This is a genomic window from Treponema bryantii NK4A124 (assembly GCF_000421345.1).
GTDB classification, from domain to species: Bacteria; Spirochaetota; Spirochaetia; order Treponematales; family Treponemataceae; genus Treponema_D; species Treponema_D bryantii_B.
On the sequence record NZ_ATWV01000006.1, the window covers coordinates 168,784 to 220,528 of the forward strand.

Sequence of the window (51,745 nt, forward strand, 5' to 3'; positions counted from 1 at the left end):
TTTGCAGCTTTTAATTCAATATACGAAAAGTACTTTGTTTCAAAACCTGCCCGCAGCTGTTTTGAAGTTGCAGCATTACCAAAAGGCGCACTCGTTGAAATTGAAGCAGAGGCTGTTGTAGAGTAAAAAAATCAAGATATTCTTTTGTATATTCCTTTGTCTGTCTCCTTTCATTCAAGCTGAGATTTTTACACAAAGCACTGTATAAAATCTCATTTCGTGATAAAATATATATAAATTTTTATTCAGGAGGCTTGATAAAAAAGCAGCCAGAATATTGTCTGCTTTTTTATCTGCCAAGTTTGCGTTGCAAACTTGCATATATACTGCTACTTTTCATTTCATTACAAAGTAGCTTAAAAAGTCATTCGAATGTTGAAACATTCTTCATGACTTTTTATAGGAGTTGGATGTTCAAATCTGGCAAAACTTGGTTCATTGTTTGATGCCTTGAAAGATGGAAATCTTTTGGGCGGTCTTTCAAGGTAATGTTTTTTAGGGAAATCTTCCCGGCTCATAAAACAATTTCCTGGAGATAAACATGAACTCAAATTTTACAATCCGCGTGGAAGAGCCGCGCGATTTTAAGACTGTTGAAAATCTTACCAGAGATTCGTTCTGGAACGTTTACCACCCTGGCTGCACAGAACATTATGTTCTTCGCTGCTTCAGAAGCAATCCCGATTTTATTCCTGAGCTTTCACTTGTTATGGAGAAAGACGGACAGATTATCGGACATGTGATGTTTTCAAAAGCAGAGCTGAGCATTGAAGCTGATGGAAAAGCAACTGGCGAAAAGCTCCCAATCGGAACTTTCGGACCAATCAGCATTCATCCAGATTTCAAGAGACAGGGCTACGGCCTTAAGCTCTTGAAGTATGCTCTTGAAAAAGCAAAGGCAATGGGAATCGGATTTATCTGCATAGAAGGCAATATCAATTTTTACCGTCATGCAGGTTTTGATCTGGCAAGTAAGTTACATATTCATTACCACTGCGAGCCAAAGGATTCAGAAGTGCCATACTTTTTAGCACAGGAACTGATTCCCGGCTACCTCAATGGAATTGAAGCAACTTACACTCCCCCAAAAGGATACTTCGTTGCCGAAGAAAATCCCGAGGCCTTTGTAAAATATGAAGCAGAATTTCCTTACAAGGAAAAACTGGTTCTGCCCGGTCAGTTAGGATAGTTTAAAGACCCGCAGTAAGCAAATGCCTTCTGCGGGCATTTTTTTTGTTAATTAGGAATTACAAAGGCAAGCAATTTATTGCATAAATATTGCCCGTTCTAAATATGACATTGCGATGTCATATTTTCGATGTTATAATTAGCTCATGCAAATCGATCAGCTTTTTGAGTTTGTTTATATTCTCATTGATAAAAAGCAATCTACCGCCAGTGAAATGGCAAAACGTTTTGGAGTTTCTACAAGAACAATTTACCGCTGGATAGATGCACTTTCCGTTTCTGGAATACCTGTGTATTCTCTTAAAGGACGTGGAGGTGGAATTGCAATTTCAAAAACTTATGCACTTGATAAACGAATCCTTTCTGAAGAAGAACGCCTTGCTATTGTATCAAGTGTAAAAGCCTTAAATAGTTTAGCAGGTAATCCAGCTGGTACTGTAAATGCAAATATTAAAGCAGCAGAAAAAATCTCTGCACTTGTTGCCTCTGACACAGACTGGCTCGAAGTAGATTTTTCTCCGTGGAGCCCTGAAGGCAGTGAAATTCAAATGCTCTTTGGAACTCTCCGTGACTGTATTCTAAAAAAGCGGCAAGTTTCTTTTGATTATTATAGCGCCGATGGAAACATCGAACATCGTTTTGTTCATCCCTGGAAATTGATTTACAAAGGACAGGCCTGGTATCTTCAAGGCTGGTGTACAATACGTCAAGCTGAACGTTTCTTTAAGCTTTCAAGAATGAGAAATGTTTCTATGACTGGCCGGAGTGCAACTATAACCAAACAGGCTGTATTAGGAACGAACTCTTCCTCTAACAAGAATAATGATTATCAACCTTCTCTGCTTTCCATTAAAGCTAAAGTTTATAATACTAAAATATCTTATTTGCTGGATACCTTTATTTGCTCCGAAGTTAAACAAAACAAAGATGGAAGTATTACAGCATGCTTTAAAGCCCCTGATGAAGACTGGCTACTCGATTTACTTCTTGGGTTTGGACCAGACCTGCAAATTATTTCTCCAAAACATCTTCGCAATAAACTTATTTCCCTTGCAGAAAATATTATTAAAGAATATAAATGATATATTCTAAATATGACAGATAAATGTCATATTTTACTTCTTGCAAAGAAATACTGTTATATCTTTTTTAATGGAATTATTATTTCCGTATTTTCATTTACAGAAAATTTATGTTTCTTAAATTTCCCGGGAATTCCTTTGCCATCATAATTACTTAAACCTACTGGTTCTTTTGGCATACCGATAAGACTTGTATCGAGCTTTCCATTATTATTAATATCATGAACCAGCATTACCAGATACTCACCCTCTGGTACACTTGTTTCAAATCTAACTATATCTGTTTCAGGTTTTATTTTTACTTCCTGAAATGCTATTCTCTTATCATAATTATCTGATGAATTGTAAATTGCCAGAATAATCTGACCATCCTCTGATGTAACATTAGTAATCTCTACTGTGAGCTTTTTTTCTTCTACTGCATCTTCTGCAAACAAAAATATGCCGCAAACAATCTGTATTAAAACCAGCAAAATACTTTTCTTAAAACTCTTTTTCATTTTCTATGCCTCAATTTTTCCAAACTTCAAAAATGCAATGACTGCAATTACAGCTGTAAAACATACAGCACTATAAGTAGAGAATCTTTCTGGAATCCCAAAATATTCTCTTGGAACTAAACCGCTGCCTGCAGCGCCCACAAACATCAAAAGGAATGCAGCAACCGCACACCAGGCCAGCACCTTGTTTCCACTTTTAAAACCACCCACTGCAATCAAAACTAGAGATACAATTGAAAGGAGCACTACAAGAACTGTAATCACATATACATGTACAAAAGACTGAAAGCTTCCGTCATATCCACTTCCTGTCAAAGGAAAAAGACTGTAGCCGATTGCTGAAATCCAGTGCATTGTTACAAAAAGATATATTCCCGAACGAAGTATTTTTTCAGAAGTTTCTTTCCACAATTCTTTTGCAGAAATGCAGATTAATGTACATGCTACACAAGAAAAAATTCCGTGGATTTTTGTTAGCTCAGATGCTATCAAGCGTGAAGGCGCATCTGTAGCAGTAAGGTCACTTACCGCCTGAGCCATCCAGTTATAGCCCGGATAAAATCTTGCTCCAATAACATCATGAAGCAGATAAAAAACGACATTCAAAATACCACAAATCAGTAACCAATATCTGATATTTTGATTCTTACTTCTTTCCATTTGTCTCTACTCCTTTGACTCTGTAAATTCTGCAAAACTCTTTTATAAAGTTTTTCATCATATTTTTATCAATACCTTTTCCAGTATCGTTATTCGCATTTTTAAGTTGATTAAGATCACATTCCAGATCAATTATTGAATGAACTGACATCGCAAATGAAAGAGCAGCCGCATCTGCATCTGGAAAATCTGCAATATGTTTTACCTGCAGCGCATAAAACAACTTCTTTGTTGCATCTACCATCGCTTTTGTTTCCATTACCATGATTTCAGTTGCAGCAGTATCTATTGCTCTTTGAGACATTATGATTTTATAGAAGCGAAACATATCAGGATTTGTACAAATACTTCTATAAGAATCTACCATCTGCGTAAGAATTTTTTCCAACGGGATTTTATCAGAAAACATATCCCAGTTCATTTCCCCGCCTGCAATCTTTTGTTTTGCCTGTTGGCGCAAAAATGAATACATTGTTTTTATGATTTCTTCACGCGATTCAAAATGCTTATACAAAGCAGGTTTTGAAATCCCCAGTTTTTCTGCAATCTGATTCATTGAAACTGCAGCCAATCCATATTCAGATGCGAGCTCTAAAGTTGCATTAATTATTTCTGATTTTCTATCCATATCGTAAGGTTACCTATCGGTAACTATATTACTACCATACGGTAACCATTGTCAACAGCAAAGTTATTTCTTCCAAAATAATAAAATATGACACCTACTTGTCATATTTTCATGCTATAATTACAGCATGCACTTTATAAATGCGAAAACAATCCTCACTCCCCACAGTATGAATATTTACCGAGGCTGCAGTCACGGCTGTATTTATTGTGATTCGCGAAGTAAGTGCTATCAGTTTACACATGATTTTGAGGACATTGAAGTTAAGCAAAATGCGCCGGAACTTCTGGAAGCCACCCTTCGAAAAAAACGTAAGCGCTGCATGGTTGGAACCGGTTCAATGAGTGATCCATACATTCCGTTGGAAAAAGAACTTTGTCTTACACGACGCTGTCTTGAAATTATAGATAAATATAATTTTGGTGCAGCTCTTATAACAAAATCTGATCTTGTACTGCGTGACCTCGATATTCTGACCCGTATTAATCAAAAAACAAAAGCAGTGGTACAAATGACTCTCACCACAGCAGACGACGAGCTCTGCAAAATAATTGAACCCGGTGTCTGCCCTACAAGCCGCCGTTTTGAAGTTCTTCAGTCTTGTCACAAAGCAGGCATTCCAACTGTTGTCTGGTTTAGTCCATTACTGCCTTTTATAAATGATACCCGGGAAAATATTGACGGTATTGTTGATTACTGTATCCGGGCCGGTGTACACGCGATTATATGTTTTGGAATTGGCCTCACCCTTCGCGAAGGCAACCGCGAGTATTTTTACAATGCTCTCGACAAGGCCGCAACTCATGACCAGCGCTTTACTGGAATGAAGGAACGATATCAGAAAACATTCGGTTACTCCTACATGATTAACAGTCCGGAAAATTATGCCCTTATGGCTTACCTCTCTCAGATTTGTAAGAAAAACAATATTATGCTTGGAACAGATTCTGTTTTCAAATGGATGGAAGAATTTCCCGAAGGGGATCCAGCTCAGCCAGAACTCTTTTAATAATGAATAAATAACCGATAAATGCTACAATAGTTTCCGAAGGAATTATCTATGGCAAGCATTTTGATAAAAGATACAACCCGTGAACAACGGGAACAGATTGTACGCGAATCTCTTGGCGACGAATACGATGTTGGCTGCGGTTATGAATCTACAGGAATCAACTATCAGCTTTATATCGACGGCATTAAGGAACTACGCGAGCTGAACATGGAAGCAAACTGCGGTTTTGAAGTTGCTCATCCGGAAGAAAGAAAATCCGGTTGCAATATGATTTAGGAAAAGGAAACAAAAATGGTAAAACACATAATCTTATGGACATTAAAAGAAATGAGCGATTCTGAAAAAGAATCTGTAAAAGCCGGAATCAAAGAAGGACTCGAAAGCCTTAAAGGAAAAATCCCGGGACTTGTAGACATCAAAGTAAATACAAGCGGCCGACTCCCCTCCTCTACTGCTGACCTGATGCTGGATTCCACTTTTGAATCTGAAGAAGCCCTTAAAGGCTATTCAAAGCACCCCGAACATGTAGCCGTAGCAGACAGCAAGGTTCGCCCATTCACAGCAAGCCGTGCCTGCCTGGATTTTGAAATATAATCTACTTTTGAACAAGTGCGTAACTCTTTTTTGTGAGTTCGCACAGCTTTTCAAAGTCTGTCACGGCCGTAAGCAGAACTGTAATCCAGTATTTTTTGTTCATGTGATATGCCGGGAAAATTGATTTTTTATCTGTAATTGCTTCCACGTTCTCTGCTTTCAGATTTACAGCCCAAACCGGCTCATCACTTTCAAATCCAAGATTCTTAAACTTGATTTGCATTATAAGAGCGAACCACTTGTTGTTCGGACAGCGGAAAACAGAACTAGTTGAATCACCTTGCTCTTCCCATGGGGTGTCCCCCGGTGCATTAAAATATGAGTGCAGAAAATCAACATACTTTTCTTTGATATCCTGGCTGAGAAAACATTTATCCCGGATTTCTTCAATTACATCCTGGACCTCACTGCGAATCTGGCCGACAAAAGCACCCTGCGCAGAAGCAACATTAAAGAGCACATACTTTTCATTGGTCGCACTCTCAAAAACATCAGCCGTGAGAGTCTTATCTGAAAGCTTGATTTCTGCATAAAACTGACCGCCAGCGATTTCTTTCTTAAGCGCAAAATCGTCGCCTGTTTCTGAAAATCCAAAAGCAAGCAGTTTTTCTTTCTGAGGAACTGATGTATTTAAGATATAGCTGTAATCCATTTTCTTCTGCTTTTATTCTTCGTGCACCCAGTATTCGTGACAGTCCGGAGTGCGATCAATAAGGAAGTTGTCATACAATTCTCGACGCAAAAGAGAATGATCTCCAAAGGAATGCCAGCGTTTTAGAATCATATTTACTTCAAGTTCAGAATATCTCTTTCCCTTTTCAAACTTGGTTATAAGATATTCCAGCACAGCCCGCTTCTCTTCCTTTTTCTTAGGCCAGCGGATTATAATCCCGTCTGCATTTTTGATTGATTTTAAAATCTCTTCACTTTCTGAAATAGTCATAAGAAGATTGTAATGGTCTTTAAGCTAGTTTTCAACAGATGTAACAGTTTGGTTATCTTAATAATCTTTAATTTTTCTTTATTTCTTCATACTTTCTTTATATCTATAGATTTTCTATAAATCTATAGATCTTCTTTATTTTTTCTTTACTTATTCTTTATAATTTCTATTCATTTTCTACATTTCAAGAAAAAAACTACATATCTTTAATTAAAGAAATAAAGAATTTAAGATATGTAACAGTTTTGTTATCCAATCCCAATACATATTTCTTAATATGTAACAGTTTTGTTATCCGGAATAATACGACCATGAATTTTGATTCTGTCAATGACAAAATCAAACGTTTTAGTCGCCATTTTTCTTGTCTTTTCATGAAATTTGGGAATTTTGCTCCAAAAATAGCCTTTTTTTATGGAATTTCACTGTTATTCAGAAATATGTAACAGTTTTGTTATCCACAGGCAATACACTTTACGTAATATGTAACAGTTCTGTTATCTCAATTTTTCAGTTGTAACACTTCTGTTATCTTAGAAAATCTTTGATCTTCCTTTCTTTATTTCCGATCTTATCTTCTTTTGTTTCAATTTTCGTTCTTTACTGGCTCTTGTTGGCTTTGTTGCTTTTCTTTTTTTAGGAATTATCAGTGCCTGGAGAATTCTATTCTCCAGCCTTTCGAGGGCAATCTTTCTGTTCATTTCCTGAAAGCGTTCGTCATCTACATTCAAATAAAGACAATCTTCTGCATTTATAATTGCTGCAAGTTTAATTCTGAGCCGGATTCTTTCCGCTTCAGAAAGGCCTCCAATAGACGAAACCGGAAGCTGCAGGCATACTTTCGTATTAACTTTATTTACATTCTGGCCGCCGTTTCCACCACTTCTTGCAAAGGTCATTTGAGAATTATTTATGATGGATTCATGCAATTTCTGTCTATTCATTTCAGTGAAATTATAGCATAAAAAAGCCTCATATAAACCACGCAAATAACGGGCCGTAGAGCGATTTTACCCCCTAATCGATAAATTACACGTTTTTCTCAAAAAAGCCTCTCAGAATCAATCCTAGAGCGCTTTTTAAAAGATTAGATAAAATCTAATCTTTCTAATCTAATATATTAGATTGTTTAGATTACATCTAATCTTTTATATTAATATTGTGATTAGATTTTATATTAGTTTTCTAATCTTTCTTTATAGAAATCTAATTTTCTTTAGAAAAAAGTGTTGCATTTTTCTAAAAAATATGATTAGATTTAAAATATAAGAAAAAACATAGATTTTTGAGGTGGGAAATGAAAAAAATCGCAGTTGCCATTCAAAAAGGTGGCGTAGGAAAAACAACAATCAGTTTGTCACTTGGAGCTGAACTTGCAAATGCTGGAAAGAAAGTTCTTTTGATTGATGCTGATCCTCAGGGTAACTCAACAGGTACTCTTCTTGAATCATTTGAACATGAACTGGCAGAAGCTCTCTATGGAGATGTAACTGTTGATCAGGCCATTACCCAGACAGAAATAAAAAATCTTTTTATCATGCCAACCAATTCTCTCGAAAGAAAAGGAAGCCGTTCGCTTAAAACTTATCGTTCAAGCGAAGCAGCAAAAGAGCCTTTTATTTTCGTAGACCTCTGCGAAGAAGTTGAAAAACTTGGTTTTGATTATTGTATTTTCGATACCTCCCCTGCTTTTGATGCTTTTGAGGAAGATATCATGACGGCTTCTGATGAAGTAATTGTTGTAATCAAAGCGGACGCTTATTCTCAGGACGGATTACAGATTTTCAAAAATAACCTGGATAGCTTTAAGAAAAGAAAACGTGTATCTAATCCAAAGTTCGAAACAATCGTTCTTAATGAGATTAACCGTTCAATTAAACTCACAGATATCATCACAGAAGGCCTTAATGCCGGTGATTTCAAGGTAGTTTATGTTCCTGTAGACCAGGATTTCAAATATGCAACCATTGCACGTCAGACAATTCAGCAGAGAGGCGGAAAAAAAGAAACTCTCGATGCCCTTAAAAAACTAAAAGATTTAGTAAAATAATCGGAGCTTAAAAATGCCAATTGCAAAGAAAAAAGATATAAAAAAGGATATTCCTCAGGAATTCCTTAATCAAATGAAATCAAACCTTTCTAGGACTGTTACACCAGTTGAAGAAGATATTCCGGAACCAGAAGTTGTAAAACCGTTAGTTGAGCAAAAAATGGCTCCAATAGCCACTGTAACGAAGCCTGCACCAATAAAAGACAAATATGCTGACGTAATGAATGTAAGGCTGTCTAAAGGCCGTAGAAACGAAATTAAAGCCTTCTGTACCAATTGCGGAGTAACTGTAACACAATATATTGAATCTTCTTTTGAGTTCCTTGCCAAAGAAGTAGCTGCTGGAAATATTGTAATTTCAAAAGGTGGAATTACAAAGATTTCGAATTAATAAAGTTCTCACGGGGTGGAGACATGGGAAAACGTATAAAGCAGAATAATGAGTTATTTCCAATAGATAATTCATCAAATGAATTATTTGGATCTCTCGAAAAAGATGATGGAAAAAAACAGTTAAAATTAAGTTTTATTCCAAGTTTTTTCACAACAGCGTCATTGCCTTTTAAAAATATTAATAAAAAAGAATTTGTTCGCAGAGCCAGTAATGGTATCTCCCTTTATTTAAACTCACCAACAAATGTACCTTTCGGTAAATATGGGCGACTCTTATTGAGTGTATTTACAACTCATGCAGTCCTTTCAAAAGAAAAGGATTCTGCTGTTTTAATTGAGTTCAATTCCATGGCAGAACTTTTAAGAGAAATGCAGCTTCCTCGTCAGAGAGGAAAAGACATTCAGGAACAACTTGAATGTTTTAAGAGAGCTACATTTTCTTTTGAACAGAAAAAAGAAGAGCAGGTACAGGGACACTTATTCAAAGATCTTTATGAACCTGGGGAAAAACTTCCAAAGGGAGATGTAACAGTAAAGACAACTCGAACTGCAACAATTTTGTTTACAGAAGGAGTTGAGTATCAGGAAGTTTTTGATGGAACTACAAAGAATCCCAGAATCGGAACTTTTAAAATTGTTCTATCAGCAAACTTTGCGTCCTTTTGTCAGCAGCATGCTGTGCCTATTAATTACACAGTTTATAAAGACATATCGAGTCCTGTTGGAAAAGATATCTATGCTTGGCTTGTTTACAGAAATAATGGATTATCAGAAGATAAACCTGTATTTGTTCCTCGGGATAGGCTTGTTGAACAATTTATGCCAGTAGCAGAAGATTCAGACCGCAAAATTGCAAATGTAAATTACAGCCGAATTATTGATCAGATAAAAGAGATTAAAGAAAAATATTATACTGAATTAAAAGTAACTATTGATTCAGGAGGAACAGGAATTACCTTATACAAAAGTCCAACTCCTGTTTTACAGGATGATGTAAGATATGCTCTTATATCTTCATCATTATCATAATTATAGATGTAACAGTTTGGTTATCTATATGATGTTGATATGTAACAGTTTTGTTATCTATTTTTTGAGTTATCCACAGTATCAACATCTCTATTACTAGTTAATAAATTTATTATTAGTTAATTATTAGATATAATGGTAGAAATAACAAAACTGTGACAAGTAGATAACAATATTGTTACAAGGCCAAAAAACTTGTGCATTTTCTTCTATATATGAATTTAAAAGCACTTTTTTTCAGATAACAAAACTGTTACAATAAGCGGGAGTTATCCACATCAAATTGTGGATGAATATAACTAAACTGTTACATATTTAGATAACAAGACTGTTACATATAAAGCCACTATCCAGCATCATAATAATACAGATTTTTCACCTTGTATATTCCCCAAAAAAGCACCGAAAATGTTTGATTTTGTCAATGACATAATCAAACATTCAAGTTTTGAGTTATTCCGGATAACAAAACTGTTACATATAGTGCAAAGGCTACTTCTTTGGATAACAGAACTGTTACATATTACACAAGGTAAAATGCATGTGGATAACAAAACTGTTACATGTGTTTATGAACGACGGATTTACAAGAAAAGAAATCTATGAACGACAGATTTACAAAAAAAAATTTATATGACTACTTAAGTACGCTGATTTTTTAGGCTATCAAATTTACGGTATATAACTACTAAAGTACGAAAATTTCAATGATTTTTTGTTTGATATAACTACCAGAGTACGCTTTTTTTCATGAATTTTTATCAAATGACTACTAAGGTACGCAATGGATATGACTACCAAAGTACGCAATATAACTACATGAAATGCTTATGAACGACAGATATACAAGATCTGGAGATAGTATCAAATAGAGAGTATGAACGACATAAGTACAAGCAAAAAAGTGCATATGAACGTCGTATGTACAATAAAATAAAGGCGATGAACGACACAGGTACAAAAATAATTGATTATATGGACGACGGATATACAAGAATAAGAAAGTCTATGAACGACAGATTTACAAAATCAAAAATATATAACTACCAAGGTACGCATATTGATATTATAATATAAACATGTCATTTAAGATTGAGCGTAACGACATTACAAAAGTTCACACGGATGCAATTGTTAATACTGCGAATCCTTTGCCGAGAGTAGGGCGGGGGACTGATACTGCTGTTTATGATGCGGCAGGCAAGGAAGAGCTTTTAAAGGCCCGTAAGGAAATAGGGGTGATTGAACCTGGGCATTCTGTTTCAACAAAATCTTTTAATCTTAAGAAAAACGGTATCAAATATATCATTCATACGGTTGGCTGCAGGTATGATGTTGATAAGCCGGAGACGGTTCAGAACCTCAGAAACTGTTATTCTTCATCCCTCAAAATTGCAAAAGATCTTGGCTGTAAGAGCGTGGCGATTCCGCTTCTGGCTACAGGATTTTATGGATTTCCAAAAGAGCTTGGGCTTAAAATTGCAGTTGATGAAATCAGTTCATTCCTGCTTGAAAATGAAATTGATGTGACGCTTGTTGTTTATGATGCAAAGTCTTACATGATTTCTGAAAAGCTTTTTGATGATATTCAGAACTTCCTTGATGAAAATCTGGAAGGGGAAGAAGACGGCGTTTTTGGATCGTATGATGATGAAAATTTCTTCAGGCAAACTCTGCAACGTCATTTTGATGAAGAATATTCTGCAGAGCTGAATAGAGAAATTACCAGCTCTTGTGAGCCAATTCTTGGAGCTCCCACTCATCATAAAAGAGCACCGAAACTCAAACAAGCAAAAGCTCGTGACATCTCTCCAATTGATGTTGATGCATTCATAAAGCAGAGTGGGGCAAGTCTTAATTTTCAGAACACCCTGCAGCAGCTGATCGCGGACCGCAAACTTGAAAACGCAACTGTTTACAAAAAAGCCTGCATCGACAAAAAGTTCTTTTCTAAGATTATCAGCAACAAGGACTACGTTCCAAAAAAACAAACTGTAATGGCCCTGGGATTGGCGCTGGAGCTTCCGCTGCAAGAGTTTGAGAAATTTCTCGCCAGTGCCGGTTACGCCTTTATGCCGTCGAGCAAGTTTGATTTGATTGTGAAATATTGTGTCATGAATCAGATTTTTAATCTGGTGGAAGTGGATATTATTCTTGATTCACATGGATTAAATTGCTTTGCTCCTGAATAAACATTCGCCAATTTGGCGACCTTCTGTGGACGTAAATTCCTTATCATGAAGTCACAGTGTCGGACAGTGGCACAAGGAGATGACTATGAAAAAGGGACTTACAGAAATTGTTTTTATTCTGGACAAGAGCGGTTCGATGAGCGGACTTGAGGCAGACACAATCGGTGGATACAACTCTTTCCTGGAGCGTCAGAAAAAAGGAGAGGGCGAGGCTTATGTTTCGACTGTTCTTTTCAGTGACAGAAGTGCTGTAATTCATGACCGTGTGCCGATTGAAAAAATTGAGCCGATGACGGACAAGCAGTATTATGTTGACGGCTGCACAGCTCTGCTGGATGCGATGGGTGGTGCTATTCATCATATCGGAAATGTTCATAAATATGCGCGCGAGGAAGACCGTCCTGAAAAAACAATTTTTGTGATTACGACTGACGGCCAGGAAAATGCCAGCTCGGAATACTCTTATGAAAAAATTCAGAAGCTGGTAAAACGTCAGTCTGAAAAATATGGATGGGAGTTTATTTTCCTTGGTGCGAATATTGATGCATTTTCTGAAGCTGAGAGACTTGGAATTTGCCGCGATAGGGCAGTGCGCTACGAGTGTGATGCAGTTGGAACGGCAATAAATTTTTCTGTGCTCAGCTCAACTATATGTGATGTGCGAAGGGGAAAGAAAATGAAAGCAAACTGGAGTGCAGATATTACTGAGCACTATAACAAAACTAACGAACGATAGTAAGCTTATAAAAAAGGAGGCTAGCAAAATGTTTGGAGCAATTTTAGGTGATATTATTGGTCAGCCATACGAGTTTGACCGTGGACATAAAACAAAGGAGTTTCCGCTTTTTTCAAAGCATCCACATTTTACAGATGACAGTGTAATGACAATTGCAATCTGTGATGGAATCTTAAAGGCCGGACTTGATGCTGATGAAAATACAATGAAAACTTCGATGATTACCAGCATGCAGCTCTGGGGCCATAAGTATCCTCATGCAGGATATGGCGGAAGATTTTATCAGTGGCTTGCGATGGAAAACACAAAGCCTTACAACAGCTGGGGAAACGGTTCGGCAATGCGCGTGGCTTCTGTGGGCTGGCTTTTCGAAACTCTGGAGCGAACACGTGAGGTTGCCTGCTGGAGTGCGGAGGTAACTCATAATCATCCGGAAGGAGTGAAGGGTGCTGAATCGGTTGCATGCGTAATCTGGATGGCCCGCAACGGATATTATAAAACTCAGATTAAAGAATATATCGAAAAAGAATTCGGCTATGATCTTTCGAGAACCTGCGATGAAATCCGCCCGAATTATTATCATGTGGAAAGCTGTCAGAAGACTGTGCCGGAAGCAATTACTGCATTTTTTGAAGGAAATGATTTTGAAGATGTAATCAGAACAGCAGTGAGCCTTGGTGGCGATTGCGACACCCTCACCGATATAGCAACAGCAATGGCCGAAGCTTTTTACGGTCTGCCGGAAAAGTTCAAGACCAGGGCTTATGAACTGACAACAGAAGATATGCATGAGGTGATGAAGGCTTTTGAGGAAAAAGCAATTGAAAGAAAAGTAAGAGAGGCGTAAGATATTCAGGGGAGCACGAGGAGATTGAAAAATGAAAGAGTATAAGTTTTACGGATGGCAGACAGCTGATTGCAAACCGGTAGATTCTGCTTTTGAGAAGATTGAAAATCCTCGGCACCTTTATGATATCCTCAGCGAAATCTGGTGTGTCGAAACTTGTGCTCCACGTCTCCGCGAAAAATGGAGCCGCGAAAATCAAACTGTGGGCCAGTGTTCAATTACTGCATTTTTGGTTCAGGATATTTTCGGCGGCAAAGTTTACGGCATTCTCCGAGACGGTGGAAACTATCACTGCTACACTGTTGTTCCGCTGCCGGACGGTGGTGAATGTTTGTTTGACCTTACAAGCGAACAGTTTGGAGATGAAAAACTCTGCTACGAAAATAATCTAGAACAATTCCGCGAAGTGCATTTCGCAAAAGAAGAAAAACATCTGCGATACAATTATTTGAAGTCTGAACTTTTGAAGAAGCTGGAAGAGATGTGATAACCAGACTGTTACATCAGTTACATATCAAATAGATTTTTAATCTCACACTTCAGCGGTACCTGCTTATACTTCTCCAGTTTTGCGAGGTACTGCTTTCTTGTGATTTCGCGGGCGCCGTAGCGGGCCATGTTTTCGGTGTAGGTCTGACAGTCAATCAGTTTTCCGCCGGCTTTCTGGAAGGCCCTGGCGAAGAGGACGAAGGCGCTCTTGGAGCTGTTTGGTTCAATCGTGAACATGGACTCGCCGCAGAAGACGCTGCCAAGTAAGATGCCATAAAAGCCGCCGACCAGCTTTCCGTCCTTCCAGACTTCAATGCTGTGGGCGTAGCCTGCCTTGTGAAATTTCTTGTAAGCCTTAATCATCTTAGGTCCAATCCAGGTGCCGATCTGGTCTGCTCGTTTCTGCTTTGCACAGTTTTTGATTACATCACCAAAAGCTTTATCAATTGTGTAAGTGTAGGGATTGTGCTTAAGAAATTTTTCAATTGATTTTGAAACGTGCAGCTGACGGATTGGAATCACAAAACGCTTTTTTGGGGACTGCCACAAAACCGGCTCGCCCTGATCTTCGTTGAACCAGGGAAAAACTCCCTGATTATAAGCCGAATAAAGAAGCCGTAGAGGAATGTTATCGGTCACGAGGGAAAGCTCATCATAGCTGTAAATCAGGCCGGGGGCGGGGAACTCAAAGAAGTCGTCGGGGTCAATTTTTGTCGAGCGTGATTTTTCATTTTCAATGCGAAGATAATTTTCCAGAACCTGCGGGCACTGCTCGAGGCCCATGCTGTTAGTCCAGACTCCATTAAGCAGAAGCTGGTAAGGCTTATAGTTTGTCTTGTAATTCATCTTGCGGCAGTGGGGTAAGTAAAGGCCCAGATAGTAATAGGGAAAATGATTCTGCAGACAAAAGTTGATTTCCACAAGAACACTGTAAACGCCAATGCTGCGCTTAAGCACTTCCTCGCTGATATCATAATAAAAATAATTTGAGGAAAGTCCGGTGATAAATCCATGCTGGTCAAAAACATAATCGAGGATGCTCACGCCGATCAGCTGGCCTTTAAGTTTGTAATCAAGATTGATAACACCGCTGTAGCCGCCGTTCATATTTTTCAGGTCTTCGGCCGCTTCCTGCAAAGTGAGACGGGTGAAGCCGGGCGTGCCTTCATTATGATGATTGTAATAATTGCGGTATATGAGGGCTTTTTCATCAGTGCAAAAATCAGCCGGATCCGAAGTAATTATAACTTCTACATCCTGATTTTTATGAAGGACTCGTCGCTGACTTTTTGAAGGCGCAAAAGTTTTTACGGGGATGCGGATTGGAATACATTCATGACAATTCTGGCAGCGGGTATTATAAGCCATGGAAGAGTAGCGGCGGAAGCCCTGATGGAGAAGTCTTTCATAAACAATGCAGTCCAGTTTTTCAATGGATAGGGGCGAGGTCTTACTCGAATCCAACCAGTCGAAGTAGGTCAGGATATTTTCAGCCTGACGGTCCGGGAAGTAACCACACTCGGTCACGTTCTTCCCGAACATCATATTCTTGAAAACTTTCTCAATGTTGATTTCAGCTTCAGCCATAGTGATGATTATAGTTTAACTAATTTTGGGGTAGAGGGGCAATAAATTTTTTTCTATAATTATTGAGTTAATTGTATGACAGACCTTTTGATTGGCACCAGCGGATATGATTACCCGGAATGGAAGGGAGTTTTTTATCCGGAGGATTTGAAGCGAAAAGATTTTCTCTCTTATTATGCGACTCAGTTCAATGCGCTGGAGTTGAATAATACTTTTTACAATATGCCTACGGCAGAACGCCTTCTTAGTTTTTATGAAAGGTCTGAAGGAAAACTGAATTTCAGCGTGAAGGCGAACAGACTGCTGACTCATGAAATAAGTGGCGGCTGGCAGACTGCGGCGGAGGATTTCAGGACGGCGGTTGAGCCTCTGCAGGAAAAGGGCTGTCTTTCTGCGCTGCTTTTTCAACTTCCGGAAAGCTTTCATTACACGCCTGATAACCGCATTTACCTTGCAAAACTGATACAGGAGTTTGAGGGATTTCCTGTGATGGTAGAGTTTCGTCATAAGGAATGGATTCGTCCGTCTGTATTTGAAGGTCTTGAAAAACGTGATGCTGGAATTGTATTTTGTGATATGCCTCAGTTAAAAAATCTTCCGGATGGTAGTGCGGTAAATACGCCTTTTATTGGGAGCAATGCTTATATCCGTCTTCATGGGCGAAACGAAGGAGCCTGGTACTCAACAGGAGATTCACCAAATGGTTCTGCCCGCTATTGTTATGATTATTCTGATGATGAGCTGGCTCAATTCGTGCCGGTCGTGATTAAGGCCGGGGGCGAAGGAAAGAAAGTGCAAATCTACTTTAATAATCATCCGAACGGAAGCGGAGCAAAAAATGCAGCAAAGTTGAAGAGTATGATTGAAGGTGTCTCAAAATGAAAGTAATAGTCAGTGCCTGCCTGGCCGGCGACAATTGCAAATACAATGGTGGAAATAATTTCAATCAGAAGCTGATGGACTTCCTCAAGTCTCACGAGATGATAAAAGTCTGTCCTGAAGTTTTAGGCGGTCTCCCCACTCCGCGACCTTCTGCAGAAATTGTAAATGGCCAGGTCATGAACACAGAAGGAAAAAATATCACAAAAGAATTTTCGCAGGGAGCCCAGCTTGCTTTTGAAATTGTAAAGAAAGAAAATCCCGATTTAATAATCCTTCAAAGCCGAAGCCCTTCCTGTGGAATCAAGCAGATTTATGACGGAACTTTCTCCGGTAACAAAATCCCTGGTCACGGACTTTTTGCAGACCTTTGCATTAAGGCTGGCTACAAGGTTTTAGATATTGAAGATATTGAGGAAAATTTGTGTAACAGTATGAAACAAGTAACAGTAAGCGGAGCAATCATTCTTCGTACAAATCCAGAAACAAACAAAAAAGAAATATTTGCAACTCAGCGGGGTTATGGCGATTGGAAAGGATGGTGGGAATTCCCGGGCGGAAAGCTTGAAGTTGGAGAAACTCCAGAGCAGTGCATTGAACGTGAGATTCGGGAGGAGCTGGCAACAGAAGTTAAGGCCGAGAAAATTCTTGGAGTAGTGGATTATGATTATCCAAATTTCCATCTGACCATGCATTGTATTTTGTGCACGATTGTATCTGGGGAATTAAAGCTCCTCGAACATGAAGCAGCCCGCTGGCTCACAAATGAAACTCTGCGCTCTGTAGATTGGCTTCCAGCAGATCAGTTGATTTTGGATAAGATTGGAGAGGTCCTGAAATGAAAATAATACTCAGTGCCTGCCTGGCCGGCGATAATTGCAAATACAAGGACTTATATCAACTTTGCTACATCCTCAGGAAGCCAGGTAATTTCTTTGCCAAATTGTTCCATGTCTTTATCAAACACATGTATGAAATCGATGACTTTTCCGTATTCGCTCGGGAACATACTTTCACAGTATCTTGTAGCACAGGAATGAGGAACGATACCAATATAATCATTACCTTCAAAGCGGGCCAGGATTTCTTTTGCATCTTCGAGGATAACGGGAAGCCCTGCCGCTGAAAGAGTAGTGTAAAAAGTTACTGCTTCAAGCTGACGGTATTTTCCTCTAAGAGTGAAATAGTATCCTGCTTTTTCGAGGCGTTCTTTGTATTCTTCTTCTGATAATTCACCAAGTCTGAAGTCATATTCGAGTTCTCTCTTATCATTGCAAACCATTAAATCAAGATGGGTACTATTTCCGCCCCTTATGATTTCCCAAGGATGGCCTCCCATGTTTTTTCTTGAATACCATTCATCCCAGGCTTTTGGATCTTCAAAATCAATGCCAGGTCCTTCATTTAAACCGCAGCCTTTTCCTGTAAGACCTTCGTCACGACCGTCAGCATATTTTAGATAAAGTTCAGAGAGGGTCATTTCTTGCGTATCATAATTCAAAGCTTTGTAGCCAAGTTCACAGGCCTTAAAAAAATCATTAGCCGTAAAGTTTTTTATACGAGGAATTTTAGTCTTATCATTTACTCCGGTTTTCAGTATGTTGCGAAAAGTGAAAATTGTTTCTTCAGATAAGCCATCAAAATCAAACTGCCTCCGCTCTGAATTATATTTCCACAAAACAGAACGCTTGATTATTCCTGTCCGGAATTTGTAAGGAAGATTCTTATTAACAAAATCGTTGTAAGTTCCATTTTTCAACATATCAAGAGATTCTTTTACGGCTGGAGTAATAAGATTACAGAGCATTACTGCAGCTTCATCTGAATAATCAGGTTCTCCTTCTTTCTTCATCTCTGCACTAATTATTGTTTTATTTCCTAAAGCTACAGCACGGAAACGAGTAGTTCCGTCACTATCTTTGCTGTCAACAATAACAAATTTATACCAGATTTTTTCCTGCGGATAATCGTATTTCCAGAGTTCTTCGTATTCTTTATAAGTTTTTACTTCACCATATTCTTTAAGATCTTCAAAAGAATCATAATCAGAAATATCTCCACGAGGGATAAAAAGCCAGAGAAACTTTGCTTCATCATTATCTTCAAGGGGAGCAAGAGGCGAGAGCATTTCGAAAAGAGGTTCCATTGCTTTTGCAAGAGCAGGTCTTACGCCAGAAGGATTCAAATAACCTCGATCAAAGTATTTGAGCAGCCTGTCAATGTCAGGTGCAACAAGTTTGTAATTCTGATATTTCACTTTAATGACTCCTGTTGAAATTGATATTTGAAATTTTATCATCAATAGGATTGGGTGTCATTAAAGTAGAAGTTTAAACTAATGTGGATTGATATGAATAACGTTACTTATTTCTCTAGAAATCTATTAATAAGATTCATTATTATTTCTTTGTCTGATGGATTTAGTGCATCGAATCTAGAATTCAATTTGAAATTCTTTTTAAATTTACATAACTGATTATATTCTTCCAGAGACATTTGTTCGCCATTTATTCCAGGATAATTAAATGAGGAAGCTGCTTCCCCAGTAGCAATGAATACAAAGCTTTGACTCATATAAACTGCAATCTGATACACAATATATGGGTCGGGAAAATTTCTGTCATCTCTCCAATTTAGTAAAGTTACTTCATCTGCATAGTCTTTAAGATATTCATGAAGGGGAGGTTTTCTAGTTGAATCTGTCGGATCGCAATAGCAATCGTTAATTCTTTTATAAATCATTGAAGGCAAAGAATTTCCATTACCATGCCAGGTTAGGTGGCCGGTGATTAACCATTCTGGTGCCACCTGAAGAAAAGCTGAAATTTGCAAAACTCTATCTGCAGATGGAAGACCATTTAAGGCTTTCCAGTTTGAGATAGATTGAGGTTTTAATCCAACATAATCACAAAGATCCTGTCGTCTCTTTTTCATACGTTTCAATTGGTCATCAATTCTATCAACGAAGTCTGCACCATCTTTAATTATTTCGTTCTGCACGTTCTGAGTCATAAAAAAAGTATAACATTATATATAAAATATGTTAATAAAATTTAATAAATGATTGACAAATGTTAATAATAGTGTATTATAAATGTTAATAACCGTGTAATTATATTGTTAATAAGTATTAACGAGGAGGTAACTTTGAGCGGAGAAGATGTAATGAGATTGAAAGCTATAGAGATGAAAGTTGATTGCATTCTTGAAACAATGCAAGCTCAGCAGACAGAAAAACTGGATGTTGAAAAACTTAACTCTATAGATTCGGAATGGATTACTTTGCGCCAGGCATGCGAATTGCTGGGTGCTTCGTATTCGAGAAAGACGATACAGACCAGGCCGGAACTTCAGCCTTGTCTTGGTCGCGGGGTAAAAATCGGGCGTTGCAAATGCTGGACTCGTGCACAGATTGCAGAATGGCTTGCAGCAAGAACCCCTGAACAAAAAGCAGCATATCGAAAGAAATATGCTGAGGAGGTAGCAAAATGATTGTAATAAGCCAGCTTTCTGCTGGCAAAAAAAAAGCAGTGAAGAAACTGGCACTTTCAACACTGCGTACTAACAATAGTTTTCGTCGAAAACCTTTGTCGATATCTTTATTTTATCATACTTCAATATTGATGTCGACCAGTAAGTTTAATCAGGAGGTGTCGCATGAAGCGCCCTTCAAAAAGTCCTAAGAGAGGAGGGTATATTACACTCCAGGATTGGATGGTACGACATTATCATCTTTACGGCAGGGAGTTAATTCTCTATGCAGTAATTCAGTCCTTCTCGCAGGACGGAGATTCCTTTTTTACAGGCAGCATAAATTATCTGTCTTTCTGGACAGGTTTTTCTAAGCCGACAGTAATCAAGTATTTGAAGCAGCTTGTTTCTGATGGATTGATTATGAAAGAAGAGATTTATTGCGAAGATCCGCCGAAAAATCTGTCTAAGGAAGAACTTAAAAAATGGCAGGGAAAGCATCGTCATTTTTGTAAGTACTGGACTACCTTTTCCAGATTGAGTCCGGATGAGCAGTCGGCAATAATCTCTGATGCAAAAAAGGGATAATAGGTAAGATTCAAAATGGGTAAAAAAATTTAACCCATTTTGATTTCGAAAAATCGTGGTTATCCACAGTGTTTTCCACAGGGTAAAAACAGAAAACTTTTGAGTTAATTTTGGATATTAAAATGGGTTAAGAATTTGCGAGTAATCATTGAAAATGAGTAAAGCAGTTTTACCCAATAATAAAGATTAATATTAAAAAGAATATACTAGTAGTAGTTAACTGATTTTACCGGTGGATTATGTGGATAACCTGTATCAATAATTTTTATAGGAGAAAAATTTATGAGTAATTCTAATAAAAGTAGATATGAAAAGACTGCTGAAAAACTTCGTGGAAAGAATCAGTTAACAGGTGAGATTATAGATATAAATTTCATAAAAGAATTTGCAAACTCAAAGGGAGGAAAGTGCTTATCTGAAGAGTACAAGAATAATCGTACAAAATTAAAATGGCGTTGTTCTTTAGGACACGAATGGGACGCGACCTGGGGCTCTGTTCATAATCTGGGAACCTGGTGCCCAAGATGTGCTGGTAAAGCTAAAACAATTAAAGACTGTCAGGAAGCTGCAAAAAAGTGGGGCGGAAAATGTCTTAGCACAAAGTATGTTAATTCTACAACCCCATTGGAATATCAGTGCAATAATGGCCATATTTTTAATCATACGCCGGAACAGATAACCGCTGGATGCTGGTGTCCTGAATGTCGTTCAAGCATGGGTGAAAGAATCACAAGAGGACTTCTTAAGAAAATTTTTAATTGCGATTTCGAAAAAGTGAGACCAGATTCATTACGCAATGAAGAAGGCAACAAGCTTGAGCTTGATGGATTTAATGAAAAACTCAAACTTGCTTTTGAGTATCAGGGGCAGCAGCATGTTTCATTCAGCAGACATTTTCACAAAAACCAGGCTTCTTTTGAAAAGAGGCAGAGGGATGATTTAAGAAAGAAAGACTGGTGCAAAAAAAATGGAATCAACTTAATTGAAGTTCCAGAGTTTGAAAATTATTCGGATTTGACCGGAGTCATTAAAACTATTGAAGAAAGCATTAAGCAGGCTGGAGTCCCATTACCAGAATATGAGAAACCAAAAACACATGGCGAGATACTTCATAGCGAGCTTACAGAGCTGAAAAAAATATGTGAAGGAAATGGTGGCAAGGTTCTTGCAGACGCTTTCCTTGGATGGGATAGAAAGTATGTATTTGAATGCAAAGAAGGTCATCGCTGGAAGACAACTGCAGAATCAATTAAGCAGGGAACCTGGTGCAGAGATTGCAGCATGAAGGCAATGGGTAAGAAACAGAGAAAGTATTCTCTCAAAGATGCAATAAGACTGGCAGAAGAAAGAAACGGCAAGTGCTTATCAACAATGGAATCCTTCACCAATAGCGATAACCTTACCTGGTACTGCAATGTCCATAAGGCAACTTGGATGGCTCCAATCAGTAGAATTGTGAGTGGGGGATGGTGTCCAACCTGTGGTCGCGAGAAGTGTGATGCTAAAAGAAAGAAATACACTATTGAAGACTTACAGGCTTTAGCTGCAACGCGCGGCGGAGAATGTTTATCATCGGTTTGTAATTGTGCAGATGATAAGTATGAATGGAAATGCGAAAAGGGCCATACGTGGTTTGCAAGTTTCAACGACGTGAAAGGCTGCCCAAAGTCTAAGCCGACCTGGTGCCCTTATTGTGCTAAAAAAGCCAAACATACTATTGAGGAAATGCGTGAATGGGCTGCAGCTCATGGGGGTGAGTGTCTTTCAACCGAATACGTAAATGCCAAAACAAAACTGCTCTGGAGATGTTCATGTGGTCACGAGTTCTGGGCCATGCCAACTAATGTTCAGCGCGGAAAATGGTGTCCTAAGTGTAAGGGGAAAAAAATATGGGAGACACGCCAGAAGAATTAGAATATGTAAGTAGCGAGTGGGTGGGGGACAATTCACAATTTGTTCCCCCACTTTATGAAACATAATTATAACATGAGTTAACCGAAATGGATTTCGCCGAAATGCATTTCGGTTTAAATTGCCCTAGAAAAATGTATTATTTTTGTTATTATTCCCCTAGAAAAGTGTAAAATATATGTGATGGAACGATTTTTATATAATCAGCTTAAGAACTGGAAAGACTCAAAAACAAGAAAACCTCTTATTCTTGAAGGAGTAAAATTCGCATAACATCGAAATCACAGTGCCGTTCATTGGCACCCTTGCGCTTTATAATGTAAATCAGAAAGCTGATAAAGGGGGCCTTTTATGAGAAAAGACGATATTCTGGATGTATCAAATGCTTATTCCTATAAACTTGATTTGAGTAAAATTAAGCAGGAGCTGCCGAAAGCTTCTAAGAAGCACAAGGCACCTGCTAAACGCTTTGTATGCATCGACCTGGAAATGACAGAATTTACGGCATCTCAGAGAAACTTCGTTCCGGGAGCAAACGGCGAAGTAATTCAGTTTGGGGCAGTATTGCTGGACGAAAACTATAATCTGCTCAGCGAGTTTTCTTCTTATGTAAAGCCTGTTTACAGTTCAGTTACTCCGTGGATTAATCAGCTTACCGGCATTTCAAATCAGAAACTCGAAAAGGCGGATGACTTTATAACTGTTTTCGACAAGTTCTGTTACTGGCGTGGGGAAGGGGATATCACAACCTTCTGCTGGAGCAAGTCTGATTTTAATCAGCTCTGGAGTGAGCTTGAAGCAAAGGGAAAGCATCGCTACGACCTTTTTGCTACCTTACAGGATTTTGTAGATTTGCAGAATATCTTTGGAAAGCTTATTTCATCCAAAACATCAGTTGGCCTGGAATCTGCAATGAGACTTCTTCAGATGGAGTACAAAGGCCATGTTCATTCAGCCTTGAGCGATTCTTACAACACGGCCCGCATTCTTCATAAGCTTTTCTGCACAGAAAGCCTCGAACTTGATTTTGAATACATCAATCCATCAAAAGAAAACCCAGTAAATCAGAAAGGAGAGGAAGAATATAATTGCTCATTGGCAAGCTTCCTTTCGCCAGAGTTTTTGTCACAGTTTGGTTATACAGAAGCCGTTCAGGAAGAAGAAGCAGAAGAAAACTCCACCGTGAATATCTCTGAAGATTTGCAGCTCTTGGAAGCATCACCGCTTGCCGGACTTATTAATAATGAAGAAATTGCTAACCTTTGTTCAAAATACAATATCGAGGTTCAGAGCTGGCTTAAGCTGGCAACTGAAGTTATGAATACTCAGGAAATGCAGGTTGCATAAGAGGAGAAGGATATGGGAGTTTTCATTCTTTTTATATTATTTGTTGTTATCGTTGTGATTCTCGGTAAGGCAGGTAGCAGCGGAAAAAGCAGCTATCATGGCGGATATAGTCGGGCATATGATTACGACGAAGATTTTGATGAAGACTATGATGATTATTCCGATTCCGAAATTAGAGCTGCACGAGGGGAGAGGGATTATTTTTCTGATGATCCTTCAGATGATTATAATTCGTATTATGCCCAGGTTGCAGATGATGCAATGATGGGAGATCGCGATGCTATGGATGAGATGTACGGGGAGTTTGGAGATTGGTAGGGCGTTTCCGGCGAACTGAAGCTCCTCGAACATGAAGTAGCCCGCTGGCTCACAAAGGAAACTTTGCGTTCTGTAGATTGGCTGCCTGCGGATCTGTCGATTCTGGATAAGATTGAGGAGATTCTGTAATTACATCTTCTTTCGCAACAACTGTAGAGTTCTTGCTTCAATGCCACGGATTTCTTCGCGAGTAAGATTGAAGTATGAGCCAATCTCATCTAAGGTATGGCTCCCATTTCCGTCCAGTCCGAAACGCATGGAAATGACTTCTCGTTCCTGTTCTGGGAGTTTGTTGAGAATTGTTTTCAACTGTTTCTGGAGAATGTTATAAGCATCCTTTTCATTTGTTGGCATTGGATTTTCTTCCTCAGTTTTCTCAGAATGATTTTGATCTGAAATTTTCTTTTCAGGTATAACGGTACATTCCCCCAAATCTGAAATGACTTCCAATCTCATATTACTAAAATGTTCCATTGCAGCCGCTGCTTCAATATCAGAAATAACAGTCACATTTTTTATATGGCAGATATCATTGATGAATTTTTTTACAATATGTCGGATTGCACTGACACAGATAATAATTGGTGTTGAATCTAGTTTTCCAGATATTTCTACATATTCTTTTGAAAAAGAATCTATTAGTTCTCTTTCACTAATACAGAAATTAAAAATTTCATTTCCATTATCAAATAAATATTCAGATAATTTCTGATTAAGTCTTAAAACTTTTAAGCAATTATTTTCTATAAGCGGAGCGATTATATCAGGAGCTATGGAAAGGCGAACCTTTTCATAAAGGTGAGGAAGTCCGTTTCGTTGAATCTTTTCTTCAACCGCAATGGTTTCAAAGATTGGTATAATATTACGAATTGAGACTCTTTCTTTTAAGAGGGTTTGTAAAATTTCTTTCACCACTCTGTAAGAGTCATATCCATATTTCCGGGCTATAGTTTCGCATAGAGCCGTGTTGTCATCCATCATTACTTCATCTAGTAAATTACTGACATATTGTGTTGTAATTACAGAAGGGAGATTATTTCTGATAATTTCTTCAAGGTGAGCTTTTATAATCTTGCTGTATGGAGCAATGACATAACCATTGGCTTTTGCTTCATCTTCTTTAACAGATGAGATCCAAAGGGCAGGGGAGCCAAAGGCAGGTTCTGTAGTCGAACTTCCTTTCATTGTAGTTGTAACACTACCTGTATCAATAATTAGAATAGAATCCTTTTTGAGTGTATAACGAGCGACTTCACAATCAGATACTTTGATAACATATTCGAAAGGGAGAAGCTTCGAATTATCTTTCACTCTTACATGATGAATTGCTACACCATGTTTTTCAAAAATATTTTCACGGATTTCAACAATAGGTTTAAGAATGCTTTCAAGATGTTCTTCATCACAAAGAGCATATCCAAGTTCGAGAGTAAACAGATCTATCTTTCGGTATTTTTCCATAATTAATATCTCCCTGCGGCATGCAGCCATTTTTCTGTTTCATCGTATTGATTGAATCTTGGATTCCACTTAGAGCCCCAGATTGTCTGCATATCATAAACATCAGGATTACTGGTCCATGGCTCTACAAAAATTAAAGCATTGTTTTCATATACGCCAACATACAGATGATTAAGAGTCAGTGAGTGATTACGTATTATGATGCAGTCATCAGCCTGCTCGGGATTAATTGCATCCCAAATCAATTTGAAGCTGCAGGCATAATCAATGCAATTAACCTTGCCATCGTGATTTACATCTTTCACATATTTTTGTGCGAGCTTTATGGTAACAATGATTTGATCATTAACAGGCTGATTTACAGTAATCATCTCGGAAGGTTGATCTCCCGGAGCCATCAGGAAAAACGGAAGAAAAATGAATAATAAACATACAGCAATTAATGCAAACCATTTTGCCGTGTGTTTTCGCAGAGCGTTATATGACATCCATTTTCCTGGATAAAGACTGTCCTGAACGTAGTTTTCAGACACATATTTTGAGAGGCGTTGTTTGTCATAATCATTCATCTGATTGTAACAGTTTCTGTACTGTCTTCCGATTTCGCAGGAAGCGCATTCATCTTTTGTACAGCGACCAAACTGGATTCTGCAGATACAAGCTGAACGGCCTGCTGCAAGTTCGCGAACAGCAAGATCATTGAAAGTTTCTTCACGATGAACCAATCTCAATTCATTTTCCATATTCATACCTCCGCCTTAGTAGTTATCAGGATTAATCAAATCTTTGTTCTCGATTTTCTTTTGACTATCCCAAAACTTACTATTCCTGAATCCTTGCCAGAAATATGGATTCAGAATAATTCCAAAGACAGCCGCAGCAGCGACAATGGCAAAAACACCTAAAAGAGTTTCCATAAGAGACCTCCAGATGTTACTGAATATAAGAGAAAGTGATTCCCAAGTCACGGGAATGAGATGATAATATTGAGATTCTAGAATTATTTTCTAGTAGGAGAATTGAGATACTCTTCCGAATTCTTTTTTATTATTCGTATTCTTGGAGCATTGCTTGTTTGTGTAGTGTTATTATTGTAGTTTACTAATTTATGTTCTATCACGAGGGGTTTTAATTCATCATAGATTCTTATTGCTTCCAGCAAATCCTTTTCTAGTTCTTCAGGAGATGGGAGTCTTGAGAATTGATAAGGTTTGTAACAAATCATTGCATCTGCATAGGATTTTCCTCTATGAATCTTTCCAGGGGCACCTTCAATTTTAGGTTCCCAATCACGTGTTGGTTTGATAAAACTTCCTGTAGAAATCAGAGGTCTAAGAAGGTCTTTATTATGTAAAAGTATTCGTTTTTGTTCACTAGAAGGAATGCTATCAACACCTTGTAAAATCGAAATAAAAGCATGATGATCATCCCAGCCAAATTGATATCCAATAAAGAACCCCTTTTTATTGTCTGAGCTAATTTCTGGGTATGCAATTCGAATCCAAGGAATATATGCCAGGTTTCCAATTCTGCAACCGTATTCAATTACGAATCCTTTTCCGGAAAGATATCTTTTTAATTCATTTGTGAAATTGTTTAGAATGGTTTCATATTTTTTAAAGCCTTCTATATCATTAGTTGGCACATATTTCTGATGTTCCAATTCCAAGAGTTTTTTGAAGAGTTCAAAATCAATATTCTTTTCCATTTCTATCTTACCTTATACAAACACTTCCCTTTTCTGTAATGGTCTGGAGAAAGTCTTTTTATTTCAGAGAATTGAGCTTTATAAGATTCTACATCCCATTCCCATGCTTCCTGCATGACATAATTCTTATCATATAAAATCCAAATTAATTTATCCCAGTTATAATTTTTTGCTTTTGGAACTAATGTTACTTTACTCCCTTTTTTTCCACTAGGGCGATTACCTTTGATTTGATATCGTTTTTCTTTAAAAATAAAATCAAATCCTTTTTGTACGGCTGTCTTATCCTGCATGTAATCAGAATAATCTTTTTCAGACATACCAATTAACATCGCCGCATCATATTCTGATATTACAGCAGTGATTTGCGGTGCTACACCAAATTTATTTTGCCATTCCAATGCAGTTTCTACAAGCTTATCTCTTAGCATATTAAATATTATATCATGAATTACTTGATTTGATAAAATAGTATGCTACACTTATTCTATTCCCAAATAATGAGAATGGAAATAATTGCAGGAGTTATTACATGTCAGTAGACTTCACAGAAAAAGCAAAACGTTACCAGGCAATAGATGAAATCATTGCTTCGGGACGTAAACTAAAATGGAACCAAATTATTTCAGAACTTAGCGAAGTATATGATATAAAAACCAGCCGCACTTCTTTCTTTCGTGATATTGAAGATCTTGAAGAAAAATATGCAGCTCCAATAGATACAGATTTTGAAACAAGCGGATATTTTTATACAGATCCAAAATATCGACTTCCTAGATTTTATACAGATGAGAACGCAGCGAAAGCTGCAAAGCTAATCAAAACTCTTATGGATATGGTAAAGGGAAATCCAATGTATAAAGAGGCACAGGAAATCTTTGAGTCACTAGCAATTGAGAATCACGACTTATCAATTGAAAATATTAAGATCAATAAAAAACCGGAGAATGACAGAATCATTTTTGTTGGTGCACCGAACAAAGAGATTCCTGCAGACACCTGGAGACTTATAGACCAGGCATTAAAAGAAAACCGAGTCATTACTTTTGATTATCAGTCTCTTACAGATTACAAGCCAAAGCCTCGCCGAGTTCAGCCATGGCAGCTTATTTTTGATAACGGTAACTGGAATCTTCATGCGCTTGATGTTGCAAAGAATGCTCGACGCCGATATACCCTAAGCGAAATCAAAAATCTTAAACTTACAAAAGATGTTTTTACTCTTCCGAAAGACTACGATTTTAGAAAAATGACTCGAGGCTCTTTTGGATGTCTTTGTGATAAGAACTATGAGAATTATAAAATTCATCTTCACGGATATCCAGCACGCGTTGCTCAAAAATGTGTATGGGGAGAAAATCAAACTATCGTCAAAGACAAGAAGAATCCCGGTCCTAAAAATGACGGCATAATCCTAAGCTTCCGAAGCAACCAGCGCGAAGCAATATGGACCTGGGTTTGGCAATGGGCAGATGAGGCCTGGCCGATAGAACCGAAAGAGCTGGTGGATAACTGGTTGGAACGAAGGGAGAAGGTGAATAGGCTTAAAATTTGAAAGTATAAAATAATAGATTTTTCATTAATGGTTGTTGAATAGCAAATAATAAGATCTGGTCCAATTTTAAAATTCCTGGTAAGCTGGAAGTATGACGAGTTTAGATTCTACACAATTATTGCAGAGCTTACAGACAGGTTTTATTTCAAAAACACACCATTCTATTAATGAACTGGCACCATCTCTTTTAATTAACGACTATCATAGAGAAAAGAAAATCCTGACGTCTCTTATAGAAGAACTCTCAAATTGTAAGTCTTTTGATTTTTCTGTTGCTTTCATAAACAACGAAGGGCTGGCAGCAATAAAACAAAAGTTAGATGAGCTTGCGATATATTCTCAGGCCCATCCTGAAAATCTAATAAAGGGAAGAATCTTAACAACAAACTATCTGAACTTTACACAGCCTTCTGCATTACGAGAATTAATGCAATTCCCGAATATTGAAATTAGAGCTTATACAAAAGGTGGATTCCATCCAAAAGGATATATTTTCGAGCACAGCAATTATTATTCAATTATTATAGGCAGTGCGAATCTAACTGCGTCTGCATTGACAATGAATCAAGAGTGGAGTGTAAAATTCCTTTCTTGTACAGATGGGCAAATTGTCTTTACAGTACGCGAAGAGTTTGAAGAAATTTGGAATCAGGCAGATGTAGTAAATGAAGAATGGCTTGAATCATATTCAGGTAAATATGAAGAAAAGAAGCTCACATTAAAACTTGTTAATAAACAAATTAAAGAGCTAAGAAAACAAGAAAAAGAATCAAATAAAACCGACGCCCCAAGTCCAATCATTCCTGCCTTTAGAGCTGAATTAGAAGAAACTCAGTTTGAACAGTTTACAGAATCTCCTTCAGAATTTGAAATAGAAGCAGATGAAGAGGAAATGGAAATTGTTCCTAATGCTATGCAGAAAGAAGCGATGGTTGCTCTTCATAATTTGCGAGAAGAAAAGCAGAATAGGGCACTGCTAATTGCGGCTACTGGAACAGGTAAAACATATCTTTCTATTTTTGATGTAAATCAAGTTAAGCCAAAAAAGGTTTTGTATGTTGCACATCGAGATATGATTCTTGATAAGGCAGAAAAGAGTTTTAAAAACATATTTCCAAATATAAAAACAGGCTTCTTAAACGGAAATCAGAAAGATGCAAATGCAGACTATCTTTTTGCATCTGTATTTACACTGGCAAAAGATGACACTTTAAAGTCTTTCAAAAAAGATGAGTTTGATTACATCATTGTTGATGAAGTTCATCATGCTGGAGCCGAAAGCTATAAAAAAGTAATAGACTATTTCACACCAAAATTCTTGCTTGGTCTAACAGCAACTCCAGAACGAACAGACGGCTTCGACATCTTTTCAATGTTCCATAATAATATTGCTTATGAAATTAGACTTCAAAAAGCAATGGAAGAAGATCTTCTTTGTCCGTTCCATTATTATGGCCTTTCAGATTTGACAGTTGATGGTGAAGTTATTGATGATAAGGCTGATTTCAAAAAACTGGTTTGTGATGAACGAATAAAGCACATTGAACGTGCTATTAATCTTTATAGAAATTTTGCATATCCAGTTAAAGGGTTAATATTCTGTAGTAGTGTAGATGAAGCAAAAGAATTATCTGCAAAACTAAACCGAGATGGGTATCATACAAAATATCTTGCTGCAGAGAATTCCGATATAGAAAGAGAAAGTGTGATTCGGGAATTGGAATCTGATAATAATCCTCTTCAATATATACTAACTAGAGATATTTTTAATGAAGGTGTTGATATTCCGTCTGTAAACCAAGTTGTAATGCTTCGTCCTACTCAATCAGCCATTATATTTGTTCAACAGCTTGGTCGAGGATTAAGAAAATTTAAGGGAAAATCATATGTTTCTGTAATAGACTTTATAGGAAATTATGATAACAATTTCTTTATTCCAATTGCACTTTATGGAGATAATTCATACAACAAAGATAATTTACGTAAAGCTATGAGTACTGGTTCTTCTGGATTACCAGGAACCTCGACAGTTCAGATTACTGAAATTGCTAGACAGAAAATTTATCAAGCAATTAGTGATAGTAATTTTACTCAACTAAAATTATTGAAAGACGAATTTGATAAACTCAAAATGCGATTAAATAGAATTCCAACTATGATGGATTTCGTAAAAAATGAATTTATTGACCCCCATCTATTTATTGAAAATGCTGGTTCATATTATGAGTTCTTAAAAAAGATAGATAAAGAATATACAGATTTAACTCCTAAACATAGAACTTCATTGCAGTTCATTTCTCTGGAATTTTCACATGGTTTTAGAATGCATGAGCTTCTTCTATTAAAACTTCTGATTGAAAATAACACAGTTACACTTGAACAGTATTCTAATGAGCTTACACAAAGAAAAGTTACTTTTAAAGGAAGTATAAAACAAATATTAAAGGTACTTTCACAAGATTATTATAGACAGGTGGATCAAAAGAAATACGGTGAGATTTCATATGTTTCTTTTGATAATACAACGAAGACTTTTTCAAAAACTGTTAATTTTGAAACTATGCTTCAAAATGCTCTTTATAAATCTCATCTTCTTGATCTTCTGGAATATGGAATCAATAAAGCGACAATAAAAGATAATGAAGTTTATGGCGATGATGGTTTGGTTTATTATAGAAAATATTCTCGAAAGGATGTTTTCAAAATTATGAACTTTGATAAAGACCAAAATCCTCAGAATGTTGGCGGTTATATTATTCAGGAAGTTGATGGCAGAAAGAAATGTCCTGTCTTTGTAACTTATGAAAAAGCAGAAGACATTTCTTCTTCAACAAAATATAAAGACTATTTTATTAACAATACCCGCTTAAATTGGATGAGTAAAAATAAACGCTATTTGAATTCTCCAGATGTTCAAGCAATCTTAAACCAAAAAAACAATAATATGCAGATAGAACTCTTTATCAAAAAAGATGATAATGAAGGAAAAGATTTTTATTATATTGGTAAAATGAAAACAGATTCTGACTCAAAGGAACAAACTAAAATTCCGGATGAAAATGGTCAAATGCTTCCTGTTGTTAATCTACAGTTTGATATTGAACCGTCTGTTCCACAAAACCTATATAGTTATTTAGAGGCATAAAAGATGAAACAAGTAACAGTAAGCGGAGCAATCATTCTCCGCATAAATCCAGAAACTAACAAGAAAGAAATATTTGCAACTCAGCGTGGTTATGGCGACTATAAAGATGGCTGGGAAATCCCTGGCGGAAAACTCGAACCAGGCGAAACTCCAGAACAGTGTATTGAACGTGAGATTCGAGAGGAACTTGCAACAGAAGTAAAGGCAGAAAAGATACTTGGTGTTGTTGATTATGATTATCCAAACTTCCATCTGACTATGCATTGTATTTTGTGTTCTATTGTATCAGGTGATTTGAAACTCTTAGAGCATGAAGCTGCAAAATGGGTAACGAAGGAAACTTTGCGTTCTGTTGATTGGCTGCCTGCTGATCAATTGATTTTGGATAAGATCGAAGAAATTTTATAAATAGTTCGTTATTCATACTCAAAGCCATTGAATACAGGCTATTTACATTTTCAAACATATTCAAAAGATGTACAGGTCTTGAAAATTTGACCTAATATATTTTTTGAATATAAGATAGATACTATATGCCAGCAGGTTGGAATCAGACTTTCGGAACATTCCGAGAAGGGCCAATAGATGAAGATACATTTTGGATGCTTTTTAATTATGTATTTTCAGATAGTTCGACAAAAAGAACAACTTATAAATTTGGTCTCATAAAATCGATTCTTGATAATCTTTTTAATAGTGAAGGGGAAGAGCATTCTCTTTTTATCAGCTATGAGAACGTTTTTGGAAAATTTGCAGAAAACTATTGGAACTTAGTTACTAAATACCATTTGAAACAAATGATCCCTGATGGTAAGAGCGAATATTCAAAAATCGAACAGATATTCATGGGGTTAATAGAAGAGGAACCGTCTTTTGCTAATATTCCTTTTATTTCAATTCCAGAACATAAACGACAATCTATAATTAAACAGGTTAGTAGTGACTGTAGGAAAAATGTAATTGGAGCTTTGCATAGGGACTTTCAAGAATGTCTTTATGCTTTTGATTTAAAAGGTGAAGGACTTTATCTTAATGCGTATGCTTTTAATTTTATGCTCAAATATAAAGTTGAAATAGAAAAACTGAATTATTATGCTTGGGCAAAATTTCTTGAAAAAATAAATGACGAATCTGTTGTTGTAAAACTCCTGGATAAACTAGAATTGGCCACTCCTCAAAGAGATGATCTTTCTGTCTTCCGCCAGGTGCTTTATCAGGAATTTGAACAGGATACCGGTTTCTATTGCGGAAAGAAATTACATGAAATTCATGTGGATCATTTTATCCCTTGGAGTTTTATAAAAGAAGATAAATTATGGAATTTTGTTCTGGCATGTCCAACATGCAACATAAGTAAGAGCAATAAAATCCCTCGAATGGAGTATGTTAAAGTTATACAAAACCGAAATGATAATTTGAGAAAAATCGACTCAAGTTTTGTACAGAATCAGTTTAAAACCTACAAACCTCAGTTAATTAGCGATATGTGGAAATATGCACAAAGCGGTGGTTTTGTTGTTATGTGATATAACTTAAATGGAACTCGTATTAGTCAATATCTATTGCATATTAGATAATCATTTTGGTTTTAACAAATATGCAGTTTTGATGATATAATATTAAAAAGGTGGATTAATAAAAAAATGAATGAGCTGCAGTCTTTATCAATGATTTTCCAAAATAAACTTTTTAGAATACCAGACTATCAGCGCGGTTATGCCTGGCAAGAATTTCAACTTATAGACTTCTGGGAAGATTTGGTTAATCTGCAGCCTGATAGAAATCATTATACAGGACTGCTTTCTATAAAACAACTTTCAAGAGAAGACTCAAAAAAACTTGGCGAAAATGATCAATGGTTATTAAATGCTGGATATAAAGCTTATCATATAGTAGATGGTCAGCAACGTCTTACTACATTTGTAATATTATTACATGAATTAATTAAGTTTTGTACAAACCTCGATGAAAACAAAAGTATTCCAGAATCTGACGTTTATTTAGGATTCGAAGCAATTAAAGATATAAGAGCGAAATATATCAGTAAACAGATGCCGCCTAATAATCTACGTACTACATATATTTTTGGTTATGAAAATGACAATCCGAGTGCTGATTATTTGAGATATAAAATCTTTGAAGAAAAATTTGGAGGCACATTAAAAGAAACTTACTACACAAAGAATCTTAAGTTTGCAAAAACATTCTTCGAAGAAGCTCTTTCTAAATTCTATGAACAGAAAGGAACTCAGGGGTTATCTGATTTATATCAAAAGCTAACTTTACATCTTATGTTTAATATTCATGAAATTGAAGATGATTATGATGTTTATGTTGCTTTTGAAACAATGAATAACAGAGGTAAACGACTTACCAATCTTGAATTACTCAAGAACCGTTTGATTTACCTAACTACGTTATATAACAAAGAAGACCTTAATGAGGAAAATGAAAACGCTTTAAGAGAAACAATAAATAATGCCTGGAAAGAAGTATATTTTCAGCTTGGAAGAAATGAGTTTTCACCTTTATCAGATGATGAATTTTTAAGAGCTCACTGGATTATATATTTTAAATACACCAGACAGAAAGGTGATGACTATATCAAATTCTTATTGCGAAAATTTTCACATAAATCAATTTTTAATGATGTTTACGAAGTTACATCAGATTCGCAAGATCCTGTAATTATTGAAAATGAAAATATCGAAGACGAAGAAAATGAAACAGATGATAATGATATTAGTGAAGAAATAAATGAAGATTCTCAGCAAACAGAATTCCTACGTCCTAGTATGATTGCTGATTATGTAAACAGCTTAAAAGAATGTTCTGAAAGCTGGTATTATACTTTCTTTCCAGATGAGAGTACTGATTTATCAGAACAAGAGAAACTTTGGATTGATAGATTAAACAGAATTGGTATTGGGTATTTTAGGCCACTTGTTTCTGTTATCATCAACAAAAGTACAAGTGGCACAAGTGAAGATAAAGTTGAAGTATTAAAAGCAATTGAACGATTCCAATTCATAAACTTCCGTCTTGCACAATATCAATCAAGCTATAAAAGCAATGAATATTATAATAAAGCAAGGGATTTATATTTTGGTAGAATTCCTCTACAAGAAATTGCAGAGGATTTAAATGAAACAACAAACAACAATACAGAAAACGCACTTGAAACATTTGTAAGTAAAATGCACAGAAGATTTGATTCTGATGAAGGTTTCTATAGCTGGCATGATTTGAAATATTTCTTATTTGAATATGAGTATTCGCTTGCAGAAAAATTAAAGAGATTGGATAACCTCAAATTAGATTGGATTAGTTTCACTTCTGTAACAAAAGGAAAATATTCAATAGAGCATATTCTCCCTCAAACTCCTAAGAAACTTTACTGGCGAAATAATTTCAGACAATTTACATCATCTGAAATAAAAAAACTTACAGGCTCTTTAGGTAATATGCTTCCGCTTTCACAAGCAGTAAATTCAAGTTTGCAAAATGATACTTTTGATGAGAAGAAAAAACGTGGTTATTCAAACGGTTCATACTGCGAACTTGAGGTTGCTAAAGAAAAAGATTGGACTGCTGATAGAATCTATAATAGGGGCTTAATGCTTCTCGATTTTATGGAAACTCGTTGGGATTTCAAATTTGCAAATCAACAACAAAAAGAAGATTTACTATATATTAGCTTCGTAAATGACCAGAGAGAAATACCTCCAGAGATTACACAAGAATCAATTGCACAAGTAAATGATGATATAGAAATAGGTGCTTCTAGACATGAAAAAAGAAAAGCATACTGGACTTATTTGTTACCAATATTAAGGGCAAACTTAAATGGTCCTTATGGTAATGTAAATCCCACAAAAAGCAATTCCTTGGATGGATTCTTTGGAGTATCAGGTATTCACTTATATTGCAATATTTCAATGAAATTAAATAAAGTTTCTGTCGGTTTCTGGATTGATACAGGAGATTCAATTACTTCAAAAAAGATTTTTGATTTGATTTATAAAGATAAGGAATATATCGAAGATAAAATTGGATTAAAGTTGGATTGGGATAGAAAAGATGCCTCAAGATCTTGCAGTATTAACGCAACATTAAATGATGTTGATTTTACTGATAAAGAACAATGGCCAAAATTAGCAGAATTCCAGTCAAAATATGCAAAGCTTCTAGCTGATATTGTTTTTTATCCTAGAGAAGATGAGATAAAACGAATTATCAGATCATAGATAGTACATAATCCTATGAAATTTCATGAGTTTAATGAATCAGAAATAGAAAAAATGATAAATCTGAATGAGTATTTATTTAAAATGAAATAGATTTGGAGTGAAAATAATGTCAAATGCCGAGAAAATACGTAATTTCTTAATGAACAATTATCAAAATTTTTGTGATGATTGTATTTCCGATTTATTAAATATTTCTCCTAGACAACAAGTAAATCAAATCTGTAATAATCCAGACAACGGTATATGTTGCAATGAGAGCGGAACATGTTGCAATTGTGATAAAACTAAAAAAACAAGATTTCTGATAAATATTCAAAATCCTCCAGTAGCACTTGTGAATGCTATGAACTGGTCGGTTACATATGACAATTCACGAATGATTCATAATAAATCTATTAAAGAGGCTGACGCAGATATAAAAGCAAAATTAACATCTGATTTTGAAGCTAATCTATACCTTAAATTAAAAGAGTTTTCTACATATGTATCAAAAAAAAGCAATATAGATTCTTTTGATTCTTTTGCAGTAAATGAGTTTATCAATTCCAAGGTTGGTGAAAATTATAAAAAAGATATTTGGAATCAAGCAAATGAAAAATTACAAAAAATTAAGAATATGACCAATTTTGGTTCTGGAGAAGTCATTAAATCGATAATTCAGTGTATTGAAATTAAAGGCAATAATTTGCTTGAATGGCAGAGTAAGAAAAGAGGTCCAGAAGGTAGAGTACATGCAAAATTATATGAAATTTTAGAAAGCAAAATATTTCTGGAAGAATTGGAAGAAACAATATGGAAGTTTTATTTCACGGATGAGCAACCAGAATTTTATTTTTTCGATGCATTTACAAAACTTGTAAATAGAAAATATGCATTAATTTCGTATTTATATTTCTTGAAAGATAAATCAAAATATTTACCATTAGCAACCAATACTATTGATGACTTCTTCCAAGAAGTTGGAATTGATTTAGTTACAAAACTTAATTGTTCATGGGAGAATTACTACTCATATCTATCGGTGATGGAATATGTCAGAACGTTTTTACGAGATAATCTTGATCCAGATGCTTGTTTACTAGATGCTCACTCTTTTGCTTGGATATTAGAAAGACAATACAAATCAGATTTACATAATAAAAAATATATAATACCAAAAGTATTAGAATTAAAAGCAAAAGATAAAGAATCTGTAATTAAAGCTCGTGTGGGGCAGGGAATCTATAGAAATAAACTTTTAGAAAAATGGCAGAATAAATCCTCCGTTTCAGAATATTCAAATCCATCATTTATGGTAGCATCTCATATAAAACCATGGAAAGATTGTGATAATAAAGAATGCATAGATTCAGAAAATGGGTTACTGCTAATCCCAAATTATGATTTCTTATTTGATAAGGGGTATATTTCCTTTAACGATGATGGAAATGTAATCGTTTCTAATAGATTAACAGAGGCTGATTTAAAAGAATTCGGGTTTGATAAAAATATTCGAATTAAAGAAGTTTCTAAAAAGATGAAAGAATATCTAGAATATCATAGAAAAAAGGTTTTTGAGTAATAAGAATGTAATAGACTAATTCCCGAATCGTTACGGGGCCACTGGAGAGGATGGCGAGAAACGTCGACAAGCGGTTGGAGCCAGAGGACTTCCATCTTATAAATAATGAAATCTATCGGCAATTTATAATTGCTTTTTTTCAGAAAAATTGCTTTACATTTTGCCTCAAGCAGATGAATAAAAACTATAATACTAAAAAAAATTTTTGCTTTTAACTTTTCTATGTTATAATTTAAAAAAATTAATAATGTATAAAGGTTGATTATGCTTGTAGGTCTGTTTCTTCGTAATTATAAAGTTTATAATGGATTAAATTTTATTCCTATTTCTTTTGGAGATTATTTTACTGCTTATTTTGGACAAAATGGAGCCGGCAAGAGTTCTGTTCTTGAGGCATTAAATACCTATTTTAATGATTCTGACTGGATTATAAACAGGAAAAAAAGCGATTCTTCACAAAAATATTCAGAACGTAGTTATATTTTACCTGTTTTTTTATTACCATTTTCTGAATTATCACAATCAACTGATCGAGAAAAAAAATTATATGATTTATGCAAACAGTTAAGTGAATATTTTTGGAATATAAAAGAAACATCTTCAACTTCACAAGAAATTAAGTATTTTTTTGATTATCGAGACATGTTAAAGAAAAAATATCCTAAAGAAGATTATTGTTTATTATTAATAGGAAAATTATATTTATCAGAAGACCATTTGCCTTACTTCGGAGCGTTTCAAAATGAACCTGACTTTCTGTCAATTTTTTCAATTAAAGCAAGTGATGAAGAAGACTTAGACAAACAGAAAGAAGAAAATGATAAGAATGTTTTCTCTTTTTTTGAAGATATTAATATTATTAACTATATTTCAAATTTGTATAATTATATCTATTTACCATCTGATATTGATGTAGAGACTTTTACAAAACTAGAAAATGATGCAATGCAAGATTTACTCCGCAAGAATGTGAAAGATGCAATTGCCGATTCTATTACGTCGGATATGATGGAAAAAATAAATAAAAATCTTTCTGAGTATGTAAATGAAGTTTCATCAAAGTTAGAGAATTACACCTATGCACAAAAGAAAGGTGCAGATCGGGAAATAAAAAAAACTGATTTAGTAAACCGAATAATTCGTGCATATTTTACAAATAAAGTTTTATCAAAAAAAGGAAATATAACAATTCCTGTAAATCAACTAAGTTCAGGTGAAAAAAGAAAAGCTTTAATTGATGTAACAGTAACCTTATTAGAGACATCAGAACAAGATAAGAAGGTTATATTAGGTATAGATGAACCGGAAATTTCGCTTCATATTTCTGCATGTTTTGAACAATTTGAAAAATTGAGAGGATTGAGTTCTCTGAAAACTCAAGTATTAGTAACTACACATTGGTATGGTTTTTTTCCAATTGTAGGTAGCGGATTGGCATGCTGTATAACAGATTCACTTCCACAAGAGAATTTACCAAATAAAAAAATAATTAGTATTTTTTCACTTGAACATTATTTAGAAGAAATTAATGTAAGAAAAATTGAAGAGTCTAAACAAAAAAGGCAAGATTATCAAAGTACTGATCCTTATAAAGATACTTTACATACTCTTCCTGGTGATATATTCCTGAAAAGTAAACATGATTTAGTTCAATCCATAGTTTTATCTATGAGAGGAGATAATTCATATAATTATTTAATTGTTGAGGGGTATTCCGACAGAATATATTTCAATAAGTATTTAGAACCATATATTATATCGAATAATCTTCGCATATTACCTGTTGGTGGTAGAGATTTAGTTATTTCATTAATGGAATACTTATATTTATCTATGAATAGTATACAGGATGATATTACAACAAAAATAATCGGAATCATAGATAATGATTCAAAACAACCATCTCTCCATTATTATTCTGATACTGGAAATCTTAAATTACGACGAATTCGTTTTGATTCCAAGGAAAAGGATATTGTTTTAGAAGATCCAAAATCATCCGAAAGTGAGAATGTAACTTCAATTGAAGATATTCTTGAACCAGATTTATTTATAAAAACAATAAGAGAAGTAATAAATGATGAATATTCTGAAGTTCGGGAAATATTTAATGACGAAAACATTAATAATGAAGCTAAGTGTTCTTGGGATGTTGTTGATTATAAAACAAGTCAAAGAAATAAAGTTAAAGAGTTTTTTGGAAATAAATCTATTAAAACAGCCTTCTCAAAACAGTATATAAAAAATGATATATCAATTAATAAATGTTCTGCAATAAAAGAAATAGTTCATTTGTTCAATTTCCCAATTAAATCTGAAAAATCTGAGGTTGAACCATCTATATCTTTAGAAACAGATATTTATAGTAAAGACAAAGCATCAAAGGAAGGAAACAGTAATCAAACTAAAATTGAAGAATCACAAAACCTAGAAACAAAGAAAACTGCATTTATAGTTCATAAAAAAAACATTGAAAATGAAAAGAAACGAGTTGTTGTTGTAAAGAAAAAAATAATTAAAGAATAGAAAACATTATTTTGTAAGTTTTTAACATATGAGCACCTCATTTATGAAATTTTGTACCGATATTAAAGTTACATATGATATTCAAACGATGTCGTTGGAGAAGTAAAATAGGGCATACAGCCCTTAAAAAATATCTTAAATTATTCTAATGTTAGCGTCATATGTCAATGTGTCAATGCTGGTGAGAAATTTCCTGGGAAGTTTAACACCGGCATTGACACATATGAAAACATTATGTAGAAAACGGTTTTTATATTTCAGTAGTTTCTTGATATGATATTGTCAGCTGCTAGGAAAAAATCATAGAGAACTCCCCGTCTAATGTCGGGGAGAAATACTTTACTTTAAGAGGTTGTGAATTTCTTTGTACCAAGTTTTATGAAGGTGGATAATTCTTGCCTTCTGCAAAGATTCTTCCAGAACTTCTTTTTTGGTCATAGTAGAAATTCGTTCCCAATCGCCGTCAAAAACATAAGTCGCATTGTCGGGCTGTGTGCTTTCAAAGACATACAGTTTTTTCTTATTGTAGGAAAAAATGGTATAACCAGAAAAGCCGTTTATACCAATTGCAATAGAATCTGGTTTGTAACTATGTAAAATTTCAAGACGATTTTCAATGACATGTCTGTCTCTGGGCCTTAAACGGTTCAGAATAGGGTGCAGTTGTTTTAACCGTTCTTCAAAAGGATATTCACCTTTTGGAAGAATTTCCCAACAAAGACGTATAATTTTAGTATGACTTTCAAGATCTGAAAAGTCATCTTTGACTACAGAGCATTCATGAAATAGTTCAAGGAAAAGGTTAACAGCCACTTTTACAAGTTCGTCGTTTTCTTCTGTGAAAACTAGTTCATCTGAAACAACGTATTTTATACCATCTTTTTCAAGAATAGTGAGTTCAATGTTGTAAGGGGCATGTCTTGTCCTTGGGTAACACTTATACGGAACATCAACAATGTCATCAACCATTTCCCAGTCTCCACCGCCAGTCCATTGTGCACGACGTATTTCCATTTCCCTGTATTTGGTTATCTTTGGTTGGTTTTTATGAACAATATTAAATCCTTCTGCATTCATAATGGATATACGACCTTTTTTTGAAGGAAGAATTCTTTCACCTGCAATCAAATCCTTAAAACCGACGTTTTTAATTAATGATAAGTTTTCATTTCTTACTTGCAATGTGACTCTGATTTTTGTACCTTTGTAGGAACTAAGTTTGTTTGTATTAATTATCTTAGATTGATTAATAATCATTTTATTACCTCTTATAAGAATAAAAACAGGGAAGCTTAACAAACTGCTAGTTTTTCCCTGCAAATGTATAACTTTCGCTAATACCAGTTAGAAGATTATCGATGTTAATCGTGTTATGAGAAACATACACAACATAAGTATCTTTATAAAAGTTATTAGCTTACGTTTTACATTTACTGTACTAGGAATATTAGATTGGGTAAGCATTCTATTTGCCCCCCTTAATCTAAAAAAATGGGAAAAGGTGTACAGAAAAAAATATTTAGTCTGTACAAAATTCTTGCAAGAAAAGCATAAAAGGCATATAATAGAAAAAGATATTAAATTCGGTTATATTACTTTTATGCGTTGACCGTTTATAGACTTTTTTAAATCATTGGCGTGGTTTAGAAAAGTCTTTTTTTATTTCCATAGGCTTTACCCCCTTTTTTTATTAAACTTAAATTTTAGACAGTTGACATCTTGCAGCTGCAGAAGAAACACCACATTTTTCTACAACTTCGTTAACTGACATACCACGAACTAAAGAAGAGTCAATTAGAAATTCTCCGCCAAAGCAATCAGCCTGCCATTCAGGATTTCTATAAGTTGGCAAACTAGCACCTTCAATAGTTCGACAAAAGCTTACCCCATAAAGTAGAAATAAAAAGAAATGGCCTAGCTCATGCGCGATAGTCATTCTATCTCGACCACATCCACTGCAGGCTCCTTCGTAAACATCACTTCGTATCTTAATACATCGTTCTGTTACGCTTGTAACACCGTGAGTCTCGGCCCCCATTTCATCATATTCTACAATTTCAAAATGTGCATCAGGAACAACCAGATGCATTCTTTCAAGAACTTGTTCTACTGGAACATAAAGAGTGTTCTGTAAACCAAAAAGACATTTTACCTGATGAGCTATATGTCTAATTTTGTTTCTTGATAATGGTTCTGCTATATACATAAAAAAGCCTCCTTGCTTTTTTCCCACCACCTAAAGCTTTGAAAAGGTTAGTTTTCTCCATTAAAAAGATCTTGAAATGCTTTGAGCCTTTCCTTATCCATATCTTTAAATGTTCTTGCAAATTTTAGAGCAATTTCTCTTTGCTCCTCACTTGCATTGATAAAACTTAATTCAACTGATTTTAAACTCTTGTCATATGCCTCCTTAAATGTATTTATTTGCTCCTCGTTCAGATTATAGGTCTGTTCAAGCCGTGGGATGAACCAATCGGGAATATCTCTTTTACCACATTCGATAGCTGAAAGGTAGGCAGAAGTAATGTGCAGATTGTCCGCCATATTTTTTAGGACTTCCCCTTTGTCAATCCTGAGCTTTCTAAGCTCCTTGCCCAGTTCATTAATCATTTTTACCACCTTGCTTTTAGGCGTATTATGGATTATTCTTTAATCCTAGCTTACTAACAGAATAAATGCAGCACCATTTATTCTATTGCTCCCATATAAAAAAAATAACATAAATTGTTTTGATTGTCAACAAATTTTGTTAATATTGTAAACAAAAATATTTTTGCAATGAGTAAATTTAAGAAAGAAATTCGTATGGGACTAAGAAAAAAAAGGGGATAATGGAAAGGTTTTTGGTTTAAAAGAAAACAAATAACTCGGGAATAGTAAGTTATGAAAAACGTTATATCCGACTTTTGCAAAAACAAAGAAAATGGTCTCTTTCTTTTAGACATGCCAACCGGTTTTGGAAAGACATATAACGTTTTGGAATTTATATTTGAAAATTATAATAGAGAAGAATATAAAAACACAAAATTTTTCTTTATTACAACCTTAAAGAAAAATCTTCCATTCGATGAACTTCGCGAACGTTTTATTAAGACCGGAAAGGTGTCAGAGTTTGATCAGATAGCTATAAAACTGGAAAGCAATGTTGAATCGGTAATAAATAATTTTGATACTGCCTACAAAACTATGCCTGAATCTATACGTTCCGACCCTAAAACCAAGGCATTACGTTCGCAAATCGACTTTTATAAAAGAAATGCAAAGACTCTTGGTGAAGATAATGCAGATTGCCGTAAAATTGCGGAAATGATGCAACGTTATGAAGAAAAAGATTTTCATAGTGTAATTTTTGAATTATTAAAACCGCTGAAAACTGCAGGTAATAAATTAAAAGCAATAGAAAATGATAAAAATTTTGAATGGATAGGAAAACTTTACCCGGCCGTGTTTTCTAAAGAAAAACGCATTTTCTTTATGACTGTAGATAAATTTATACTGGGTAACACAACTTTTGTTGACTCAACTTATTCTTTTTATAATAACGCAATTATAGATAATTCAATAATTTTTATTGATGAATTTGACTCAACAAAAGATAGAATGCTTAACCAAATTATAAAAGCTGGTACTGAAAACAAAATTGATTCAATAGCATTATTCAGTCATATACATCATGAATTAGAAGGTCATGATATTCCTTCCATATATTTACGCGAATCAGAACAACGAAAACAATATTACAAAGAAAAGAACCTTAGAAATGAACTTAGGCTTGAAGAGTACTTTGAAAAACTCAAAAATATTTTTAGAGAAGATTATGAGCTATATTCAAAATTCTTTAGTTTTAAAATTAAACAAGAAGATGTGGATATTGGGAGAAATTTTCTTTTTAATGATATGCAGTTCCATACTGTCTTTTCTGGAAAAAAATCATATGTAGAGATTAGAGGTGATCAAAAGGAAAAACAGAATTGGATTGTATTTAGCGAAAGCAAAGGTGACAGAAATAATCCTGCAAGTGTTATGGCTCTTCTTGGAAAAATTCGTGGTGCAATGACATTTTTTCAAAACAACTGTCGTAATATTGCTTACAATTACATGGCAAACGTAAATAATTCAAGAGAAAATGAAGAGGACAAATGCTCTGTAGAAAATGCCATAAAATCTATATTAAGTGAATTTAATCTTCCGTATGATTATTCTCATTATTTATTTCCTCTTATTATATCTCCGCAAAATCGTCGAAAAAATATGTTTGCACCAATTGAAGATGGAAAGGGCGATTTAAATTATTTTAATCGCAAGATCTATGAAAACGGATTCCGTTATTATGATTTTGAAGACAGCCCAGACCATAATAGTCAGTCAAAAATCTGGATGTATGATTTCCCAACTTCCCCAGAACGAATTCTTTTACAAATGTGTTCAAGAGCTCGTGTTATAGGTATTTCTGCAACAGCAACTCTTGATACAGTTGTAGGAAACTATTCTCTTGATTACCTAAAAATGGTATTAGGTCAAGATTTTTATGTATTACCGAATAGTGAAGAAAAACGTCTTAGGGATGAATTTGAAAAAAGCTGCAATGGATACAGTAAAACAAGAATTGATATAGTTGATATAAATTCGGACCAGGATTCTCTTGATAAAGATTATGAAGAATTATTTGGAAATGATGCCTCTAGTTTTAGAGAAATGATTCAAAACAAAATTCCAAATGCAACAATTAATAATTGTTTTACACAATGTGAATTTATAAAGGTTGTAAAAGCCTTAAAAGCCTTTATTCTGAATGATAATGTCAGATCATTTTTATGTCTTACAAATTCTCTACCTGGTGAAGATTCCTATAAAGTTTTTAACCTGAAAGTTCTCAGAGAAACTGCAAAGTATTTTATTCATAGTTCTGGTAAAAATCTGAATGGAGATAGTCTTATTGAAGATATAAATACCGGAAGTTTTGAAAAGAGTTTCACAAGAATTCAGAAAAGACTTTCAAGTGGACAAAAGATTTTTGTAATGTCAGCTTATCAAACAATTGGGGCAGGGCAAAACCTTCAGTATCAAATTCCAAAGAATTATGAAACTATAAAGGTAAATGATTTTGTAACTAATGAGAAAGACTTTGACTGTATTTATCTTCAGAAACCAACACATTTAATTGTGAACGTAAAATCAGGAATTAATTCAGAAGACCTTGTTAAGGCAATTTTCCAGACAGAGTTTCTTATGGAAAATGGGGAAGTGGACTACAAAACCGGAGAAAGATACATAAGACAAACTTTTAAGTGTCACACAGGTGTTGATTTTCAGGATTATAATCTAAAGGGAACGCCATACAATACAAAGTCAGTTGCAAATTTTGCAATCCGAACATTGATCCAAGCAGTGGGGCGTATTTGCCGAACGCCGAATAAGAATAAAGAAATCAATATTTTTGTAGATAATGCCATTTTTAATACTTATGATCTGTCGACTATAGAGAAACGTATCTTGAATCCTGAATTCATAGAAATTATAGAAAAAAGTAAAACGATTTGTGCGATAAAAGCAGTTGATAATAAAACTGAAGAATTACAAACAAGAGCAGAAATGCTAGCTCATCAGCATATGGTTATGATTGATTCAATGAGAGATTTTGATCGCAAGAATGATATAGAACAATGGAAAAATTTACGGCAAATGTTATTGATGTATCCTCAGGTAAAAGAATCTTTGATAAAAACAAAAACAATGCTGCGAAATCTTTATTTTGAAACTTCCACACCAATAGATTCATATTCCTATGAACAGGAAAGTGATTACCGGGGTGATATAACAATAAGATTTGATAATTCCTTACCTCAAAAGGTAAATGCAGAGGAGATATGCTTACTGGAATTAATGAACGGAATTCCAGGATTAAAAGAGTTTTTTGAGGAAAAAAAATATGCAACAAAATTTGTAGAATCAAAGTATTGGATTACACCGCAACTCTTCAACAATATTTATAAAGGAGCATTAGGGGAAGAGATAGGAAAATACATTCTAAGTAAATTTGCAAACATAGAACTTTATGAAATGGATGATGAGTTTTTTGAATTCTTTGATTACAAAACAAAGAATGGAATTTATATAGATTTTAAGCTATGGAAAAATAATATGACCGTATCTGCAGAAGAAGAAAAGAATCATATTATGGATAAATTAAAACAATGTAGCGGATCTAAAGTTCTCATAATCAATATTTATTCCGAGCATGATTATAGAATAAGCAGCAACGGTTCTATTATTGAAATACCATATCTGTACAGAACTGATAAACATCAATTAGATATGAAGATGATAAACACAATAAGGAAAGAGTTAAATGCCTGAAATGATAATCAATAAAATAAATTTTAATCCAAATTTTGACTATATTGATTCAAAATATGACTTTTACCAAGTTACAACTTCTGAAAAGTTTATCAAATTTGGTGCGACATTTCTTGATTCTCTAAGTCCAAACATAATCAAAGCCATTGCTTTTGAGACCGGAAAAACATTTTATATTTTGACAAAAAAAGAAAGTACATCAACAGGTCAACTATCAAATCTTGTTCAAAACATGGAAGACGGAAACACATTATCATTTTCTAAATTTGAAGCTAAAAGACTTCCTTTGCATATCCTCTTGCAACTTTTCCTAAATTCAATTGGAGCTTCAGAAAGCCAATATTTCTCATTCAACAATTTAACTGGAAAATTATTTCTTTATAACAAGGCTTGGCAAAGTACTGATAAAGAAGGAAAAATTTGGAGTTTACAAGTTCTTGAAGTAAAAATCACGAAAGATATGTGTCTGCAATTAAAAGCACACCTAATGTCTTCAATTCTTTTAAAGAAAGAGATGGAATTCAAAAAGCGGAAATTTACAGACTATCCACAATATACATTTGCAAATACCAATAATACATTAAGACGAGTCAGTAAAACAGAGCTAAATCAAAACGACAATTTCATTTTAAAGCCTGTAAATGATAAAAAGGCAAATATCCCGTTTTTTGATTTTACTGATTATAAAAAACTTGCAGCAACAAAAATTGGCTGTCTTTATGTGGTAATGAATATTGTAAAAGAAAAGTATTCAAATTATTTCAGTATTAATTTTGAAAAATCTGAGATTACAAAAACATTAAAGACAACAAGAGCTGAACTTGAAAAGTACAAAGAGTATGTTGAAAGTATTATTTTAGAAAAAGGGATCAATTTTATTGATGTAATTGAAAGTTCTACTTCTGGCGAATATTTGCATGATATAGAGGAAAAGATCAAAGAACTTATCCCAGATGTTGAAACATCTTTTTCAAAGCAACTTTCAAAAACTAAGTTAAATATCCGGTATATAAAAGATAAAAGCTGCTATGTTCCGGAAGAAGATCCTCATCAAGATGATTTATCAAGTTTTTCAGTTCAGCATATTACTAACAAATATTCAAAAGATTCTCAAGCTGCAACTTATAATATCCTAAAAGAATTAGCCATAAAGAATGACTTGCATCAGAAAAAAATAACAATTCAAGACTGGACTATATATGGTTTTAACAATGACTGGATTTTTGGAATAAAAGAAGAACAATCTTTTAAATTTATGAAAATCCATCCTGATGGAACTTTTGTTATTGAAAAAACTGAACGCGATTTATTCAGTCAGAATGAATTTGACAAATATATGGAACTCTATGAAGGTTCTACAACAGAAGATAAGGTTTTAGCAATCATAAAAGATTCAGAGGGAAACATAAATCTTATTCGAGATACAAATATGTATTCTTTACCTGATTTTGAAAGTGTAGGAAAGATATTGAATGAAGTTGCCAAATCTGAAACATTATCCGGTGATTTATTAAAGGAAATTCTCCCTGAACATAGTAATAAATTTGAAGTAGAAAGAGAGTATTCTAAAATCGATATCTTAAAGATGTTTCCTTCTAGAACTGAAAAACAGAATATTGTTGAAACTATTTTCAAAGATACAGGAATCCGCTTGCATTCATATTTACGTAACAAGGAAAGTCGAGAAGAATATTTTACTGGAATAACAGATATAAATTATATTTTTAAAGATGAAAAATCAGCGTTCTATTGTGTAGGTGAAGTTGGAAACGGAATGAAAAATACTTTAGAACGGGCAAGTGTACTAAGAAAAATAGAAGTACTTGAGGGAAAAAATATATTTGAAGAATTGCTTCCTCTTATGGAAGTAGAATTTGTACGATACGGAATGCTGACGGTATTACCATTTCCGATAAAGTATTTAAGGGAGGACAAATAATTTATGGAACATAAAATAAATGAATCCACTGCAATTCTATGGGACGTTGAAAATATTCATCCGAAACAAACTGGCTCAATTATAGAAAAAATTGAAGATTCTTCACGAATCGCATATGCCATTGCTTTTGGAGATTGGAACAGAAAGGAATGCAATTCTTTGTGTGAAGAATTTGCAAAACACAATTTTGAAATGATTCATACTCCTCATATAGAGAAATTAAAAAACACAGCAGATATTTCTTTGGTTACTCATGGTATAAATATTCTTTATCATTATCCGAATATTGAAAATTTTATTTTATTAACTGGTGATGCAGATTTTAGACCTCTATTAAGCGAATTAAGAAAAGCAGGTAAATATATAAAAATTATATGTGATAATCAAAGTGCTTCAATAGATTTTGTTTCTATGGCAGATGAATCAATTGATTATCGTGATTTAATAGAAGAATCAATTCCAAACGAAAAAGACGAAAGTGATGATGAAAATGATGATATTGAAACTTTCACCAAAGAAAAAGCATTTGCATTATTAGAGGAGACAGTAGGCCGTTTATTAGAGGAGCAAAAAACAAATAACGTACTTAGTGGTCAAGTAAAAGTAAAAATGAAACTCTTGGATTCAAGCTTCGATGAAAAGAAACTTGGTTATTCATCATGGCAATCATTTATTAAAGATGCTCAAAATCATTCTAATGTAAGATTTGAGAATGGCGATAATTCAAAATTGAAATTCGAAGGATCAACATCTACAAAATTACCTGTCGTCTTTGTTAAACTTATAGAAGTATTAAATACGTTAAAATCTGATTGGGATGACGATGGATATATTTCTTTTAGTTCTGTTGCACAAAAACTTAACGCAAAAAAATACGGATATAATCGCTTTAAGAAGCTTGCAATTGATGCAGAAAAAAGAGGTATCGTCAAAGTTCATGCTTCAAGTTCTGGCAGAACATGGAAGATTGCAATAAAAAGCTAGCCTATAATTCTAATCTTTATGGTTACCAGAGAATTCTGGTGCTGGTATTTTAAAATTAATAAAAATAATGAATTGCTTGAACAAATACTTAATGAATTAAGAAAAATGAATAAAAGTAATTCTAATGAAAAAATTGACGATATTTATTTTGCAAATAAAATGCAAGTAAACAAAAAAAATGAAGAATCAAAAAAAGAAGAAACAGATGCTAAAAAAGAGGAAAGTGAGTCTAATGAACCAGTAGAAGACCCATTCTGGAACAAAAAGTGAAAAAATTTGAAGAATAACTGATTATATTATTTCTAATTTATTAATTTCCAATACTTCATTTAATTCAAAAATATTATAAATTTTGTGATAAAGAAAATATTGAAAAATCAGATCTGTTTTATTGCTGCAACTGAACGATAAACCGGCTCTGCCTAGAAGGTCTGAAACTTCATCTATTGATAAATGCATAGCAAGTGATAACAGGAAAACAGTATTTTTTGTGGGTTTGTAATTTTTTTCACTTCGTATTTTAGAAAAGTGTTGTCTGCTTAAATAAAACTACATATTGTCTACAAGTAAAGGATTTTTTATTTCATTTACCTGTAGAAGAGCTTTGTCGTTTGTTACAAAATAATCACAATCATAGAAATGGCTAGCAGCAATTTGTAATGCATCGAGGCCTTTTAAGAAATCATATTTAGAACGAAGCATTCCGGCAAAACTTGCAATCTCTGTATTAATATCTATCTTTTTAATATCAAGGTAATTCTGGAATGCATAGTAATTGTCAATCTTCTGCTGATTATTATTCTTATAAGGATTTACTACATATTCCATATCTGTAATTACAGAAGTATAGAATTGAGAATTATCATTTGCGGATTTAAAAAGAAAGTTTTTTACCTTGTCAAAATACAAAGGTGATTTGTCGAGAAAGTAAATTAATGGAGCTGTATCAAAAAAGATTCTAGAAGACACGGTCAGCCCTCATTTTGCTGATGTAATTTTGTGCATCATCAGCATTGCTTGAAAGCATAGCGAAAGATTCTAATTTTTCGAGAGTAACAGGTTTTCTTACTGGCTGTGGTTCATCAAGCAAAGTTATGATGACACTTTGATTTTTGTAGGGATTTGCTGTTTCTGTAGTAACATAAGTTGTTCCGTCATAATATCCACGAACACTTACCATATGAACCTCCTGTATAAAATATCATCATTTTTCTGAATGATATTTATATTATAACATAATTCATCAAAAAATAATATATCATAATTTTTGATTTTCTTAGTTGCTTTTATATTATTCATATCTTATGTTATAATTTCTCTATAGGCAAACACGAATGGATGTTTGTTTTGGTGATGAAAATGGATTACCCCGAATTGCACAGTATAAATATTATGAGCCTTATATAATAAAAGAGTGGGAAACTTTTCTAAAGGGGTTAGCTTAATTCCTGGGGGCGTTGCGGGGGACACCCCCGCAAGAAGGGGTAGCCCGCAACGAATGAACTGACCCCAGAAAGTTAGACACTTTTTGGAGGTTAGGAAATGGGATTTACGCTTCAACATCCGATTGACTTGAGAGTAAAGGTTTTGGCAGAATACAAGGCAGGAGTTGTCGGTTACAAAACACTTGCAGTCAAATATGGGCTGCCGCGAGATACCGTAAGGTATTGGGTTTTGCAACAAAGAGACGGCAGAGGATTGCCTGTGGATACCAAAAACGAAAAAACTATCATTGATGAACAGAAGGATATTGAATACTACAAAACAGAAGCAGAATACTGGAAAGCCTACGCAAAGAAACTTGAAGCAATAAGG

At 34.8% G+C, this 51,745-nt stretch carries 53 protein-coding genes (1 of these 53 cut by a window edge); 34 read left to right on the forward strand and 19 right to left on the reverse strand.

Translation table 11 applies throughout. The features are described 5' to 3' along the window. The 3 genes from G626_RS0108020 to G626_RS0108035 form a co-directional block, all read left to right on the forward strand. On the forward strand, positions 1-126 hold the 3' end of the coding sequence (locus G626_RS0108020) for a RidA family protein (protein WP_022932273.1). 249 nt of this gene lie to the left of the window's left edge; only the last 126 of its 375 coding nucleotides appear in the window; its start codon lies off the left edge, out of view; it ends in the stop codon at positions 124-126. 415 nt (positions 127-541) lie between these two features. After that, positions 542-1,189 (forward strand): GNAT family N-acetyltransferase, encoded by a 648-nt coding sequence (locus G626_RS0108030; RefSeq protein WP_022932275.1) that lies wholly within the window; start codon positions 542-544, stop codon positions 1,187-1,189. 145 nt (positions 1,190-1,334) lie between these two features. After that, entirely contained in the window at positions 1,335-2,270 is a 936-nt protein-coding gene (locus tag G626_RS0108035) for a helix-turn-helix transcriptional regulator (RefSeq protein WP_022932276.1), read from the forward strand. Between the two features lie 56 nt (positions 2,271-2,326). Here the strand turns inward: G626_RS0108035 and G626_RS0108040 are convergent, their stop codons facing one another. The 3 genes from G626_RS0108040 to G626_RS17405 are packed head-to-tail and all read right to left on the reverse strand — an operon-like array spanning position 2,327 to position 4,058. Next, on the reverse strand, positions 2,327-2,770 hold the full coding sequence (locus tag G626_RS0108040) for a DUF2141 domain-containing protein (protein ID WP_022932277.1): 444 nt from the start codon (positions 2,768-2,770) through the stop codon (positions 2,327-2,329). A 3-nt stretch (positions 2,771-2,773) separates the two neighbouring features. Next, positions 2,774-3,430: a DUF998 domain-containing protein gene (locus G626_RS17890; RefSeq protein WP_022932278.1), complete on the reverse strand. Its 657-nt coding sequence runs from the start codon at positions 3,428-3,430 to the stop codon at positions 2,774-2,776. Beyond that, the gene (locus G626_RS17405; RefSeq protein ID WP_022932279.1) at positions 3,417-4,058 is read right to left on the reverse strand and encodes a TetR/AcrR family transcriptional regulator; all 642 of its coding nucleotides are present in this window, start codon (positions 4,056-4,058) and stop codon (positions 3,417-3,419) included. Before G626_RS17405 ends, G626_RS17890 begins: the two co-directional genes overlap by 14 nt. A 127-nt stretch (positions 4,059-4,185) precedes the next feature. Between G626_RS17405 and G626_RS0108055 the strand changes: the two genes are divergently transcribed. The 3 genes from G626_RS0108055 to G626_RS0108065 are packed head-to-tail and all read left to right on the forward strand — an operon-like array spanning position 4,186 to position 5,664. Continuing rightward, positions 4,186-5,067 (forward strand): SPL family radical SAM protein, encoded by an 882-nt coding sequence (locus G626_RS0108055; RefSeq protein WP_022932280.1) that lies wholly within the window; start codon positions 4,186-4,188, stop codon positions 5,065-5,067. A 51-nt stretch (positions 5,068-5,118) separates the two neighbouring features. Beyond that, on the forward strand, positions 5,119-5,346 hold the full coding sequence (locus G626_RS0108060) for a hypothetical protein (protein ID WP_022932281.1): 228 nt from the start codon (positions 5,119-5,121) through the stop codon (positions 5,344-5,346). Between the two features lie 15 nt (positions 5,347-5,361). Further along, entirely contained in the window at positions 5,362-5,664 is a 303-nt protein-coding gene (locus G626_RS0108065; protein WP_022932282.1) for a Dabb family protein, read from the forward strand. 1 nt (position 5,665) lies between these two features. Here G626_RS0108065 and G626_RS17410 read toward each other — a convergent pair whose 3' ends face one another. From G626_RS17410 to arfB, 3 genes are all read right to left on the reverse strand, one after another. Then, on the reverse strand, positions 5,666-6,316 hold the full coding sequence (locus G626_RS17410) for an MmcQ/YjbR family DNA-binding protein (protein WP_022932283.1): 651 nt from the start codon (positions 6,314-6,316) through the stop codon (positions 5,666-5,668). Positions 6,317-6,328: 12 nt separating this feature from the next. Further along, positions 6,329-6,607, reverse strand: coding sequence for a DUF2087 domain-containing protein (locus G626_RS0108075; protein ID WP_022932284.1), 279 nt, complete (start codon positions 6,605-6,607; stop codon positions 6,329-6,331). Between the two features lie 533 nt (positions 6,608-7,140). Further along, complete coding sequence (gene arfB, locus G626_RS0108080) at positions 7,141-7,551, reverse strand: alternative ribosome rescue aminoacyl-tRNA hydrolase ArfB (protein WP_022932285.1); 411 nt, start codon at positions 7,549-7,551, stop codon at positions 7,141-7,143. 353 nt (positions 7,552-7,904) lie between these two features. Between arfB and G626_RS0108085 the strand changes: the two genes are divergently transcribed. The 8 genes from G626_RS0108085 (at position 7,905) to G626_RS15840 (ending at position 14,341) form a co-directional block, all read left to right on the forward strand. After that, positions 7,905-8,657 (forward strand): ParA family protein, encoded by a 753-nt coding sequence (locus G626_RS0108085; RefSeq protein ID WP_022932286.1) that lies wholly within the window; start codon positions 7,905-7,907, stop codon positions 8,655-8,657. 13 nt (positions 8,658-8,670) lie between these two features. Continuing rightward, positions 8,671-9,048: a hypothetical protein gene (locus G626_RS0108090; RefSeq protein WP_022932287.1), complete on the forward strand. Its 378-nt coding sequence runs from the start codon at positions 8,671-8,673 to the stop codon at positions 9,046-9,048. Positions 9,049-9,071: 23 nt separating this feature from the next. Next, positions 9,072-10,079 carry a replication initiation protein gene (locus G626_RS0108095; protein ID WP_022932288.1) on the forward strand — a complete coding sequence of 336 codons (1,008 nt, stop codon included), beginning with the start codon at positions 9,072-9,074 and terminating at the stop codon, positions 10,077-10,079. Positions 10,080-11,021: 942 nt separating this feature from the next. Further along, positions 11,022-11,156 (forward strand): hypothetical protein, encoded by a 135-nt coding sequence (locus tag G626_RS18345; RefSeq protein ID WP_269208119.1) that lies wholly within the window; start codon positions 11,022-11,024, stop codon positions 11,154-11,156. Positions 11,157-11,158: 2 nt separating this feature from the next. Next, positions 11,159-12,271 carry a macro domain-containing protein gene (locus G626_RS0108100; protein WP_022932289.1) on the forward strand — a complete coding sequence of 371 codons (1,113 nt, stop codon included), beginning with the start codon at positions 11,159-11,161 and terminating at the stop codon, positions 12,269-12,271. A gap of 85 nt (positions 12,272-12,356) precedes the next feature. After that, the gene (locus G626_RS0108105) at positions 12,357-13,007 is read left to right on the forward strand and encodes a vWA domain-containing protein (protein ID WP_022932290.1); all 651 of its coding nucleotides are present in this window, start codon (positions 12,357-12,359) and stop codon (positions 13,005-13,007) included. A 28-nt stretch (positions 13,008-13,035) separates the two neighbouring features. Continuing rightward, positions 13,036-13,854 (forward strand): ADP-ribosylglycohydrolase family protein, encoded by an 819-nt coding sequence (locus G626_RS0108110; protein ID WP_022932291.1) that lies wholly within the window; start codon positions 13,036-13,038, stop codon positions 13,852-13,854. A 31-nt stretch (positions 13,855-13,885) separates the two neighbouring features. After that, the gene (locus G626_RS15840; protein ID WP_022932292.1) at positions 13,886-14,341 is read left to right on the forward strand and encodes a YunG family protein; all 456 of its coding nucleotides are present in this window, start codon (positions 13,886-13,888) and stop codon (positions 14,339-14,341) included. A 20-nt stretch (positions 14,342-14,361) separates the two neighbouring features. Here G626_RS15840 and aat read toward each other — a convergent pair whose 3' ends face one another. Further along, positions 14,362-15,930: a leucyl/phenylalanyl-tRNA--protein transferase gene (gene aat, locus G626_RS17895; protein ID WP_022932293.1), complete on the reverse strand. Its 1,569-nt coding sequence runs from the start codon at positions 15,928-15,930 to the stop codon at positions 14,362-14,364. 75 nt (positions 15,931-16,005) lie between these two features. Between aat and G626_RS0108125 the strand changes: the two genes are divergently transcribed. Further along, positions 16,006-16,812 carry a DUF72 domain-containing protein gene (locus G626_RS0108125; protein ID WP_022932294.1) on the forward strand — a complete coding sequence of 269 codons (807 nt, stop codon included), beginning with the start codon at positions 16,006-16,008 and terminating at the stop codon, positions 16,810-16,812. Beyond that, the gene (locus G626_RS18265) at positions 16,809-17,651 is read left to right on the forward strand and encodes a 2-thiouracil desulfurase family protein (protein WP_081647508.1); all 843 of its coding nucleotides are present in this window, start codon (positions 16,809-16,811) and stop codon (positions 17,649-17,651) included. The genes G626_RS0108125 and G626_RS18265 overlap by 4 nt, the downstream gene beginning before the upstream one ends. A 50-nt stretch (positions 17,652-17,701) precedes the next feature. On the opposite strand, the gene G626_RS0108140 is transcribed toward G626_RS18265, so the two are convergent. Together G626_RS0108140 and G626_RS0108145 are read right to left on the reverse strand one after the other, a co-directional pair. After that, positions 17,702-19,066, reverse strand: coding sequence for a hypothetical protein (locus G626_RS0108140; RefSeq protein WP_022932295.1), 1,365 nt, complete (start codon positions 19,064-19,066; stop codon positions 17,702-17,704). Between the two features lie 107 nt (positions 19,067-19,173). Next, positions 19,174-19,821, reverse strand: a complete 648-nt coding sequence (locus G626_RS0108145; protein WP_156003259.1) for a helix-turn-helix domain-containing protein — start codon at positions 19,819-19,821, stop codon at positions 19,174-19,176. A 135-nt stretch (positions 19,822-19,956) separates the two neighbouring features. Here G626_RS0108145 and G626_RS0108150 point away from each other — a divergent pair, with 135 nt between their 5' ends. The 6 genes from G626_RS0108150 (at position 19,957) to G626_RS0108175 (ending at position 24,444) form a co-directional block, all read left to right on the forward strand. Beyond that, entirely contained in the window at positions 19,957-20,301 is a 345-nt protein-coding gene (locus G626_RS0108150) for a helix-turn-helix transcriptional regulator (protein WP_022932297.1), read from the forward strand. After that, the gene (locus G626_RS0108155) at positions 20,298-20,492 is read left to right on the forward strand and encodes a hypothetical protein (protein ID WP_022932298.1); all 195 of its coding nucleotides are present in this window, start codon (positions 20,298-20,300) and stop codon (positions 20,490-20,492) included. Before G626_RS0108150 ends, G626_RS0108155 begins: the two co-directional genes overlap by 4 nt. Continuing rightward, positions 20,467-20,868 (forward strand): helix-turn-helix domain-containing protein, encoded by a 402-nt coding sequence (locus G626_RS0108160; RefSeq protein WP_022932299.1) that lies wholly within the window; start codon positions 20,467-20,469, stop codon positions 20,866-20,868. Before G626_RS0108155 ends, G626_RS0108160 begins: the two co-directional genes overlap by 26 nt. Positions 20,869-21,150: 282 nt before the next feature. Beyond that, positions 21,151-22,782, forward strand: coding sequence for a hypothetical protein (locus tag G626_RS17415; RefSeq protein ID WP_022932300.1), 1,632 nt, complete (start codon positions 21,151-21,153; stop codon positions 22,780-22,782). Positions 22,783-23,130: 348 nt separating this feature from the next. Continuing rightward, a complete protein-coding gene (locus G626_RS0108170; RefSeq protein ID WP_022932301.1) occupies positions 23,131-24,126 on the forward strand; it encodes a 3'-5' exonuclease in 996 nt (331 codons plus the stop codon). A 12-nt stretch (positions 24,127-24,138) separates the two neighbouring features. Next, positions 24,139-24,444, forward strand: coding sequence for a hypothetical protein (locus tag G626_RS0108175; protein WP_022932302.1), 306 nt, complete (start codon positions 24,139-24,141; stop codon positions 24,442-24,444). Positions 24,445-24,573: 129 nt separating this feature from the next. Here the strand turns inward: G626_RS0108175 and G626_RS0108180 are convergent, their stop codons facing one another. From G626_RS0108180 to G626_RS0108200, 5 genes are all read right to left on the reverse strand, one after another. Next, complete coding sequence (locus G626_RS0108180; RefSeq protein WP_022932303.1) at positions 24,574-25,905, reverse strand: FHIPEP family type III secretion protein; 1,332 nt, start codon at positions 25,903-25,905, stop codon at positions 24,574-24,576. Positions 25,906-25,907: 2 nt separating this feature from the next. Continuing rightward, on the reverse strand, positions 25,908-26,648 hold the full coding sequence (locus G626_RS0108185; RefSeq protein ID WP_022932304.1) for a hypothetical protein: 741 nt from the start codon (positions 26,646-26,648) through the stop codon (positions 25,908-25,910). Between the two features lie 15 nt (positions 26,649-26,663). Further along, on the reverse strand, positions 26,664-26,822 hold the full coding sequence (locus G626_RS18075; RefSeq protein WP_022932305.1) for a hypothetical protein: 159 nt from the start codon (positions 26,820-26,822) through the stop codon (positions 26,664-26,666). 83 nt (positions 26,823-26,905) lie between these two features. After that, on the reverse strand, positions 26,906-27,613 hold the full coding sequence (locus tag G626_RS0108195; RefSeq protein WP_022932306.1) for an MrcB family domain-containing protein: 708 nt from the start codon (positions 27,611-27,613) through the stop codon (positions 26,906-26,908). Between the two features lie 2 nt (positions 27,614-27,615). Continuing rightward, complete coding sequence (locus tag G626_RS0108200; protein ID WP_022932307.1) at positions 27,616-28,044, reverse strand: hypothetical protein; 429 nt, start codon at positions 28,042-28,044, stop codon at positions 27,616-27,618. A gap of 101 nt (positions 28,045-28,145) precedes the next feature. On the opposite strand from G626_RS0108200, the gene G626_RS0108205 reads away from it, so the two are divergent. The 7 genes from G626_RS0108205 to G626_RS0108240 all read left to right on the forward strand — a co-directional run bounded on the left by G626_RS0108205 (position 28,146) and on the right by G626_RS0108240 (position 40,650). After that, the gene (locus G626_RS0108205) at positions 28,146-29,168 is read left to right on the forward strand and encodes a helix-turn-helix transcriptional regulator (RefSeq protein WP_022932308.1); all 1,023 of its coding nucleotides are present in this window, start codon (positions 28,146-28,148) and stop codon (positions 29,166-29,168) included. Positions 29,169-29,259: 91 nt separating this feature from the next. Then, positions 29,260-32,313 (forward strand): DUF3427 domain-containing protein, encoded by a 3,054-nt coding sequence (locus tag G626_RS0108210; protein WP_022932309.1) that lies wholly within the window; start codon positions 29,260-29,262, stop codon positions 32,311-32,313. A 3-nt stretch (positions 32,314-32,316) separates the two neighbouring features. Then, positions 32,317-32,721, forward strand: a complete 405-nt coding sequence (locus tag G626_RS0108215) for a (deoxy)nucleoside triphosphate pyrophosphohydrolase (protein ID WP_022932310.1) — start codon at positions 32,317-32,319, stop codon at positions 32,719-32,721. A gap of 125 nt (positions 32,722-32,846) precedes the next feature. After that, positions 32,847-33,839: an HNH endonuclease domain-containing protein gene (locus G626_RS0108220; protein WP_022932311.1), complete on the forward strand. Its 993-nt coding sequence runs from the start codon at positions 32,847-32,849 to the stop codon at positions 33,837-33,839. Between the two features lie 117 nt (positions 33,840-33,956). Beyond that, positions 33,957-36,560: a DUF4268 domain-containing protein gene (locus G626_RS15865; protein ID WP_022932312.1), complete on the forward strand. Its 2,604-nt coding sequence runs from the start codon at positions 33,957-33,959 to the stop codon at positions 36,558-36,560. Between the two features lie 109 nt (positions 36,561-36,669). Further along, positions 36,670-38,124, forward strand: a complete 1,455-nt coding sequence (locus G626_RS17420) for an HNH endonuclease (RefSeq protein ID WP_022932313.1) — start codon at positions 36,670-36,672, stop codon at positions 38,122-38,124. 264 nt (positions 38,125-38,388) lie between these two features. After that, a complete protein-coding gene (locus tag G626_RS0108240) occupies positions 38,389-40,650 on the forward strand; it encodes an AAA family ATPase (RefSeq protein WP_022932314.1) in 2,262 nt (753 codons plus the stop codon). A gap of 339 nt (positions 40,651-40,989) precedes the next feature. Here G626_RS0108240 and G626_RS15875 read toward each other — a convergent pair whose 3' ends face one another. From G626_RS15875 to G626_RS0108260, 3 genes are all read right to left on the reverse strand, one after another. Then, positions 40,990-41,907 (reverse strand): hypothetical protein, encoded by a 918-nt coding sequence (locus tag G626_RS15875; RefSeq protein WP_022932315.1) that lies wholly within the window; start codon positions 41,905-41,907, stop codon positions 40,990-40,992. Positions 41,908-42,346: 439 nt separating this feature from the next. Further along, a complete protein-coding gene (locus tag G626_RS0108255) occupies positions 42,347-42,856 on the reverse strand; it encodes an ImmA/IrrE family metallo-endopeptidase (protein ID WP_022932317.1) in 510 nt (169 codons plus the stop codon). 47 nt (positions 42,857-42,903) lie between these two features. Next, the gene (locus G626_RS0108260) at positions 42,904-43,260 is read right to left on the reverse strand and encodes a helix-turn-helix domain-containing protein (protein WP_022932318.1); all 357 of its coding nucleotides are present in this window, start codon (positions 43,258-43,260) and stop codon (positions 42,904-42,906) included. Positions 43,261-43,533: 273 nt separating this feature from the next. Here G626_RS0108260 and G626_RS0108265 point away from each other — a divergent pair, with 273 nt between their 5' ends. The 4 genes from G626_RS0108265 to G626_RS0108280 are packed head-to-tail and all read left to right on the forward strand — an operon-like array spanning position 43,534 to position 50,200. Further along, complete coding sequence (locus G626_RS0108265; RefSeq protein ID WP_022932319.1) at positions 43,534-47,007, forward strand: hypothetical protein; 3,474 nt, start codon at positions 43,534-43,536, stop codon at positions 47,005-47,007. After that, complete coding sequence (locus tag G626_RS0108270; protein WP_022932320.1) at positions 47,000-48,946, forward strand: hypothetical protein; 1,947 nt, start codon at positions 47,000-47,002, stop codon at positions 48,944-48,946. Before G626_RS0108265 ends, G626_RS0108270 begins: the two co-directional genes overlap by 8 nt. A 3-nt stretch (positions 48,947-48,949) precedes the next feature. Further along, complete coding sequence (locus G626_RS0108275) at positions 48,950-49,930, forward strand: NYN domain-containing protein (protein WP_022932321.1); 981 nt, start codon at positions 48,950-48,952, stop codon at positions 49,928-49,930. Between the two features lie 18 nt (positions 49,931-49,948). Then, on the forward strand, positions 49,949-50,200 hold the full coding sequence (locus G626_RS0108280; protein WP_022932322.1) for a hypothetical protein: 252 nt from the start codon (positions 49,949-49,951) through the stop codon (positions 50,198-50,200). 279 nt (positions 50,201-50,479) lie between these two features. Here the strand turns inward: G626_RS0108280 and G626_RS0108285 are convergent, their stop codons facing one another. Both G626_RS0108285 and G626_RS0108290 read right to left on the reverse strand, forming a co-directional pair. Further along, entirely contained in the window at positions 50,480-50,899 is a 420-nt protein-coding gene (locus G626_RS0108285; protein ID WP_022932323.1) for a type II toxin-antitoxin system VapC family toxin, read from the reverse strand. Further along, complete coding sequence (locus G626_RS0108290; protein WP_022932324.1) at positions 50,889-51,110, reverse strand: hypothetical protein; 222 nt, start codon at positions 51,108-51,110, stop codon at positions 50,889-50,891. The genes G626_RS0108285 and G626_RS0108290 overlap by 11 nt, the downstream gene beginning before the upstream one ends. Before the next feature lie 362 nt (positions 51,111-51,472). Between G626_RS0108290 and G626_RS0108295 the strand changes: the two genes are divergently transcribed. Next, the coding region (locus G626_RS0108295; protein ID WP_022932325.1) for a hypothetical protein at positions 51,473-51,745 on the forward strand (273 nt) is incomplete at its 3' end.

What these genes read in the sequence shown, in the direction of transcription:
- G626_RS17890 (WP_022932278.1), bottom strand. Translation starts at nt 3,430, where the DNA reads ATGGAAAGAAGTAAGAATCAAAATATCAGATATTGGTTACTGATTTGT.
- G626_RS0108035 (WP_022932276.1), top strand. Translation starts at nt 1,335, where the DNA reads ATGCAAATCGATCAGCTTTTTGAGTTTGTTTATATTCTCATTGATAAA.
- G626_RS17410 (WP_022932283.1), bottom strand. Translation starts at nt 6,316, where the DNA reads ATGGATTACAGCTATATCTTAAATACATCAGTTCCTCAGAAAGAAAAA.
- G626_RS0108105 (WP_022932290.1), top strand. Translation starts at nt 12,357, where the DNA reads ATGAAAAAGGGACTTACAGAAATTGTTTTTATTCTGGACAAGAGCGGT.
- G626_RS0108220 (WP_022932311.1), top strand. Translation starts at nt 32,847, where the DNA reads ATGCCAGCAGGTTGGAATCAGACTTTCGGAACATTCCGAGAAGGGCCA.
- G626_RS0108175 (WP_022932302.1), top strand. Translation starts at nt 24,139, where the DNA reads ATGGGAGTTTTCATTCTTTTTATATTATTTGTTGTTATCGTTGTGATT.
- G626_RS0108060 (WP_022932281.1), top strand. Translation starts at nt 5,119, where the DNA reads ATGGCAAGCATTTTGATAAAAGATACAACCCGTGAACAACGGGAACAG.
- arfB (WP_022932285.1), bottom strand. Translation starts at nt 7,551, where the DNA reads ATGAATAGACAGAAATTGCATGAATCCATCATAAATAATTCTCAAATG.
- G626_RS0108095 (WP_022932288.1), top strand. Translation starts at nt 9,072, where the DNA reads ATGGGAAAACGTATAAAGCAGAATAATGAGTTATTTCCAATAGATAAT.
- G626_RS15875 (WP_022932315.1), bottom strand. Translation starts at nt 41,907, where the DNA reads ATGATTATTAATCAATCTAAGATAATTAATACAAACAAACTTAGTTCC.
- G626_RS0108145 (WP_156003259.1), bottom strand. Translation starts at nt 19,821, where the DNA reads ATGACTCAGAACGTGCAGAACGAAATAATTAAAGATGGTGCAGACTTC.
- G626_RS15865 (WP_022932312.1), top strand. Translation starts at nt 33,957, where the DNA reads ATGAATGAGCTGCAGTCTTTATCAATGATTTTCCAAAATAAACTTTTT.
- G626_RS0108200 (WP_022932307.1), bottom strand. Translation starts at nt 28,044, where the DNA reads ATGCTAAGAGATAAGCTTGTAGAAACTGCATTGGAATGGCAAAATAAA.
- G626_RS0108030 (WP_022932275.1), top strand. Translation starts at nt 542, where the DNA reads ATGAACTCAAATTTTACAATCCGCGTGGAAGAGCCGCGCGATTTTAAG.
- G626_RS18075 (WP_022932305.1), bottom strand. Translation starts at nt 26,822, where the DNA reads ATGGAAACTCTTTTAGGTGTTTTTGCCATTGTCGCTGCTGCGGCTGTC.
- G626_RS0108185 (WP_022932304.1), bottom strand. Translation starts at nt 26,648, where the DNA reads ATGGAAAATGAATTGAGATTGGTTCATCGTGAAGAAACTTTCAATGAT.
- G626_RS0108065 (WP_022932282.1), top strand. Translation starts at nt 5,362, where the DNA reads ATGGTAAAACACATAATCTTATGGACATTAAAAGAAATGAGCGATTCT.
- G626_RS0108215 (WP_022932310.1), top strand. Translation starts at nt 32,317, where the DNA reads ATGAAACAAGTAACAGTAAGCGGAGCAATCATTCTCCGCATAAATCCA.
- G626_RS0108205 (WP_022932308.1), top strand. Translation starts at nt 28,146, where the DNA reads ATGTCAGTAGACTTCACAGAAAAAGCAAAACGTTACCAGGCAATAGAT.
- G626_RS0108210 (WP_022932309.1), top strand. Translation starts at nt 29,260, where the DNA reads ATGACGAGTTTAGATTCTACACAATTATTGCAGAGCTTACAGACAGGT.
- G626_RS0108275 (WP_022932321.1), top strand. Translation starts at nt 48,950, where the DNA reads ATGGAACATAAAATAAATGAATCCACTGCAATTCTATGGGACGTTGAA.
- G626_RS0108075 (WP_022932284.1), bottom strand. Translation starts at nt 6,607, where the DNA reads ATGACTATTTCAGAAAGTGAAGAGATTTTAAAATCAATCAAAAATGCA.
- G626_RS0108265 (WP_022932319.1), top strand. Translation starts at nt 43,534, where the DNA reads ATGAAAAACGTTATATCCGACTTTTGCAAAAACAAAGAAAATGGTCTC.
- G626_RS0108255 (WP_022932317.1), bottom strand. Translation starts at nt 42,856, where the DNA reads ATGTATATAGCAGAACCATTATCAAGAAACAAAATTAGACATATAGCT.
- G626_RS0108040 (WP_022932277.1), bottom strand. Translation starts at nt 2,770, where the DNA reads ATGAAAAAGAGTTTTAAGAAAAGTATTTTGCTGGTTTTAATACAGATT.
- G626_RS0108125 (WP_022932294.1), top strand. Translation starts at nt 16,006, where the DNA reads ATGACAGACCTTTTGATTGGCACCAGCGGATATGATTACCCGGAATGG.
- aat (WP_022932293.1), bottom strand. Translation starts at nt 15,930, where the DNA reads ATGGCTGAAGCTGAAATCAACATTGAGAAAGTTTTCAAGAATATGATG.
- G626_RS17415 (WP_022932300.1), top strand. Translation starts at nt 21,151, where the DNA reads ATGAGTAATTCTAATAAAAGTAGATATGAAAAGACTGCTGAAAAACTT.
- G626_RS0108160 (WP_022932299.1), top strand. Translation starts at nt 20,467, where the DNA reads ATGAAGCGCCCTTCAAAAAGTCCTAAGAGAGGAGGGTATATTACACTC.
- G626_RS0108290 (WP_022932324.1), bottom strand. Translation starts at nt 51,110, where the DNA reads ATGGTAAGTGTTCGTGGATATTATGACGGAACAACTTATGTTACTACA.
- G626_RS0108055 (WP_022932280.1), top strand. Translation starts at nt 4,186, where the DNA reads ATGCACTTTATAAATGCGAAAACAATCCTCACTCCCCACAGTATGAAT.
- G626_RS0108270 (WP_022932320.1), top strand. Translation starts at nt 47,000, where the DNA reads ATGCCTGAAATGATAATCAATAAAATAAATTTTAATCCAAATTTTGAC.
- G626_RS15840 (WP_022932292.1), top strand. Translation starts at nt 13,886, where the DNA reads ATGAAAGAGTATAAGTTTTACGGATGGCAGACAGCTGATTGCAAACCG.
- G626_RS17420 (WP_022932313.1), top strand. Translation starts at nt 36,670, where the DNA reads ATGTCAAATGCCGAGAAAATACGTAATTTCTTAATGAACAATTATCAA.
- G626_RS0108280 (WP_022932322.1), top strand. Translation starts at nt 49,949, where the DNA reads ATGGTTACCAGAGAATTCTGGTGCTGGTATTTTAAAATTAATAAAAAT.
- G626_RS0108100 (WP_022932289.1), top strand. Translation starts at nt 11,159, where the DNA reads ATGTCATTTAAGATTGAGCGTAACGACATTACAAAAGTTCACACGGAT.
- G626_RS0108170 (WP_022932301.1), top strand. Translation starts at nt 23,131, where the DNA reads ATGAGAAAAGACGATATTCTGGATGTATCAAATGCTTATTCCTATAAA.
- G626_RS0108260 (WP_022932318.1), bottom strand. Translation starts at nt 43,260, where the DNA reads ATGATTAATGAACTGGGCAAGGAGCTTAGAAAGCTCAGGATTGACAAA.
- G626_RS0108085 (WP_022932286.1), top strand. Translation starts at nt 7,905, where the DNA reads ATGAAAAAAATCGCAGTTGCCATTCAAAAAGGTGGCGTAGGAAAAACA.
- G626_RS0108195 (WP_022932306.1), bottom strand. Translation starts at nt 27,613, where the DNA reads ATGGAAAAGAATATTGATTTTGAACTCTTCAAAAAACTCTTGGAATTG.
- G626_RS0108240 (WP_022932314.1), top strand. Translation starts at nt 38,389, where the DNA reads ATGCTTGTAGGTCTGTTTCTTCGTAATTATAAAGTTTATAATGGATTA.
- G626_RS0108155 (WP_022932298.1), top strand. Translation starts at nt 20,298, where the DNA reads ATGATTGTAATAAGCCAGCTTTCTGCTGGCAAAAAAAAAGCAGTGAAG.
- G626_RS18265 (WP_081647508.1), top strand. Translation starts at nt 16,809, where the DNA reads ATGAAAGTAATAGTCAGTGCCTGCCTGGCCGGCGACAATTGCAAATAC.
- G626_RS18345 (WP_269208119.1), top strand. Translation starts at nt 11,022, where the DNA reads ATGAACGACACAGGTACAAAAATAATTGATTATATGGACGACGGATAT.
- G626_RS17405 (WP_022932279.1), bottom strand. Translation starts at nt 4,058, where the DNA reads ATGGATAGAAAATCAGAAATAATTAATGCAACTTTAGAGCTCGCATCT.
- G626_RS0108090 (WP_022932287.1), top strand. Translation starts at nt 8,671, where the DNA reads ATGCCAATTGCAAAGAAAAAAGATATAAAAAAGGATATTCCTCAGGAA.
- G626_RS0108110 (WP_022932291.1), top strand. Translation starts at nt 13,036, where the DNA reads ATGTTTGGAGCAATTTTAGGTGATATTATTGGTCAGCCATACGAGTTT.
- G626_RS0108180 (WP_022932303.1), bottom strand. Translation starts at nt 25,905, where the DNA reads ATGGAAAAATACCGAAAGATAGATCTGTTTACTCTCGAACTTGGATAT.